Here is a 51012-nt window from a genome sequence, read left to right on the forward strand (position 1 = left end):
ACAACGCATGAAGCTTTTAGAAGGCTTGAGTGAATCCGTTTTACAAGAAGTGGCAGAACGATTGCCAATTACCAAAGGAGCCAAACGCTTAATAGATACATTACATTATTACGGATTTAAGACAGCTATTCTTTCTGGTGGATTTACGTATTTCGGACATTATCTTCAGAAAAAATTAGATATCGATTATGTCTTTGCTAATCAACTTGAGATTAAAGATGGTGCTTTAACAGGTGGTTATCTTGGTGATATTGTCGATGGTAATAAAAAAGCTGAATATCTTCAACAATTAGCGGACGAAATGGGAATTGATATCAGTCAAACCATTGCTGTTGGCGATGGTGCTAATGATTTACAAATGCTTAATCTTGCTGGTTTAGGTATTGCGTTTCATGCAAAGCCTAAAGTAAAAGACAATGCGCAAAGTTCAATTTCTAGCATAGGGTTAGATGGCGTGCTGTATTTATTGGGGTATCATGATCGTCAGATTGATTTGTTATCTTAAACTGAATAATAAAATGTCTATTCCCTAGGTTATAAAAGTATCTTAAAGTCTTTTTACTTCCTCTTAAATATGCTAATTTGGCACAATATTCGTTATGATTTATGTGTTCAACCTATAAACGATAAAAGATTGCTAATGCGTTACCTTGCCCTTATTCTTATATGTACTTGTTTTCAATTTAGTTTTGGGCAAGACCTTTTCAATAATCCACTCCAATCTAAAGATCCTATTCAACAACAGAAATGGGTAGATAGTTTATATACGTCTATGTCTATTGAAGAAAAAATAGGACAACTTTTTATGGTGCAAGTGTTTTCAGATAAAGGAAAAGCACATGAAGTTGGCATCGCTAACTTGATAAATAATCAACATATTGGTGGATTAATTTATTCTAACGGAGGACCAGTGCGCCAAGCAAAATTAAATAACGAATTCCAAGCCGCGTCTAAAATTCCATTGCTAATAGGAATGGATGCAGAATGGGGTTTAAGCATGCGTTTAGATTCTACCTATGCGTTTCCATGGAATATGACACTTGGTGCGATTACGGATAATAAATTGGTAGAACAAGCTGGTAGACAAATAGGAGAACATTGTAAACGTTTAGGGGTGCATTTTAATTTTGCACCAGCAGTAGATATTAATACCAATCCTAAAAATCCAATCATAGGTAACCGTTCTTTTGGTGAGGATAGAGATAATGTTACGGAAAAAGGTTTAGCATTTATGAAAGGCATGCAAAGTGCTGGGACATTAGCCAATGCAAAACACTTTCCAGGTCATGGAGATACAGAAGAGGATTCGCATTTAAAATTACCAACCATTAATTTTAGTGCAAAACGTATCGATTCTATTGAGTTATATCCATACAGAAAGCTTATTAAACAGGGTTTAGCTAGTGTCATGGTTGCGCATTTAAATGTACCGAGTTTAGAGTCGCGTCGCGATTTTCCATCGTCGTTATCAAAACATATCGTTACAGATATTTTAAAAGATAGTTTAGGGTTTAAGGGCTTGATTTTTACCGATGCCCTAACAATGAAAGGTGCTGCAGATTATGTTGAAAAAGGTATAGATGGTATAAGAACTAAGAGTTTAGTAAAAGGAGGCGAAATTGATTTAATGGCATTTTTAGCAGGAAATGATGTGATGCTGATGTCTGAAGATCCGGAAAAAGGAATTGCTAAATTTGTTGAAGCATTTAATAATGGGACTATAAGTGAAGAACGATTAGCACATTCAGTTAAGAAAATATTGATGGCTAAATATAAGGTTGGTTTAAATAATTATTCTCCAATCGGAATTTACAATTTAGTTGATGATCTAAATAGGTTAAAAGACGATTTACTCTATGAGGAACTCATGGAAAACGCCATTACGGTAGTTAAAAATACTAATGAATTATTACCACTTCGAGATTTAGAAACTAAGAAAATTGCATACGTATCATTAGGTGATGATGACGGTTCTGTGTTTTTAGATGAGTTAAAAAAATACACTAAAGTCCACGAGATTAAAGCAGATAAGCTTGATGAAATAATTACAAAACTTCAGAATTATAATACGGTTGTTGTAGGCTATCACAAATCGAATGCTAATCCATGGAAAAGCTTTGAATTTTCGCAAAAGGAAATGGCTTGGTTGTATGAAATAGCAAGAACAAATACAATTGTTTTGGATGTTTTTGCGAGACCTTATGCATTAAACGATTTACTGTCTGTTGAAAATATTGAAGGTATTGTAATGAGTTACCAAAACAGCAAAATAGCTCAAGAAAAATCAGCGCAGCTTATTTTTGGAGCCATTGCAGCAAAAGGTAAATTACCAGTTAGTGCAGGGCAATTTTTTCCTGTTGGAACGGGTGAAAGTTTTAATTCATTATTAAGTTTAAGTTATGGTTTGCCAGAACGTGTTGGTATGGACTCTCAACTTTTAAGTCGAATAGACTCTGTGGCTAACCGAGCTGTTGACGGAAAAATGACACCGGGAATTCAGCTCGTAGTTGCCAGAAGAGGTAAAGTAATTTACAATAAGAATTTTGGGTATCAAACCTATGAGAAAAAGGAAAAGATAGGTTTTGATAATGTTTACGATGTTGCCTCATTGACAAAAATATTAGCGACACTACCCGTATTAATGGAGTTAGAAGAGCAAGGCTCATTATCTTTAGATGATAAATTAAGCAAATTAATACCTGAATATAAAAACACCAATAAGAAAAACGTGACGCTTAAAAAAATGCTGTCTCACTATGCACAACTCAAGCCGTGGATTCCGTTTTATTATGCCACTTTAGATTCTGTAACAAAAAAACCAAATGCTAAATATTACCGAAATTCGCGTATTGAAGGCTTCACTGTGGAAGTCACTAATACACTCTTTATGCGTGATGATTACAAGGATTCTATTCAAAAAGTGATACGTGACAGTGATTTATTATCAAGTTTAAGATATCGATATAGCGATTTACCATATTATATTCTTAAAGATTATCTCGAAGATTTTTATGATAAACCATTAAGCGAAATAGCAGAAGATCGTTTTTATAAATCTTTAGGTGCCAATTATACGACGTATAACCCACGTGATAAATTCAGCTTAAAAAAAATTGTCCCAACAGAAATCGACGATTATTATCGCTACAAAGAAGTACATGGGTATGTACATGATATGGGTGCAGCTATGCAAGGTGGAGTTGGCGGACATGCAGGTGTTTTTAGTAACGCTAATGATGTTGCTAAAATAATGCAGATGTATCTTCAAAAAGGGTTTTATGGTGGTAAGCGCTATCTTAAAAGTGAAACTATAGATAAGTTTAATTACTGTTACTACTGCGCCAACAATAACAGGCGCGGAATAGGATTTGATAAACCTCAGTTAGGCGAAGAAGGTCCAACTTGTGGGTGTTTATCTATGACCAGTTTTGGACACTCAGGTTTTACAGGTACGTACGCTTGGGCTGATCCCGAAGAAGAAATTGTATATGTGTTTTTAGCGAATAGAACGTACCCACAAGCTGGAAAAAATCTATTATTAAGAGAAAATATTAGAACTGATATTCAGCGTTTAATTTATGAGGCGATTATAGATTAAGTTTGAAAGTTGAAAAATTATTAAAGTTGTAAGTTTTCAAATTTATTTAGACTATTAATTAAATTAAAATGTCTGGTTGAGTGCTGTAGAAACCTATTTCAATAGAAATACAAAACTTTTCAACTAAGTACAAATAGACATCATAGATATATTATAAATATGAAAATTGGAATAGTTTGTTACCCAACATTTGGAGGAAGTGGAGTTGTAGCTACTGAATTAGGTTTAGAACTTTCAAAACGTGGTCACGAGATTCATTTTATCACCTATAGTCAACCTGTACGTTTAGAATTGTTGAGTAATAATGTGCATTTTCATGAAGTCCATGTTCCGGAATACCCATTGTTTCTTTATCAACCTTATGAGCTGGCGTTATCGAGTAAATTAGTAGATATGGTAAAATTGCATGGTATAGAGTTATTACATGTGCATTATGCCATTCCTCACGCTTACGCCGCGTATATGGCGCAACAAATGTTAAAAGATGAAGGCATTTTTGTTCCTATCGTAACTACGTTGCACGGTACTGATATTACCTTAGTTGGTAGTCATCCATTTTATAAACCAGCTGTAACGTTTAGTATTAATAAATCTAACGCCGTAACATCTGTTTCTGAAAGTTTGAAGAAAGATACCATGCGATTGTTTGACATAAAACGAGAGATTCACGTGGTGCCTAATTTTATAGATTTAGAAAAGCATACACATAGTTTTACGGATTGCCAACGCGCCATGATGGCAGAAGATGATGAACGGATTATAACACATATTAGTAATTTTAGAGAAGTAAAACGAATCCCGGATGTGATTAAGATTTTCTATAATATTCAAAAGGAATTACCAGCAAAGTTAATGATGGTTGGTGAAGGTCCGGAAAAAGAAGCTGCAGAGAATTTAGTTGAAGAGTTAGGGATAAGTGATCGTGTTATTTTTGTAGGAAACAGTAATGAAATCGATCGTATTTTGTGTTTCAGCGATTTATTTTTGTTACCATCGCAAACCGAAAGTTTTGGTTTAGTTGCACTCGAAGCTATGGCAAGTAGCGTACCGGTAATTTCTACGAATACAGGTGGGTTGCCAGAGGTTAACGAAGATGGTTTTTCAGGTTATTTGAGTGAAGTTAGTGCGATTAATGATATGTCTAAAAATGCTATTAAAATATTATCAGATATCGATACCTTAAATCAGTTTAAAGCCAATGCAAAAGTACAATCTCAGAAATTTGACTTGCACAATATTGTACCGATGTACGAGAAAATATATGAAGACACCTTGAAAGAATTTTTAGTGGTGAACTAAACGGCATTGATTTACTTATAAAATAAAAAAAAGTCTTCCTATTGGGAAGACTTTTTTTGTTTATGCTTAGCATCTTTTGTTTTACCACATTTCACTAACCTCTTGTTTTATATATGCAAGAGCCGCATTACTTGGTGCTGGTTTATCCATAAGTTCAGTTAAAACAACCTCTCTAAGTTTGTCAGCTGTATCTGTTGATTCTTGCATGGCAGCTTTTCTAATCAATTGAATGGTCGCATTTTTTGCAGCTAATGTAATAGACCAACATTGATCGCTTACATAAATCTGTTGCGATAAGTTATGCTCTAATTCTTGTTCTATAGTTGCAATAAGTAAGCTTTCATAATCTGTTTTATTAGAAGACGTAGGGTGAATTCTCGTTAAAAGCTTAGAAGGCGCCACGCGCTCTAAGAAAAGTGATATACGTTCGTAAGCTTGCAAGCGTAATGGAAAGCTTTCTTTTTGCAAATCCTTCTGCAATAAAAATTGTCTTCTTCTATTTTCATTTTCTACATGTTGCTTAAAAAAATAGTAAGCCACTGCACCAACGATAACAGCAGGAGCAATGCTGAAAAGTAACTCGATAATTTTGTCAATATCCATAGTGTAAATTTAGAATACAAACTTAAAACCTTTAAGTCTATTGCACAAACAAAACCGATAATTGAATGAAGTCTGTCTTTCATTCCATGAAGTCGCTTTTAAGGCATATGGTAACGTGCATTTTATAGTGTACGGCTTATTTTGCATAAGCTATTGACTTTTACGTCGTGAAAAGTATCGAATCGTTTTCGATTGCTTACACGAAATAATCTTTTTTTAAAATAATTCTAAAAAAGAAAGAATTAGAGGGTAACAATTTTAATAGTTATTTGATATAACCTCGAACGTCAGTTTTCAATGAGTTAACTGAATTATAAAAAACTAAAATATAATAATTATGAAATCAATTTTAAAAACAATTTTATTACTAGCCATTACACTTACATTATTTAACTGTGATAATGACGATGGCAATGCACCAAACATAAGTGTTTGTAATTATGAAGGACTTACGGCAGATATACAAGGCACCATAACTTTAATACCAGAATCGGACTTAATTACAGATTATTTTCCAAACAATGATGGGCCAGGTATTCCTGCAGTTGAGGTATATCACTCGGTCAGTCCAGGAAGTACATTTGTAGTAACAAGAGCACTTACGGTGGGGGCTGTAGATTCAAGTCCACAAATAGTAATCAATGGTACAACGCATTCAGGTGTGGTAACTTGCCAAAGAGCGGGAAGTGCTGTAGGAGATGAGCTTCGATTAGACATTGTACTAGCCTCAGGTGAAGAGGTAGAATTATGTGTTGTAATTGATTATGTAGCCCCTTAAAAAGCAAATTATGAAATCATTAATAAACACCGTATTGATGTCGATTATAGTACTGACTTTTTTTAATTGTGATAATAACGACGATGCGACGTCAGCAGCTTCAACAGATGGATTTACAATAAATTCAACGTTTCACGAAACTGTAAATGCATACGTCACTATAGATCAATTAGACAGCAATGCAGATGGTAATCCTGATCATTACAACTTTATGTTTACTGATGGAAGAATTACAGATTCTTTTGGAGATGTAGGTCTCGGTTATGCTTATGCCTATTCGGTTAATACCACTTCAAAATTGGCTTTAATAAAAGTATCTGTAGATGATAATCCAAGTTTAGGTTCGGGTTTAATTTCGACAGGTAATACGTATATCGGCTCTAGTTTAAGTACTGGTGTACCTAATTACTCAGCAGATTCTTTAATCGCTCATGATGGAGTGGTTCCCTATTCTTTCGGAACAGAAAATGGAATCGATTATGGTCACCTTCCAGAAACAAGTGGAGTTTGGTATACTGTAGGAACTATAGGGCCGACGGTGATCATAAATGCAATAAACATTGATACAAATGTGCCAGCAAATAGCACAATTGATGTAGACTATACGTTTTTAGCTTCAGATGGCACCTCTATTACAGGGCATTACGAAGGCACTTTAGGAATAATATTAGATTAAAACAATACTATGAAATCATTTTTTAAATCGATGCTTTTAATGGCATTAGTACTCTTGAGTTTTAGCTGCAGTAGTGACGACGATACAATAACACCAACCTTAAATACGAGTGAGTATTTTAAATATTCAATAAATAATGGTCCTGACCGTATTTTTGATGCTTACGCTAGAGGACGGTATGAGCCAAATCCCAATTCTACGTTTGAGAAATTTTATTTTAGAGCAGGTGCGGCAACGGCAGATGGTCCGACTGTTATAGTTGATGCAGATTTTACGTTTCAAGATTTCACGTCATTCACTAATACTACTAATATTAATTGGGGAGTATCGGATGGTCTAACAGCTAATTTTTATTTCACAGAATTAACTCCTGGTCATACGTTTTTGTCTAGCTGGACGGTCATGCCAAGTAATCCTGTTGTGTGCACAATTACCGTGCACCCAGTGAATGTAGGAGACTATATAGAATTTACTTTTCAAGGTGATTATGTACTTGCGACAGATAACTCTGTTCAAGGATCAATAGTAGGAGAGGGTAGAGTGTTAAGAGAGTAAGTGACTTAAATTAATACACTACTATAAAACATGACTCTTATCGGCCTTTTTTAGTCTCGCTATGTAAGCATATTTAATAAAGAAGATAATGGAGAAGTTATTGTTAATTTTAAAAAAGGACAAAATCAGACCTTAATAGTAGAAATTATAGATGATGGAGTGGGATTTGTTAATACCAATAAAAGTCAAAATGGAAAGATAAAGTCGTCTAATGTACTAAAAGATAGACTTCACTTTTTAAACAATTCTAAAAAATGGAATATCTCTTATGCCGAAGAAGAAGTATTTCCAGATCATTTCGAAAAAGGAAATAAGTCAACTTTTATAATTCAAAAACTATGATAGATCAGATAACAGCAGTAATAGTTGATGATGAAATTACTAATATAAAAGGCTTACAGAAAAAAATCAAAAAACTGTTTCCTAGTATTCAGATTATTGGCACTTATCAAAAACCAGAATTAGCTATTAGTGCTATAAAAGAGCAGCAACCACAACTCGTGTTTCTAGATATACAAATGCCTAGAATTAATGGTTTTGAGCTATTAGAGGCTTTAGAGTTGATAAAATTTCAGATGATATTCGTAACGGCTTTTAGCGAATATGCCATAAAAGCATTTAAACAGAATGCCATGGATTATATTTTAAAACCAATAGATGATTCCGATTTAAAGAGCGCAGTTCATAAAGCTTTAGAAGCGATTGAATCACAAAATTCTGTAGAGCAAAACACAAAGCTTTTGCAATTGATTTCAACCATGGTAACTGATAATAATAAGCTCATTGTACCAACTGCCAAAGGTTTATCCTTTATTCCACAAGATGAGGTTCTACATATTGAAGGTTACGAAGGTTACACCAAAATCCACTTAGAAGATAGTACCACATTACTAAGTTCTTATAACTTAGGTAAATTTGCTAAAATGGTATCCTCTGATTTTTTTAAATGTCATAAGTCGCACATTGTTAGCCTCAATAAAGTGAGACATTTTGAAAACGAAGGCTATCTCGTTTTAGAAAATAAAGAACGTGTTCCGATTTCTAGAGCTCATAAAAAAGCGTTTCTAGAGCTATTCAATTAAAGCTGTACTTCAAAATATGACTAAAACAGAATGCAATCTCAATGCGTTGATTAGGAAGTTTCAATAATAAAATTTAAAAAATCGGGTAACAAATATAAGCTTGTTTTTATATAAGGGTGATAATACATTAAAAACACTTTTTAAATAAAACAATATGAAAACAAGACAAGCAATTTCAAAAATTTCACTAGCATTAGTTCTAGTGTTTAGCGTTCTATTTACATCCTGTGAAAAAGAGGAAGGTATAGACATTCCTTCAGGTAATGGTAATAATGAAATAGGTGCTATAGACCAAGGTATAAATATTCAAAGAGATTTTATGGGCAAAATAGTAGATGAATCGTCTATGCCTTTAAGTAATGTAAGTATTGCAATTGGAAACAAAGTAGCGTCAACTGATGCTAATGGTGTTTTTATGATTAGCAATGCACAAGTCAAAGAAAGACAGGCCTATGTAATCGCAGAAAAAGCAGGTTTTATTACAGGCTTAAAAACGGTAGTACCTACAGAAGGTATCAGCAACGTGCAAATTATGCTTGTTGCTAAAAATTTAACAGGTTCTGTGTCTTCAGGAGCAAATAGTGAAGTGTCTTTAACTAATGGCGCTAAAGTAAAGTTCGATGGTGCTTTTAAAGATGAAGATGGAAACGCTTATGCTGGTAATGTTGATGTGTATATGTATCATCTAGATCCTGCACATGCTAATGTATACGATGTAATGCCAGGAAATTTACAAGCCATAAATAGTAATGATGATGAACAATTACTAGAAACGTACGGTATGCTAAACGTGGAGTTAAAAGGAGAGTCTGGACAAACATTAAATATTGCCGATGGTCATGTCGCAGAAATACACATGCCATTAGATCCTGCGCAAAGTGGAATCGCACCTTCAACAATTCCATTATGGCATTTTGATGAGGTCAATGGTTATTGGGTAGAAGATGGTGAAGCCGATTTAATTGGAGGTGTATATATTGGAGACGTTTCTCATTTTTCTTGGTGGAATTGTGATGCGCAATTTCCAACGGTATCATTCTGTTTAAATGTTGTAGATGATACAAACACACCAATTTCTAATGTAAAAGTTACATTAGGAAGAGCTGGAGAGGTTTATCCTAGACAAGGTTTCTCTAATGTAAATGGTGAAATATGTGGATTAATTCCTGCAAACGAAACCATAACGCTAACAGCTTATGATCAGTGTGGAGCAGTCGTGTTTTCAACAATCATAGGCCCATTTTCAACGGATACTAACTATGGCGACATTGTGCTTTCAGGTGCTGTAACCGAAGTAATATCAGGTAACTTAGTAAACTGTAGTAATGCTAATGTTACGGATGGTTATGTGAATTTAAATTACGGAAATCAAGAAGCATTTGTTGAAGTTACTAATGGAGCTTTTGCAATGAATATTATTAAATGTACTTCCATAAATACGTTTTCTTTAGAAGGAATAGATTACGATGCATTGCAATCAACAACCGTTTTGCCTTTTAATTTAAGCACACCTAATGTTGGTAGTATCATGGCTTGTAGTGCGGTTACGGAGTTTATTTCCGTGCAAGTAGATAGTGATCCTGCAGAATATCTTTTAATAGATCTCTATGCGTATCAAGAAGGACCAGTAAACGGTATGTTTGTAGTGTCTAGTCAATCCGAAGATGGTTCAATTGGAGTAGGTGGTGATACAACCACATCAGGTACCTATACAACTCCAGACTTTTGGGTACAATCGTCTATGTTAGATATGGATTATAATGCACCAGATACGCTGCAATTTACTATATCAAATTTTGGACCAATAGGAGGTTATGTCGATATGACTATAACTGGGACCTATACCGATACGAGTGGTGTCGTAAAAAACTTAGCAATCACTATTCATGTTCTAAGAGATAGTTAATAGAAAAAGAAGAATAATACCTAAAGAGCCATTTCATATTTTGAAATGGCTTTTTTTGAGTTAACATAAAATGGGTATTGGTTAATACTTTTAAAAGCGTTTTGGTAAATTCATCCATAATATTTCAGGATAAGATAAAATGACAAAACCAAAATATAAAAAAGCCATCATTGTAATAGCTGTTATTACAATCGTTACTATACTACTATCATTTTTAGCAAATAGTTTTATTGAACAAAAAATAGGAGAGGAGCTTCATAATGTATCCGAATCTACTAAAATCGAATACACATCTATTAATGCTAATATATGGACAGGTAATGTTGAGGTGGAATCGCCAACAATCCTTGTCTCAGGAGAAACAACCAACAAAACCATTTTAGACGCAAAACTTAAATCTATAGAGATCAATGATGTTGGATATTGGGATTTGCTTTTTAATGATAAAATAACCATTGAATCTCTTATAATCGATGAGCTTGTTGCAAAATACAAACATAATTCAGTCGTGAAGAATGAGGATTACCAAAGTAGTTTTCTGGATAAAATTAATCAAGTTATTCATGCGGAAAAAATCGCCATTAATAAGGCCGATGTTTTAATAACGAATTATGAAAGTGACGCTTTAATTTTAAGTATTCCTAATCTTAATTTCGAAGTATTAGACTTTCAAATTAACCCGAAAGCTTCAAAAGCAAATAAGAAAATCACCTATACTGATTTTGAGTTAAATGCCGAAAATGTAAAATGGGCGACCAATACGTATGATGATCTCATGGTAAATGTTATGCATGTTACTAATCATAAAGCGACATTTAAAAATTTTCAACTAAAAACAAAATATTCCAAAGCGGAGTATTCAACAGTTTTAAAAACGGAGCGCGATCATTTCAACCTGAATGTGAAAGAAATTAATATCTTGGATATGGATTTTGGCTTTAATACGAATGATGCCTTTTACTTTACTTCAAAAAAGTTAGATTTAATTGCACCTGTAGCAGAAATATACAGAGATAAATTAGTTGCAGACGATTTAACGTACAAAGCACTCTATGGAACGTCACTCAGAGATTTGACTTTTGATTTAGGCTTAGATATGATTGAAATTACCGACGGAAGTATTTCATATCTAGAAAAAGTGAATGCCGAAGAACAAGCAGGACGTTTAGATTTTACAAACCTAAATGCCACATTTGCGAAATTAGGGAACACCTTTGGCAACGATGATACAAGTATTGAAATACAAACCACTTTTATGAATGATTCTCCTTTAAAAGTGAATTGGAATTTTAAAGTTGCTGACACTACGGACCAATTTACATTTAAAGCCGATTTAGGGTTTTTTAATGCGAAACAAATGGATCAGTTTACACAACCAAATCTTTATGTTGATTTAAATGGAGAATTACAACAAACCTACTTCACTATTAGCGGCAATCCAAGAACGTCTCGTATCGATATCAAAATGAAATATGATGATTTTGAAGTTTCAATTTTGAAAAAAGATGGCAAGGAAAAGAACAAATTTTTATCTAGCATCGTTAATCTATTCGTTTCAAAAGATAGTGAAGATGATAAAAAGAATTATCGCTATGGCCAATCCAAAAATGTAGAACGTCAAACCAACAAATCTGTATTTAACTTTATATGGTTAAATGTTAAAGCGGGCTTACTTTCTGCAATCGCAGGAGGTGGTGAACAAAAGACAGATTAATTGTGATTTAAATAATCTAATGTCAGTTGTGTGAAAGCTTTTACACCAAGAAGCATACTACTATCATCAATTTTAAAATCAGGAGTATGATGCGGAAATGATTCCGCAGTACCAGGTGTCATTCCTCCTAAGAAAAAGTAAACACCAGGCACAACTTCTTGAAAGTATGAAAAATCTTCACCACCAGTTGTTGCTTTTATAATTGAAACATTAGAGTCTCCTGCTGCTTTTTGTAAAGAAGGTAATACTTGTGCGGTTAAATCAGGATCATTATATGTAATAGAGGTGAAATTTTGAAATGTAATAGAAGCCTCACCACCATAAGCTTTAGCAATGGTCTCCACCATTTCCGTCATTCGCTTTTCAATGTGAACACGCATTTTCGGATCTAAAGTCCTAACGGTTCCAATCATTTCTGCTGATTCCGGAATAATATTAAATCGTGTGCCAGACGTAATTTTACCAACAGTAATTACCGCAGCCTCGTTAGTAAGATCCGATTCTCTACTAATAATGGTTTGCAAACCATCAATTATTTTTGCTGAAATCAATATAGGATCAACACCAGACCAAGGTTGAGAGCCATGCGTTTGTTTTCCCTTTACATCAATGACAAATCGCTCTACTGCAGCCATAATGCCACCTGTTTTATAAGTTATAGAGCCAACAGGAGTTCCAGAATCAATATGAAGTCCGAATATGGCATCTACTTTAGGATTTTCTAAAACACCTTCTTTAATCATTAATTTTGCTCCGCCTTCTTCTCCTGGAGGCGGTCCTTCTTCTGCGGGTTGAAAGATAAATTTTATAGTTCCTTTTATTTTGTCTTTATGTTTAGATAATACTTCGGCTGTAGCCATTAAAATAGAAATGTGGGTATCGTGTCCACAAGCATGCATCACTCCTGTTTCGGTATTTAAAAAGGTGGTTTTTACTTCAGACTTAAATGGTAAATCGTTTCGTTCTGTAACAGGTAATGCATCGATGTCCGCTCGTAAGGCGATAACTTTTCCGGGTTGGTCACCTTTTAAAATCGCCACAACTCCCGTTTTCGCAATACCAGTTTCAACGTCTAATCCTAAAGATTTTAAATGTTCTGCTATTTTTTCAGCCGTTTTAAATTCTCTATTTGATAATTCGGGATTCTGATGAAAATGATGTCTCCAGGCTATCATTTTGTCTTCAATAGCATTGATGTCGCTTTCTAAAGAGTTTTGAGCATTAGAAAACAGGGATAACAAGACGAGGAGTACAGATAAATTTTTCATGGAATAAATATTTCTACTAAGATATTGAATTTTAATAAACTACAATTTTTAATAGTTTGTTTATAATTTATGGCATTTCCATGAGGTAAACTATAAGACTATCCGTAATTTTACTCCTTCAAAAAAATTTAACTTGGAAAAGTATCTTAGTCAACTTAATGAGGCTCAATTAGAACCTACAATTCAGGTCAATGGACCAATGATTATCATTGCTGGTGCAGGTTCTGGTAAAACTCGTGTGCTTACTTATCGCATCGCTTATTTAATGAGTAAGGGTATCGATTCGTTTAATATTTTAGCATTAACCTTTACAAATAAGGCCGCTAAAGAAATGAAAGGTAGAATCGCTGATATTGTTGGAGATGAAGCTAAAAACCTTTGGATGGGAACTTTTCACTCTGTTTTTGCCAAGATTTTACGTTTTGAAGGGCATCATTTAGGTTACCCAAGCAATTTTACGATTTACGATACACAAGATTCGCAAAAATTAATGGGTGCGATTATTCGAGAAATGGGACTCGATAAAGATCTTTATAAAACGAAGCAAGTCTATAGTCGAATCTCATCTTATAAAAATAGCCTCGTTACTGTAAAAGCTTATTTTAAAAACCCAGAACTTATGGAAGCTGATGCTATGGCAAGGCGACCAAAAATGGGAGAAATATACAAGGAATACGTAGATCGTTGTTTTAAAGCAGGCGCTATGGATTTTGACGATTTATTATTGAGAACCAATGAGCTACTTACACGTTTTCCTAATGTGTTAGCGCAATACCAAGATAAGTTTCGTTATATTTTAGTAGATGAGTATCAGGATACTAACCACTCGCAATATTTAATTGTAAGAGCTTTGGCAGATCGTTTCCAGAATATTTGTGTGGTAGGAGATGATGCGCAAAGTATCTATGCCTTCCGTGGTGCAAATATTAATAACATCATGAATTTCCAAAAAGATTATGATGGTGTTAAAATGTTCAGATTAGAACAGAATTACCGTTCGACTAAAAATATTGTCGGTGCTGCAAACTCAGTCATTGAGCATAATAAAACCAAGATCGATAAAATAGTTTGGACAGCTAATAACGAGGGAGAAAAAGTAATTGTTCATCGTGCAATGACAGATGCTGATGAAGGGCGTTATGTTGCAAGTACAATTTGGGAAACTAAAATGAACAACCAACTTCCCCATAGTGAATTTGCTGTTTTATATCGTACCAATGCGCAATCTAGAGCAATTGAAGACGCATTAAGAAAAAGAGATCTTCCATACCGAATTTATGGAGGCTTATCGTTCTACCAACGAAAAGAAATAAAAGACGTTACCGCTTATTTACGTCTTATTCTTAATTCTGCAGATGAAGAAGCACTAAAACGTGTTATTAATTATCCTGCTAGAGGAATTGGGCAAACAACTATCGATAGATTAGTAGTTGCAGCAAATGCAAGCGGAAGAACAATCTATGACCTCATTAAAAACATAGATTCCGTTTCTATAAATATTAATGGTGGTACAAAAAATAAGTTACGAGATTTTGTAACACTTATTGAAAGTTATAAAGTGATGAATCAGACCGCAAATGCGTTTGATTTATCAGAACATGTAACTAAAACCAGTGGGTTAATTAGAGAGCTTAGCAAAGATGGTACTCCAGAAGGTATTACCAAAATTGATAACGTTCAGGAATTACTAAATGGTATTAAGGATTTTGTTGAAGGCCAAATGGAATTAGCAGATGCAGGAGATTCGCTAGCCGAATTTTTAGAAGATGTCGCTTTGGCAACCGATTTAGACGGTGATAAAGGTGATCCAGATCATGTGGCTTTAATGAGTATACACATGGCAAAAGGCTTAGAATTTGGACATGTTTTTATTGTTGGTATGGAAGAAGATTTATTTCCAAGTGCCATGAGTATGAATACAAGAAGTGAACTAGAAGAAGAACGTCGATTATTTTATGTAGCTTTGACCCGAGCAGAGAAACAAGCCTATTTAACCTATACACTATCACGTTACCGATGGGGAAAATTGATAGATGCAGAGCCTAGTCGTTTTATTGAAGAGATAGATGAAGAGTTTGTAAACATCGTGACTCCTCTAAAAGAACGATTTAATCCAATGTTAGATGCGTCTATATTTGGAGATATTGAACCTAACAGAGTGAGGTTCGCAAAACCTAAAACAGCAAAACTTCAGAAAAAAGAATCCATGAAGACCATGAAGAAACCTGAGAAATTTATTATCAGCACCCCAAAAAAGTTAAAACGCGTAAAACACGCAAAAGTTAGTGACGCTTCTAATGTGGTCGATACTAAACTTACCGTAGGTAATACCGTAAATCACCAACGTTTTGGTCGTGGGGAAGTTATTAAATTAGAAGGATCTGGCGCTGATGCTAAAGCTGAAATTAAATTTCAGAATGGTGTTACAAAGAATCTACTCTTGCGCTTTGCAAAGCTTGAAATCTTAAGAACAAAACAAGACTAAAGGTACGTTTCTATAAACACTTTTAGTTTTAGGGTTGTATCTAATAAGTTGAGACCTGTCCATCCGTGTCCTTCATTAGGGTACAGTGTAAATTGGTGTGTAACGTTAAGCGATTCTAGTTTATCTCGCATAGCAGTGCCTTGAGTTGTTGGAATCAATGGGTCTTCTCCGCCATAAAATAATATAGTTGGAGGCGATGTCGCTGTGACTCTATGATACGGGCTAATTTCTTCTAAAAAATCTGCTGAGGTATCAATTCCAAAAGTATTTAATAACTCTTGAAGCACTACATTAGTGTTATTTAAGTAGGCAGGATCTGTTAAGTTTGTTGGGCCAACAATACTACAAACCATTTTTACTTGATTTTCGGTATCAAATCCATAACTCCATAATAAGGATAAATGTGCACCAGCGCTAACTCCTACAAATCCTAAGTTATTTGAAATGGTATAATGTGCTTCGTTATTTTTTAGATAATTAATAACCCTTGTAATATCATTAATCTGCATTGGGTAAGGTGAGTTGCTTTCATCTGCTAATCGGTAATTGATGTTTACAATAGCATAGCTCGGCATTTGATCTTTAATAAAATTCTTAAAATCATTCATTTCTGTTTTATCTCCAGAAGTCCAACCTCCTCCATGAACCAAAACAATTGTTTTAGTATCCGTTGTGCGGTTTGCTGGTAAATACAAATCAAAAACCTGTTCGTCATCATTGCCATAAGAAATATTAAGTTCTTCATAGGATTCTGCTGTGTTTAAAGGAGCTAATCCATCATCATCCGAAGGTTCCGAAGCGCAAGACATCACTGTTGAAATTGACATCAAAACAATGAATACAAGTTTTAAATACTTCATATTGAAAAAAATATAGTTACTTTGTATAACGTATTTGAAAGATACATATTATGGCAGAGTTTATTAAAATATATCCAGAAAATCCGAATCCGAAAGAGATTCAAAAAGTAGTTAAAGTTTTAAAAAATGGTGGATTAATTATTTATCCTACCGATACCGTTTATGGTTTAGGTTGCGATATCACCAATATAAGAGCTTTAGAGCGCATAGCTAAAATAAAAGGAGTAAAGCTAGAGAAGTCTAATTTCTCATTCGTTTGTGAAGACTTAAGTAATTTAAGTGACTACGTAAAACAAATTGATACCACAACTTTTAAAATTCTGAAACGTGCCTTACCAGGACCCTACACTTTTATTCTACCAGGATCTAAAAACTTACCAAATCCATTCAAAAAACGAAAAACTGTCGGAATCAGAGTTCCTGATAATTCTATAGCATTGGCAATAGTTGCCGCTTTAGGTAATCCAATCGTTTCGACATCTATAAGAGATGAAGATGATGTTTTAGAATACACTACAGACCCAGAGTTAATCCTTGAAAAATGGGATAATTTAGTCGATTTAGTTATTGATGGTGGTTACGGAGATAATGAAGCCTCAACTATTATCGATTTATCCGAAGAAGAACCAATAGTAGTAAGGGAAGGTAAGGGAAGCTTAGAGATTTTTTAAGCCGTTTTATAATTTGTTCGTATGGGTTTCTTCACACTATAGAATAAAACCAACCCAATAATTCCGGTTACGAAAAAACCTATAAATAATGGTAATACAGAGGTTTTTACGAAACTACCAATATAGTTAGCGATTGGTACAGCCATTATGGTAGATATAAAACCATTAAGCGCAGAGCCTACACCAGCAATATGTCCCATAGGTTGCATAGCTAAAGCTCTATAATTTCCAAATAAAAACGCGACACTTGCAAATTGAAGCATTAAAAATAGAATGAGTATTTCTATTGGTGGATTTATACCAGACCAGAATATAATGACATAAGTTAAAGAGTTAATCACAAATACCAATAAGGCAATATTTACCAAATTCCACATGCCAAAACGCATTACAATCGCACTATTTAAAAACGTTGCGAGACCAATAGTTACCGCTAAACTGGCAAAAATATAAGGGAACATATCTCCCAAATCATACTGCACTTGAAAAATTTGTTGCGATGTGCTTAAATAAACCATAAAAGACCCTGTGGCCAATCCTGAAAGTAAGGTGTAGATAACAGCAGATTTAATTCTAAAGAACGTAATGGCACCAGATTTAAATATGGCTAATCGAAATGTTTTCTGATATTCTTTATGAAGTGTTTCGGGTTGGCGTCTCCAAAACCATAGCATAATGAAAGAGCCAAAGATAAGGTTCACAATGAATATAGATTGCCATCCAAAATGCCCTAATAAAAACTGACCTAACATGGGTGCTATAACAGGGACTAAAATAAAAGTCATAGTTACCACAGATAGAATTTTCGCCATGTGATCGCCTTCGTAAGAATCTCTTACAATAGCAATACTCATAGTTCTAGGAGATGATAACCCTACACCTTGAAGAACTCTTCCAAAAAGCATAACTTCAAAATTCCTTGTGGTAATACATATAATAGACGCAATTATAAACACGCCAAAACCAAAATAAACCATTGGTTTTCGTCCAAAACTATCTGACAATGGTCCAAAAACAAGTTGTCCAAATCCCAGTCCCAAAAATATGGAGGTAATAAGCTTTTGGTTTTCAGTTTCATTCACACTGCTTAAATATTCACCAATTTCTGGCAATGCAGGTAAAAGTGCATCAATAGATAAAGCAACAATAGACATCAATGCTGCCATTAATATTACAAATTCTAATTGCGATCTTTTTTCATTTTTCATGCCGCAAAAGTAAATTAAATATTGTCTATTTTTGGTGAGAAGTTACCCTAAAATCAGATATTAATATTTAATAAATACAAATAATGCTAACCCAAACATTACTAGAGTTATTTACAAGAGATCTTAATCTTTTAACTGAAGAAATTAGACAATATAAGAATGAATCTAATTTATGGAAAACAGAAGGTTTAATAACTAACTCGGCAGGAGGTCTATGTCTTCATCTTATAGGAAATCTTAATCATTTTATTGGTGCAATTATTGGAGGCACTGGCTATGTAAGGCAACGAGAATTAGAATTTACCTTAACAGATGTTCCTAAAATGGAATTGATTAAGCAAGTTGAAGATACTCTTGATGTAATAGACCGAACATTAAAAAAATTAACCGAAGCAGATTTACAAAAAGAATATGAGCTTCAGGTATTTAAAAAACCAATGAGCACGGAATACTTTTTAGTTCATTTGTCTACACATTTGTCTTATCATTTAGGGCAAATTAACTATCATAGACGACTTCTAGATTAAAATTAAATTTGAATTTATCGTATATCGGATTAAGAGAATTGTAAGCGTATCTTTGCACAAACACTGACTGTAAAATGCAACATTTAAAAGAGGCACCTAAACGATCTAAAACAGATAAGCCAAAAGTAACAATGAAATCGGCTTTTAAGACCATTATTTGGCCAAGACGAAAATTAGTGTTTATAGGTTTAGTACTTATTGTTATACGCAGTTTATCTGGTCTTATTTTGCCATGGCAAAGTAAAGTGTTGTTAGATGACGTGGTGCCAAACAAAGATTTTGATGGACTTTATGCACTAATTGGTATTGTAATCGTAGCAATTTTAGTGCAATCAGTAACCTCATTTTTATTAACTAGAATCTTAAGTGTACAAGCTCAATATTTAATATCAGAATTACGAGCACAAGTACAAAAGAAAGTCCTTTCACTGCCTATTAGCTTTTTTGATAATACAAAATCAGGAGCATTAGTGTCTCGTATTATGAGTGATGTTGAAGGAGTGCGAAATTTAATAGGTACAGGTTTAGTTCAGCTCGTTGGAGGTTCTTTTACAGCTATTGTCTCTTTGGTAATTTTAATAAAATTAAATGCTTGGATGACCTTATTTGTCTTTGTGCCACTTTCATTATTCGGAATTGTAGCCTTAAAAGCTTTTAAATACATACGACCAGTATTTAGAAATCGAGGAAAAATTAATGCAGAAGTCACAGGTAGATTAACAGAAACATTAGCGGGAGTTAGAGTTATAAAAGCATTTAATGCAGAAGAACAAGAAAACAAAACTTTCGAAATAGGTGTAGAGCGTTTATTTCAAAATGTAAAAAAGAGTTTAACTGCAACAGCTTTAATGACGAGTTCTTCAACGTTTTTAATTGGAGTTGCAACTACAGGAATAATGGGAATTGGTGGCTATTACATGATTGAAGGTAGCATGACCACAGGTGAATTTTTGTTTTTCACTTTAATTCTAGGTTTTATGATTGCTCCAATTGTACAAATGAGTAACATTGGTAGCCAATTAACAGAGGCTTTAGCAGGCTTAGATCGTACTGAAGAATTAATGAATCTAGCAGCTGAAGACGAACAGGAAGACCGCACCATAGAGCTAGAAACTATGAAAGGCGATATAAAATTTGATAATGTATCGTTTGCTTATGAAGAAGGAAAACCTGTCTTACATAATATAAATTTTGAAGTACCATCTGGAGCTGTAGTAGCATTGGTTGGCAGTTCTGGTTCTGGTAAATCAACAATTGCTGGTTTGTCAGCAACATTTTTAAATCCAGAATCTGGAAAAATTACTATAGATGGTGAAGATTTGTCTAAAGTGAAACTGAGTAGTTTTAGAAAAAACTTGGGAGTGGTTTTACAAGATGAATTTTTATTTGAAGGCACCATAAGAGAAAACATTATGTTTCCTAGACCTAACGCAACTGAAGCACAATTGTTAAACGCAGTAAAAGCAGCCTACGTAAATGAGTTTACCGATCGTTTTGATGATGGTTTAGAAACCTTAATAGGCGAACGTGGTGTGAAATTGTCAGGAGGACAAAGACAGCGTATAGCTATCGCTAGAGCGATTTTAGCAGATCCTAAGATTATTATCTTAGATGAAGCAACGTCTAATTTAGATACAGAAAGTGAAGGCTTAATTCAGAAAAGTTTATCAGAATTAACTAATGATAGAACTACTATAGTTATCGCTCACCGTTTAAGTACCATTAAAAAAGCAGATCAGATTTTAGTGATAGAAAACGGACGTATTGCAGAAAGAGGTACTCATGATGAGTTACTTGAAGCAAAAGGACGTTACTACGATTTATATACGTTTCAGGCTAAGATTTAAGTAATTATAGAAAATGGTTTGAATTCAAAATGATATACAAAGGGGGAAAATCTCAAAAGTTCCATTGTAAATTCAATCTATTGTATTCACGTATTTGTATTTGATTATTGTCAATAACTTATATAATATCAGTGATTTTGATTGTTAATAGATGCTAGATTTGATGTATATTAAGTAACGTTAAATCAAGTTATGAAAAAATATATAGTACTATCATTTTTCCTATTAGGATTCTCAACTATTGTGTGTTCTCAGAGTGTATCAAATGACCAGATAAAAGACTTAATATCCACTTATAAAAATGATGTGCGTGGTCCTTATAAGGACATTCGATGGTTTTGTACAGATGGAAGTTTGCGCCAACCAAAAGATCCTTGTCCAGAAAATATTGGACCAGGAGTTCAGCATGCACGCTATAAAGATGCAGTTGTCAACCTAGGCAAAACCAATCATATTTATTTAGGTCAAATATTAGCCTATACCGATGCTGCTGAGTTTTGGGATGTAAAGCATAATCATTCGCGTCTTAAACAATACCAATTAGATAAGTATTTAAGAACTATTGATAATGGATGGGTAAATCAAAAAGGACAATTTTATAGAGGCTCAATTCAGTCAGAAGATGAAGAGGTCTGGGGAATCGAGTTCTACAAATGGTTATTAGCGAATGATACTAATCTTAAACAAAACTATTTTTTAATTAGGCAGTCTTTAAAAGATATTCCACATAGTGGTGATGATAATGTTGCACAATTAATGCGCAGTCAATCTAAGGTGATTTCTGATGTGATTCCTGAGTTTATGGATTTACGTGTTAAGATTCATAGTTTGCCAGAAGCTTCAGATATTCAAAAAGTTGAAAACTTCAAGCAAGCAAATACCTCTAAAATATCTATTGCAAATGGAAAGAAAATAGATGAATTAATTGCGACGATGACTCTGTTTTTTAAACCCGTAGATGTTTCAGCATTGGCAAAACAGACTACTGCGCTTAAGAACACAGAGATTGGTTCAAAAATAAATGGCTTTATAAGTTCTAATTCTGATACTTCAGAACCATCAAAGCTTATTGAAGAATCATCTCAATTACTTTATGATATTCGTGAAGCAGTAATTACTGAAACGAGTGGAGCAAAACGGTTACAGTTATTAGATGTATCACTTAAATTAGAAGAAATCGTTTTTAAGACTGCTCAAGATTGGGAAACTGAGACCGTTGATGAGTTATTGAATAAAATATGTTATTTAGGCTTAGCAACCGCAGGTGCTGGTTATGTAGAATTATCAGAATGGCAAGAATTAGATTTAGGTGTTAAACCATCGGAAAATAAAACGATGACCTTAGATGAGTTAACCCAAGTGCTCGAAAATGCGAGGCGTCAAGTAGAATGGAGCTCGTCTATGGTGAAAGCCAATTATCAGCATGTTGTAGATCAATATACCGATTTTGAGCCCTTGGCTTATGGTTTTATTGATGATAAGATTAGAGGTTCGGTAGCTTTACACTTAGGAAAAGCAGTGAGCGATTTAGGAGATTTTATTGCAAAAGAATCATCATTGACTAACAAAGTTTTAGATGTCCCAAATCAAAGTGGCTTTAGAGGTTTAAATCCTGGTTATGCTTTGGGTGAATTAGTTGTAGTTTCAGGATCACCAGAAGATATAGAAGTATCGTCTAATAAAATATATGTTTTTCAGCGCTCACCTTCCGATCTAAAACCTATTGCTGGTATAGCCACAGTTTCTGAAGGAAATATGGTATCACATGTGCAATTATTAGCTAGAAACTTAGGCATTCCGAATGCAGCATTATCAGATGATAATCTACAGAGTCTTTTAAAATATAATGGTGAGACGGTTTTTTATGCGGTTTCAAATAAAGGAAACATCATTATGAAGCTCGAAAAGGATATGACAGAAAGCGAGCGCGCATTGTTTGTGAAAAAAGAGCGAAAGGAAGGAAAAATTGCTGTGCCCATTGAAAAAATTAGATTAGATGAAACAAATATTCTAAACCTTAGAAGTGTTGATGCTAGTGATTCCGGACAATTATGCGGACCAAAAGCAGCCAATTTAGGACAGCTCAAAAAAATGTTTCCTGATAAAGTAGTTGAAGGTCTTGTGATTCCTTTCGGGATTTTTAAAAGTCATATGGATCAGCAAATGCCTGATCAGAATAAAACATATTGGGAATTCTTAAACGCAATGTTTGCTAAAGCAGAACAGATGTCACAAGATAATAGTGATGCTGAAATTGAAGCGTATCAGTTATCGCAATTAGAAATTTTAAGAGTTGCCATAAAGAAAATGCCAATGAAACCTGAGTTTCTTTTAGAACTTGAAAACGATTTTAAATCAATTTTAGGGAATGAAATGGGTGATGTACCTGTGTTTTTGCGCAGTGATACTAATATGGAAGATTTAAAAGAATTTACGGGAGCCGGTTTAAACCTTACCTTATTTAACGTTGCAGATAAAGCTAAAATTATTGAAGGCATCAAAGATGTTTGGGCCTCACCATATACCGAACGCAGTTTTAAATGGAGACAAAAATATCTGTTGAATCCTGAAAATGTATTTCCTTCTATTTTGGTAATTCCTAGTGTAGATGTCGATTATTCAGGTGTTTTAATTACTAAAGGGATCAGTAATAGTAACGATAATGATCTTACAGTAGCGTTTAGCAAAGGTGCAGGTGGAGCGGTTGATGGACAATCAGCAGAAACCTATCTGATTAAAAATGAAGGTGGCTTTCAGTTGTTAGCGCCTGCGAGAGAATCATATTTTAACAGGTTACCAATAACAGGAGGTATGCAAAAGCAAACTTCGACTTTTGATGATTTTGTATTAAATATCCAAAATATTAATGAAATAAGAGATTTAGCGAAAACCATTAGAATTGCCATTCCTAAAGAAACCAATTCAGATTATGAAGGTGCGTATGATGTGGAACTTGGTTTTAAGGATAATAAATTATGGTTGTTTCAAATACGACCATTTGTAGAAAACAAAAAGGCATTAAGTTCTGAGTATTTAGAATCTATTACTCCAAAAATTAATAAGTCGAAAGTAATTTTACTTTTAAAAAACATAAACTAAAAGATGAAAAAATTAAGTCTTATTCTTGTTCTATTCGTTTTGTGTACGGCATTTACGACTTTAAATTACTACCCAATTGATGGTTATACACATACGGGAATAAAGCGCTTAAAACGACTAGAGTTAATTAAAAGTGGAGAACTCGTTGATGCAGCTAAATTACCAGCAGGAGCAATGAAGTCTTATATGGATATTAACTTAAATCTCACATCTAAAAAAGCGGATAGTATGGGGTCTTTTCTCGTTGTAGATGATGCTTTTCAAAAAGAAATAAGTAGTTTATTCAAAGGCTTAGATAAAAGTTATTCTATTGCGGTATTAGACATTTCTGATCCTGATAGTTTACGTTATGCCAAACGAAATGAAACTTCGGGCTACCAACCAGGCAGTGTAGGTAAATTAGCTGTATTAACAGGGCTTTTTACACAGTTAGCTAAGATTTATCCAGATGATTTTGAAAAACGATTAGACTTGCTGAGATCAAAATCTGTTAGAGCAGGAGTTTGGGGTTTAACGGATGAGCATACCATTCCTATTTATAATATTGAAACTAAAAAACTAGTAAAGCGTCAAGTTATCGCTAGTGATGTCTTTACACTTTTTGAATGGGCGGACCATATGCTATCTGTAAGTAATAATGGTGCAGCAAGTATTGTTTGGAGAGAGGTGTTATTAATGCAGATTTTTGGAGATAAGTATCCAGCATTAACACAAGACGAAGCGGATGCTTATTTTAAAACTGCTAACAGAAGAGCGTTAACGGATTTAGGTAATGATGTGGTTAATTTACCATTAAGGGAGTTAGGTATTACTAAAGAGGAATGGAGATTAGGAAGCTTCTTTACAAGAGGTGCTAATACCTATGTTGGTGGCAAGGATGGAAGTATTGGTTCTCCTTTAGGATTAATGAAATTTTTAATAAAATTAGAACAAGGTAATATCGTTGACGAAGCGTCTAGTTTAGAAATGAAACGTTTAATGTATATGACAGACCGAAGAATTAGATACGCACAATCACCAGCATTAAAAGATGCTGCTGTGTATTTTAAATCTGGAAGCCTTTATAAATGCGACCGAACTAAAGGTGAAGCTTGTGGAAAATATATGGGTAACGTTACTAATTTTATGAATTCTGTTGTGATTGTAGAACATCCTGATAACTGTAAATACATGGTGACTTTAATGACCAATGTGTTGCGAAAAAATTCAGGCACAGATCATATGATGCTGGCATCTAGCATAGATAAATTGATTACGAAGTAGTCGCGGATGCTCCTTTAAGTATCTCTTTTATGTTTTTTTTAATTTTCGGATTGTTATCAGTAATTAAAATAAGTTCTAATAACGGATTGAATTTTGGGTCGTTAGATTTGTCTATGAGATAGAGGACGGCAAGTTTTAGTTTTAAATCCTTTCTTTTTAATAATTCGCTGTAGCATTCTATTTCGCTTAATACTTTTAGATTTAATTTTTTAAGATTTTCTTCAGATCGGATGCCTATTAAAATAGATTCAGCCACAGGAATCAATTCTTTTTTTAGCTGATTGTCTAGAATGTTCTCTAAAAATTCAATAGCAAGTATACGTTGTTCTTCTTTTCCTTTTAGAATGGTATTTAAAATAGAATCCACATCATTGGGAGGATATTTTATACCCAAAAACCGAAATATACGCTGCAATTGTCGATCTAATCGCAGTTCTAATAAATTGATAAGCCCTTTTCTTGCTTCATCAATGTCTTGTGATTCTTCTGTTTGATTTTTCGATTTATAACGAATCACAATTTGAGAATGAATTACAGCAAGCGTATTTTGGTATAAATGACATTCATCCAGAATTTTATCTACTATAAATTGATCCTTAATCTGTAGGTTATTATGTTTCCATTTAAGACGCCTTAAGGCCTCAATAGCTTCAATTTTAATAGTGTGTTCGGTGTCGCTGGTTAATTTTATTAACGTATTGATGGCTTTTTGAGAAGCAAAATATTCAATAACCAAAATCGCATAATTCGCATCTTCTAATTCGATGGTTTCAGATTTAATTTTTTCAGCAAGAATATCAATAATGGGTTCACCATAAAACGTTAACGCCTCAATAGCATTTTTTCGAGTGTCTTTCCCAGAGAGATAAGAAATTATAGCATCTAGAAATTGTATATCTAAGGTTTTTGAAGCACTTAGAATCGCCATATTTAAGATTTCTAGGTTATCTGATTTTAGCTGAGTTTTTAAGATGTCATAATACCGTTCCACTTTAGCGTTACCAATAGCTTCAAGAATTGCCAATATTTTATGGTTCTTATCATCCTGAGAAGTTAATTCAGAATACTGGGTTAAAGCTGTTTTTATTTTGTCTTCTAAACTAAAGCGTTGCTGTAATAATTGGTTGTTTCTTAATTCTAATGAGAGTCCAACTAATGCAGCATTAGCAATAGTCTTATCGTCGCTATAGAGGTACTTATTAAATAATTCTTCGGTGTTTTTGTTATAATGTTTTAGTAAATATCTAAAGGCAACTGTTGTGACCTGTTGATCCGTATCGTGAATCATGGTTTCTATTTGAGCACTTAGATTTTCAGTTCTTAAAAAGTATAAATTGTCAATAACCAATGCACGTATTTTTGGAGATGGATTGTTAAGTTGACTTTTAATCGCAGTGAAAAAACGTTCATCTTTTACTTCAAGTGTTTTTTGAAGCATGTGCAAAACTTGGTTGTCATTACCTTCCTTTAAAACCCGAATAACGGTATCAATGATAGAGGTGACCTTAATATCTTTTTTAGTTGTTTTTTCTTTTTTCTCAGGTGAAATTTCTAGCAATTTTTTAAATGAAATGATGTACTCTTTTCTAAGATGATATATAAAATATAGCCAAATAGTAATTAAAACGATGATAATTAAACTGATGTAAGTTGATGCTATCTCTAGCCCATTAATAAAAAAGATAAGAATAAACCCAGCTAAACCTGTTGCAATACTATCAACCACAACATCTGTAAATGTTTTTGTTTTCTTTTTTATATCAATAGGAATAGGAATAGACAGTAGTTCCGTAGCTGCTTTATTAACCGATTGTTTTAAACTGCCATCCACAACTTTTATAAAAACAATGACCCAAAGTTGGGGAATAATCAATAACAAAATAGACCCTATTAAAATACCTGAAGGTAACCAGAGTAGAGATTTTCCAACACCAAAAGTTCCAACGATTCTTTGAGTTAAAAACAACTGAATTAATAAGGAAATTACACTTAATGTAGAAAACCAAAATCCAAAAAACGAAGTTAATTCCTCTTGATTTTCTATGAGGCGAGAGGCATAATCACTGTATTGGTAATCAACCAGTTTAGCTATTAAAACGCTGATTCCGATGACGATAGCTATCAATTTTAATAGTTTCGATTGCTTAATGAGTTTAAAAGGAGAATCTGTTTTAGGATCAGACCTCAAAGCCACTTGAAACGTGTTCAACTTAACGACTTCGTTTTTCCAGATATAGCGCGTTATGGGAATACAGATAGCGAGTAATGCACCAGCTACAAATAATAAATCTTCTGTATTCAAAAAAGTGGTCAATATTGATGTTAAATAACCACCAAAAATCCCTCCGGCAATTGCACCTGCACCAATGAAACCAAACACACGTTTTGCTTCTCTTGCGTTGTAAACCAAATTTGCAAGAATCCAAAACTGTGATGCCGTTAATAATCCAAAAATAGCAACCCAAACATAGGGTATGTATAGTAGGGGACCAGCAGCAAGATTGAAATTTAATGCGATGGAGAACAAAACAAGGGAAATGACTGACCCAATTAAAGTACGATCAATGATAATATTTAAAGGATATTTTTCTAAGGCTTTATTATAAAAAAAGGACCCAATAACCGCCATTACAGCTGTTAATATATAACCTAGTGGAAGTGCATCTGCGGTTAACTCGGATAAGAATAGGGAGTTAATTGTAGGCTTTACAATTAAGAGTGTCGTTATAATAATAAATATATTCAACTGAAGAAGAAGTGTTTTAGGTAACTCTTCTTCTTTCAAGTCAAATACTTTGAGTATATATTTTTTTAAAATCTGTAATAGATACATTTAATGGGGTCATTAGTAAAGCATATTGCTAATTTAGTCATTAGCGACTACGCATTCTTCTGTTTTAAGGATCTTTTCTATAGGATTTATTAAACACCTATTAATGTGTTGACCTTTTACAGAATTTTAATGTTTCGATCACTTAAATCAACAATACCAGTGGCCATTATTTTTTGACCGACTAGTTTCCGTTATTTTGGATTCTTGTAAAGTTCAGTTTGAAGGCCTTCCTAAAACTAGATGCAACTAATGTTTTTATAGATTGTAAGTATTCTAATCATAGATTAGAGCGTTATATTTTCTGTGGCTTAGTTAATGAACGTGCTCTTTTCATTGCTTTTTCTAAAGGCTGTACTAAATTTCTAATAATTGTTTCACCAGAATTGTCATCTATAAGTGCTACGATGATATAACGTCTTTGAGGTCCCCATACTAATGCAGAATCTGAATGGTAACTTTTCCAAGATCCAGATTTTCTGTATACGTCAGCTTTAGGTGCAATTTTATCTAAAGTGTTTACAAATTTATGATGTAACGCAGGATTTTTCATAATCTCGAGCATCTCTCTAGAGCGTGCGTCAGTGACTAAATTTCCTGTTATCATTTGATAATAAAAATTACAAACTTGTTTTGTTGTAGCAGCATGGCTTAGTTGCTTTAAGGGTTCTCTATTGGTGTCACCACCTCCTCCATAACGTTTACCAACCCAAAGTCCACCACCTGTTTCCTCATCGTAAAGTTGATTCTCTGGAGATCTTAAAACCTCTTCAATCTTTGCGTACCCAACACGATCAATCATACGAGTTGTGGCTTGATTATTCGATTTGCTAATCATCAGTTTCATATCGTCTTGGATTTCCTGAGAATCTTCTAACTCCCCGTTTTCAATGGCATCCATTGCGGCTAATAATACTGCAATCTTAGGTAAGCTAGCGGCATACATCATATTCTCATCATTGATGCCAGCGTATTTAATGCTATTTAAATCTGTTAAATCGACAATACCAATAGCCATAGATTTATTGGCTACTAAATGTTTCCAAGTTTTATTTTTATTGATTTCCTTCTCTAATATTGATTGTAACTGAATGTTTCTTAAGTCGTCTATTTTCGTTATAGAATCCTTAACCTCAATAGGCAATTGAATATTGGTGTTTTGTTGCGTAACCTGAGTTGTGTTAGAATATATGCGCTCGGTAGTTGTTTGAGATTCACAACTATAAGCTAAAACAAGGGAAATAAGTACAACTATGTTTTTCATGAGTTTTATCAGTTTATAAATTCAATAATATACGTGCAAGGTACATACAAAGGATGTCACTAGATACGCATCAAATTCATAAATATTTCACAATATTTTAAGTGTTTTATAGACTTTAAGGTTTTGGTTGTTAGTGTTTTAAATTGAGTGTTTTGAGTTTTAATTACAAAGGAATATTCCCATGCTTACGGTTAGGTCTTACAACGTCTTTATTTTCTAGCATACTGAACGCTTTTATTAATTTGCGTCGGGTATTTTCAGGTAGAATAACATCATCTACAAAACCGCGTTCAGCGGCACTATAAGGGTTTGCAAACAACTTGGCGTATTCGGCTTCTTTTTCTTTCAATTTCTCATCTTTATCGTCAGCGAGAGCAATTTCACGTTTAAAGATTATTTCGGCTGCACCTTTTGCTCCCATAACGGCGATTTCGGCATTAGGCCAAGCAAAATTCATGTCGGCTCCAATATGTTTAGAATTCATTACATCGTATGCTCCACCATAAGCTTTTCTTGTGATTACTGTAATTCTTGGCACTGTGGCTTCACTAAACGCATAGAGTAATTTTGCCCCATTGACAATGATACCATTCCATTCTTGATCCGTTCCTGGTAAAAACCCTGGAACATCTTCTAATACTAATAACGGAATATTAAAACAATCGCAGAAACGCACAAAACGTGCTGCTTTTTTAGAACTGTTCACATCTAGAACTCCGGCTAAAAACATGGGTTGATTGGCAACGACACCAATACTTTTACCTCCTAATCTAGCAAAACCTACTATAATATTTTCTGCATAATCTTTATGAATTTCATAGAAAGACTCTTCGTCAATAATACCTTTTATAACCTGATGCATGTCATAAGGCTTATTTGGATTATCAGGCACTATTGTATTTAAAGACTCTCTAACTTCATCCTTAAGTTCAAAAGGAATATCATCAGCTTTTTCTTTATTGCTTTGTGGTAAGTAGCTCAATAGTTTTTTAATGTCCTCTAAACACTCTACATCGTTAGTTGATGTTATATGAGCGACACCAGATTTTGAAGAATGTACACTTGCACCTCCTAATTCTTCACTCGTTACTTCTTCATTAGTCACAGTTTTTACCACATTAGGACCTGTAACAAACATATAGCTGGTGTCTTCAACCATCATGGTAAAATCGGTCATAGCAGGCGAATACACAGCTCCACCAGCACATGGTCCCATTATAGCTGAAATCTGTGGAATGACTCCAGAAGCTTGAACATTTTTATAAAATATATCAGCATAACCTCCTAGAGAACGCACTCCTTCTTGAATACGAGCTCCACCAGAATCGTTAAGACCAATCAGTGGGGCGCCAACATTAACAGCCATATCCATAATTTTACAGATTTTTTCGGCATGCGTTTCAGATAATGAACCACCAAAAACAGTAAAATCTTGAGCAAAAACATATATTAATCGGCCATTTACGGTGCCATAACCTGTAACTACGCCATCTCCATAAAACTGTTGATCAGCCATACCAAAATCTTTAGTTCTATGAGTTACTAAAGCTCCAATTTCTTCAAACGAACCTTCATCTAAAAGATATATTACACGTTCACGCGCTGTTAATTTTTTCTTTTGGTGTTGTTTATCTATTCGTGCTTGTCCACCTCCAAGTTTTGCTAGAGCTAGTTTATCGTTTAATATTTTTATGTTGTCGTTCATGCTTATTTTTTTGATCCAAAACCATTAAGGATGAGGTTTTTATATGGTTTTGGTGATGTTTTAATTCAAATAATTTTATTAGGCTTAATTCATTGTTAGCTAATGGTTAACAACGACTATTTAGATACTCTTAAAATTTTCTGTTCCTTTAAAAAGTGCTTTAATGCAATTTTTGAAGCGATTTCTGCTTCTAATAAGTGCTGTTCTTTTAATAAGTTAAATGAGTAGTAGTTTTTTACAAAATGGGTATCAAAAACACCACTTCTAAATGCATCGTGCTCGCAAACAAAACGACCAAAAGGTAATGTACTTTGTACACCTTTTATTTGGTAATTATTAATTGCGGTAATCATTAATGCAATGGCTTCTTCTCGAGTGCTTCCGTAAGTGATGAGTTTAGATAGCATTGGATCGTAATAAATAGGAATATCCATACCTTCTTCATATCCATTATCTACTCTTATATTTTCTCCTTCAGGAAGTTTATAAACTTCTAGGTTACCAACACTTGGTAAAAAGTCATTCATAGGATCTTCAGCATAAACACGAAGCTCTAAAGCATGACCATTAATTTTTAAATCTTCTTGTTTAATATTTAATTTTTCACCTCTCGCTACTTTAATTTGAAGTTCTACTAAATCGACTCCAGAAATCCACTCGGTAACCGGATGCTCTACTTGAAGTCTAGTATTCATTTCTAAGAAATAGAAATTGAAGTTTTCATCTAAAAGGAATTCCACAGTTCCGGCTCCAACATAATCACATGAGCGTGCCACATTTATGGCAGCTTGTCCCATTTTTTCTCTTAATTCTGGTGTTAACACAGCAGATGGAGCTTCTTCAACTATTTTTTGATGACGACGTTGTATAGAACATTCGCGTTCAAAAAGATGAATTATGTGACCATGTGTGTCTGCCATGACTTGAATTTCGATATGTCGTGGTGAAGCCACATATTTTTCAATAAATACAGAGCCATCACCAAATGAAGACGTTGCTTCACTGAGAGCTCTATTCATTTGCGATTCAAATTCCGCTTCGTTTTCAACAATACGCATACCTTTTCCACCACCTCCAGCTGAAGCTTTAATAAGGATAGGAAATCCTATTGTTTTTGCGATTTTTTTGGCTTCAGGAATATCGGTAATAGCCTCATCTGTTCCAGGTACCATAGGAATATTATAATCCTTGATAGTTTCTTTAGCGGCTAATTTATTACCCATTAGTTTGATCGCTTTAGAACGTGGTCCGATAAAAATGATATCATTGTCTTCGCACAATTCTGCAAAATCAGCATTTTCACTTAAAAAACCATAACCAGGATGAATGGCATCAACATGAAGTGATTTTGAAACTTCTATTATTTTATCGCCTCTTAAATACGACTCGTTTGATGAAGCAGGACCAATACAAACGGCTTGGTCTGCATATTTTACGTGTGGCGCGTTACGGTCTGCTTCAGAGAATACAGCAACTGTTTTGATGCCCATTTTCTTAGCCGTTTTCATAACTCTTATGGCAATTTCTCCTCTATTTGCTACTAATAATTTTTTCATCTTTATGTTCCGTAAAAACGGAAGATCTATTTAATTATACTTACTTTTTTAATACACATTGAAGCACTCAGTGTGATATTAAGAAAGGCGCTTATTTAGCTTTCAAATTCAATTAAAAGTGAATTTTTATCAACGGTTTCGCCATATTTTACATGAATGGATTTTATAATTCCTTCTCGAGGTGAATGCATTACATTTTCCATTTTCATGGCTTCAAGAATTAATAACGTATCATTTTCTTTAACTTCATCGCCAACTTTTACGCTAACTTCTAATATTAAACCTGGCATAGGAGCTTTAATATCATTGACTTGTTTTAGAGCACCAATTTCAAAACCTAAAGCTTCAATTTGTTGGTCTATAGTGTCATTAATAGTAACGTCGTAGGTATTGTTATTCACTTTAATAGAATAGGTTTTCTTATTAAAGTCGGTTTGTAATATTTCAGCTTTTACTGAAGTATTGTCTTGAAGAATATGATAGTGATTTGTTGATGTTTCAACAACATCTAATGTCTCCATGCTTTCTTTAGTAACTTCGAAAGTATGGGTAGCATTAACTTTTATTTTGTACATAATATTGCGTTTATTACATGATTAGCATGTAATCATTAAATCCATTGCAAAATATGAAATTATAAACTTTTATTTTATGAATTCTATAAAGATTTGAAGTTTGAATTCTTTTGATGAGCTTTGATGGCTTTCTTAGCTAGAATAATACCAATAGCTAGCGAAATAAATGCACCAAGGGAAATTCCTGGGATAAAATTAATGAACAAGAAGAAGTCATACGCTCCATGGAATATGGTTGCTAATAATAAACCTGTTAGATTAAGCATTAATCTGTTATTAGAGAATTTTGCCTTACCCATGTAATACCCCATTAAAACTCCAAAAGTTGCATGCGCAGGAACAGCTGTAAAAGCTCTTAGAATAGCAATTTGATAACCACCATCAATCACGTACATAATGTTTTCTGTACAAGCAAAACCCATAGACACCATTACGGCATAAATAATACCATCATAGGGTTCGTTGAATGCTTTTTTTGGTTGTGCATAATATTTTACAATGACATATTTACTGAATTCTTCGGCTAAAGCTACGACTATAAAAGCCTGAATGAATTGTTGCCAAATACTGAATTCATCAGTGATAGGAATTAATCGTCCTGTAAAAAAATATAAAACAAAAACGATAAGTATACTTACAATAGCGCCAAAAAGAAAGCTTTTAATTAATAGGGCTCTAGGTTCTTTTTCGTGTTTATCTTGAACGTAGATATATAGAAGGATGGCACATATTGGTGCGATGGCTAGTAGGAGTAGATTCATAAATCAAAAATAATTAAAAAAGCAGTAAGAGCTGCTTTCTGCTTTTCGTATCTAAAAAGATATAGACGATGTTAGTGATAAAGTGACTGGTTAAAACAGCAATAGCAGCACCTGTAACGTGCCAAATAGGGATCAGTAGATAGCATAGAATAACGTTTACAATACAGCCTAGAATGAATCGGTATACGTTTTTTTGTAGGTCGTTTGTATTGATAAGATGTTTTTCGTAAATCATTCCTATAAACACAAAAAGGGGAGCCCAGCAGAAAATTAATAAAGGGGTTTTGGCTTCAGCATAGCTTTCTGTAAAATAAGTGCTTAAAATAGCATTCCCGAAGAGTGTGTATAGCACGCCAATAAGTATTGCTAAAGCACACATGATTTGTAGTAGTCGTCTTATTTTTTTGATATAAAGTGGCCTGTTATTTTGAAAGGATTCTGCTAGAGAAGGGTAGAGTGCGTTGATGATAGAAAATCCGACATTCCAACTCAAAGCGATCACTAAAAATTGAACCGTAGCAAAGATACCATTGGCATGATCTCCTAGAAAGTATTTTAAAAACAGCTCATCAATTGTGATATAAAACATAATTAAACTGTTCGAAACTATTAATGGAAATGACATTTTTAATAATGATTTTCCTAGAGGCCATGAAAACGTCCAGTGTTGAAATGAAAACTGTTTTTTATACTTTAAAATGAGTGTGTAAATTAAGCCTTGAATGAAAAAATCGAGGACGATAAGCTTGGCAAAATAATAGACATCTAATTGTTGTTTAACGCCATAATATTGTAAAGACACAATAATAATTAAACTCGTTATTTTACTCAGGAATATTATTTTTGTCTGTTTTTTGGCCAGTAAATAATATTCAAAAACATCGGTAAGCTTAAAAAGGTAACTGATAGTTATGATGTAATACAATCCCTTTAAAGGGCTACTTTCAAAGCTATTAAAATAGATAAGTATTCCGATTAAAATAACACTCCAGCTTATAAGGCGAAGGTAAAACGCAGTCGCTAATATTTGCTGACTTCGTTTGGGATGAAATACAATTTCTCTGATACAGATACCAGATAAGCCTAAAAAAAACAATGGAGTCAACATCCCCAAAACAGATTCCACAAATTTGAGTTTTCCGATATCTACAGTCCCTAACAGGCTAAAAATTTGAGGAACAATTAAAACACCTGTAATAAGCTGTATCAGTTTTTCTAAAGTAAACCATTTGGTAGCAATAAAATCTTTCTTACTAAAAACCGATGTCATGTAGCATATTTAGGTGTTCAAAGATATAAAAACCAATTCCTTTTAGTCATTTCAAAGTTTATTATTACATTCGTTTTTCAATCCATTAGATGACTCCAGAGTTTCTTCGTCGCTATTATATATTACGCATTATTTCAAATCCTAAAGTTTATGGTATTGAAAAAAATGGGTTTGTCCCTTTGGAAGATTTACAAAGGTCTTTAGATCAGTTGCGTGCCGATAATATGGACGATCCGCTTTATGATAAACTGAATTTACACAGTCAAAAAACCATTAAGCGTGATTTGGATAAAATTAAATCCTATTACCAAGCTATTATTTTACACAAGCGCAATTATGGCTATTATGTAGATGGTTATGAAATAAGTGAAGCCTTAAAAGAAATTTACGAGAAAACAGAACTTTATCTCTTGCATCATCATGCCCATGCATGGAAAACGTATGTGACTACAGCACGTAGTTCGTTGAGCTCGCAAGTGGATCTGGTACCTTTAATTCATGCTATAGAGCAACATTTGTTAATTGAAATAACCTATCAAGGGTGGTACGAGGATGGCTTTAAGATCATAAGTGGCTTTTTTCAGGCGCTTCATATTAAGGAGATTAATAAAGCTTGGTATTTAATGGCGTATAATGAACAGTATGGATTTTACGCCTTTTGTTTAGATAATAGGATAAAGAGTCTATCCATTAGTAAGCAGCACGTTAAAGAACCTGTGGCGTTTAACCCAAAACACTATTTTAAAAATGTTATAGGTATTTTAAAATCAGACATAAATGCAGAATGGATTCATATACAAGTGGCCAATCACCATTTTAAGTACTTAGAAAATAATCCATTACATCACTCTCAACAAATTGTAACACGTCCCAAAGAACTAGATACGCAAAGTTTAGATTATAAAAATCCTAATATTTGGGGTGAAATAAAGGTGTATGTTGAACCTAATTATGAATTCTTAATGGAAATCTTAAAGTACAATCTTTGGGTTAAGGTGGTTAGCCCATTACATGTTAAAGCATATGTAAAGCATCATTTGGAGTTAATGTTGAGTTATTATAAATAATCAAACAGACATATTTTGACTATTTCATATTTACTTTTGAACAAGCAAATAGTTAGGAAGGTTTTCTTTTGAAAATTGAATTCTAAGTTTATTACATATTTACGATTTGAAGCCGCTAAATACGATGTAGGGATCGCTATTTAAATATTGATTAATTGGTTTCAGTCGTAACTAGCTGAAAAAAGCCTCAACCGAATAGGTTGGGGTTTTTATTTAAATAGAAGTTCAGTTACTACAGCTTCAGTAATTTGTTTTGTATGGCCTCATGTACTTTAAGATAATAGTCATAATTGCTAGCCACAAAATGCATGTTGGTTTTACTATCTTTTAATAAGTCAATAAAGTCTTTTAGCGTGACTAATTTTAGAGCTTCAACTTCCGATTCTTGTTTTACTAAGGCATTTAATGGCACTGTTAATTCAGCGATATAAACCTGATGAAATTCATTATCTTGAACGCAGATATATAGAAGGATGGCACATATTGGTGCGATGGCTAGTAGGAGTAGATTCATTCAGGAAAAAGTTCGGAATATATTTCATGATTGACAAAATGATAATAGCCTTCATTAGTTGAAACAAAGTGCATGTTTTTACCACTATTAAGTGCCAAATCGCCAAAAGTTTCTAGAGAAACTAATTTTAAGGCTTCAACTTCGGTAGGATCTGGAAGTAAATTCTTTAAAGGCACTTCTAGTTTTGAAATGAAAATATGATGAAACTCATTATCTTGAATGGCTCCATTAAAATAGGAGGCTTCATGGTAATATGTTCCTATTCGGCGTAAATCATTTGGGTGAATTTCTAAACCAATTTCTTCTTTAGTTTCTCTAACGGCAGCGGCTTCTAAAGTTTCACCAGCATCTACATGTCCTGCAACAGAGACATCCCAAAGTAATGGGCAAATTGATTTTTTATGTGAACGTTGTTGCAAAAGTATATGACCATCCAAAGTGTAAAACCACACATGTACAGTATTATGCAACCAACCGTTTTTGTGAATTTCAGATTTTAAAGCTGTTTCACCCGTAGGTCGACATTTCTCATCTACTATGTCAAGATATTCGTCCATATATAATTAGACCTGTCAGATTTTTATAACCTAACAGGCCTTGTGTTTTTATTTAAAATAACTAAATGTTTCTCCGTCTTCTATTTTCAACAATGTTTCGTAGATTAACTTAATCACATTTTCTACATCGTCTCTATGTACCATTTCTACTGTGGTGTGCATGTAACGCAAAGGCAATGAAATCAAAGCAGAAGCGACACCTCCATTGCTATAAGCAAAAGCATCAGTATCTGTTCCTGTTGCTCTAGACAATGCAGCACGTTGAAACGGTATTTTATTGGCTTCAGCAGTATCCGTAATTAAATCTCTTAATTTTTGTTGAACAGCTGGTGCGTATGCGATAACTGGTCCTTTTCCGATTTCAGCATAACCTTGAGTTTTTTGCTCAATCATTGGCGTGGTTGTATCGTGCGTTACATCTGTAACAATAGCCACATTTGGCTTAATGGTTTGTGTAATCATTTCAGCACCGCGTAAGCCTATTTCTTCTTGTACAGAGTTCGTAATATAAAGTCCGAATGGTAACGTTTTCTTGTTTTCTTTTAATAAACGCGCCACTTCAGCAATCATAAAACCACCCATTCTGTTATCTAAAGCACGACAAACAAATTTGTCTTTATTCAGAATATGAAATTCATCAGGATAGGTAATCACACAACCTACATGAACACCCATTTTTTCAACTTCTTCTTTGTCTTTTGCTCCGACATCGATGGTAATATTATCTGGTTTTGGAGCTTGTTCTTTGGCTTTATTTCGCGTATGAATTGCTGGCCAACCAAAAACACCTTTAACGATACCATTTTTAGTATGGATATTCACAATTTTACTTGGAGCAATTTGATGATCACTTCCACCATTTCTAATCACGTAGATTAAACCGTTATCAGAGATGTAGTTCACATACCAAGAAATTTCATCAGCATGGCCTTCGATAACCACTTTAAACTTAGCGTCCGGATTAATAACGGCAACAGCAGAACCATAAGTATCTGTGATAAATTCATCTGCATAAGGCTTTAGATAATCCATCCAGATTTTCTGTCCTTCCCACTCATAACCTGTAGGAGAGGCATTGTTTAAGTATTTTTCAAGGAAATCGAGTGATTTTTTATTAAGTATGCTTTTAGAAGCCATAATATATGTTTTGAATTTCTGTAAAAATAAAAGGATTTCCTAAGCTTTTAATACCTTTTGAAAATTTTTTGTAACAAATTCTGCTATTTTTACACTAATACATCAATAATCTTAAACTAAAATTCAATACAATGAAACATCCATCCCAAAAATTTGATATTCAATCAAATGATTAAATAGGATGTTTCCTCTGGTCATAAAAAACAAATAAATATAAACTCATGAAACTAGTTATAACCAACCTTACCAAAACTTACAAAAATGGAGTAAAAGCCATTGATAATCTTAACCTTGAAATCGGAACAGGAATGTTCGGACTTTTAGGACCAAACGGAGCAGGTAAGTCTTCATTAATGCGAACTATTGCCACATTACAGAGTCCAGATTCTGGATCTATAATGTTCGGTGATATCAACGTTTTAGAAGATAAAATGGCTTTACGAAAAGTGTTGGGTTATTTACCACAATCGTTTGGAGTCTATCCAAAAATGTCGGCTGAAGCGTTGTTAGATTATTTTGCAACCTTAAAAGGCATCAGCTCAAAAACCGACAGACAAGCTTTAGTAAAAGAAGTTTTAGATATTACCAATTTATATGATGTGCGTAAAAAACATGTTGCTGGTTATTCTGGTGGTATGAAACAACGTTTTGGTATTGCACAGTTATTATTAAACAACCCAAAATTAATTATTGTAGATGAACCAACTGCAGGATTAGATCCTGCAGAACGTCATCGATTCCTAAATGTTTTACGTGAAGTTGGAACTAATTGTACGGTCATATTTTCAACACATATTGTAGAAGACGTAAAGGAACTTTGTAACGATATGGCCATTTTAAATGGTGGACGAATTTTAAAACAAGCGACACCATCTCAAGCAAGACAAGAATTACAAGGTCGTATTTGGACTAAGATTATTGACAGAGACGATTTAGAAGCGCACGAAGCACAATACAATTTATTGTCTTCTAATTATAATGAAGATAACTCACTTAATATCCGTGTTTTTAATGATACACAACCAAGTGACGATTTTAAATCTGTTGAACCACAGTTAGACGATGTGTACTTTATAGCACTAAAACAAGACGAACCCGTAAGTGCTGTTTAATTTTTAACCTAAAAAAAGTACATCTATGTTTTCTACAATATTTTTTTACGAATTAAAGTACTGGTTAAAACGACCGGCTACTTATATTTATATGGCTATTTTCTTTATGTTATCATTATTAATGGCTGCGACGACAGCAGGAATATTTGATAGTGTTACAGCCACAACAAGTTCTGCTCGAATTGTGAATTCTCCAATTGGAGTCAACAATTTGTTTAATGGACTCACTATTTTAATTTTCTTTTTATTTCCATCCATTATAGGAGCTTCTATAAATAGGGATTTTAAAAGTGAAATGCATTCCATTTTATATTCCTATCCATTTACAAAAGCCAATTATTTATTTGCTAAATTTTTTAGTGCTATAGTTATTGTGACGCTAATTGTATTAACGATTGGAGTTGGTATGTTTATTGGTTTTAGAATGCCTGGAACGAATTCTGATTTGGTAATTGCGTTCGATATTAAATCATATTTTAATGCGTATTGGCTTTTTATATTGCCTAATATTTTATTGTTTGGTGCAATTGTTTTTGCCGTTGTAACCTTTACTAGGAATATAGCTGCAGGATTTATAACAGTTATACTTTTATTGTTTGTTCAAGGAGTGACAGAAAGTTTATTGTCCGATCCAGATAATCGTTATTTAGCTGCCTTATTAGATCCTTTTGGTGCAGCTGCTTCTAATTATTATACGCAATATTGGACGGCTTACGAACAAAACGAGTTGCATATTCCTATTAAAGAAGTGATTCTTTATAACCGATTGATATGGTTGGGTGTCGCAAGTTTGGTGTTTGGTTTGGTTTACAAATTCTTCACGTTTAGCCAAAACGCGATGTCCTTTTCATTCTTTAAAAAAGTAAAAGGAGAACGTTCTACAAAACGAAATTTTGGTGGTATTACAAAAATCAACTTACCAAAAGTAGCTCATGATTATTCTTTTATTCAGAACTTAAAAGCCACATGGAAAATTTCTAATGTAGAGTTTAAATATATCGTTAAGAGTTGGCCTTTTTTAAGTATTGTATTAGTCGGACTGATTGTGATTTTCATAGTTTTAGTGGATGTTGGTAATCCATTTGGAACATCAACATATCCTAGAACTTGGCTGATGTTACAAGGTGGTGGAGAATTTGTATTCGCTATTAATATCTGTACCTTTCTATATGCAGGAATGTTAGTCAATAGAAGTAAAATAGCCAACGTTAATGGACTAGAGGATGTTACTCCAATTCCAAATTGGTCGTTATTCTTATCTAAGTTCATTGCCATAGTTAAAATGCAAATACTATTGCTCACCGTTATTATGGTTTCAGGTATTTTGTTTCAACTGTATAAAGGGTATTTCGATATTGAACTTGGTTTATATATAAAAGAGCTCTTCGGTTTAAAACTGATTAATTATGTGATTTGGGCATTCTTAGCCTTAATGATTCAAACTGTGATTAGAAACCCTTACTTAGGATTGTTTGTATTGTTAGTCGTAGTTATTGGTATCCCATTATTAACTCTGGCTGGTGTAGAACAAGCGGTATTCAAATACAACGAAGGCCCTGGATTCGGATTTAATGATATGAATGGTTACGGTGATTCACTGTCTAATTATCTAACGTATAAATTTTATTGGGTACTTGGTGGCTTAATTCTAATGCTTACTGCATCTTTATTTTGGGTGCGTGGTTTGCCGCATTCATTTAGAGAGCGTTTATCGATTGCAAAATCGCGTTTTAAAACTCCTATGGCGATTGCATTTGTGGTGCTTTTAGCTGGATTTTTCAGCATGGGATATACCATTTATAATGCCACTAACATTAATAATGATCGTTATTCTTCTAAGGAAGTTGAAGAAATGACTGTGGAGTGGGAAAAAACGTATAAGAAATATGAAGACTATGCGCAACCTCGTATAGTTGCTGTAAAAGTAAACATGGATTTATTTATTGATGATCGTAATTTTGAATCGTCTGGAGAGTACGCCATGGTTAACAAAACCGAGACTGCTATTGATAGTATTTTCTTAAATCATAATGATTATCCAAGTACGTTTAAATTTAATCGTGAAAACACCTTGGTTTCAGAAGATACGCTTTACAACTTTGATATTTATAAGTTGAAAGAACCTTTGATGCCTGGAGATTCAATGACTTTAAATTTCACGGTTAAAAACAAACCGAATTCGTTTTTGGTTTCGAATTCGCCTGTTATTAAAAACGGAACATTTATTAATAATATGCAGTTGTTTCCTAGTTTAGGTTATAATGGAGGAGAGCTGACGGATGATAAAACCCGTGAAAAATATGATTTACCACCGAATAAGTTAAAACCATTGCCTTCAGATTCCACAGCATTAGGAAATACTTATATTGCTAAGGATAGTGATTGGATAGATTTTGAAGCGACAGTAAGCACAAGCGAAGATCAAATTGCAATTGCACCAGGCTATCTTCAAAAAGAATGGGTGAAAGATGGTAGACGCTATTTTCATTATAAAATGGATAGTAAAATCTTGAACTTTTACGCTTTCAATTCCGCAAAATATAAAGTGAAAAAGGATAAGTGGAAGGACGTTAGTCTAGAAATTTACTATCACGAAGGCCATGAATATAATCTGGATCGCATGATGGATGGTATGAAAGCCTCGTTAGAATATAACAGCGAGAATTTTAGTCCATATCAACACCGACAATTGCGTATTGTAGAATTTCCAAGCGGTGGTTTTGCACAATCATTCCCTAATACAATTCCGTTTTCTGGCGATGCAGGTTTTATTGCAGATGTAGATGATAGTGACGAAGGAGGAGTGGATTATACGTATGCTATCACTGTTCACGAAGTGGCACACCAGTGGTGGGCACACCAAGTGATTGGAGCTGATGTTTTGGGAGCAACGATGTTATCTGAAAGTTTATCAGAATACGTGGCTTTAAAAGTTCTTGAAAAGGAATTAGGAAAACCACAAATGCGTAAGTTCTTGAAAAAATCTTTAGATGATTATTTATTGAGAAGAACGTTTGAACGTAAACGCGAAAAACCATTGATGTATAATGATGGACAAGGCTATATTCGTTACCAAAAAGGATCTTTAGTGTTCTATGCACTTAGCGATTATATTGGTGAAGATGTATTAAATGGAGCTTTAAAAACCTATGTTGAAAAAGTGAAGTTTCAAGAGCCTCCTTATACCACGTCTATTGATATGGTGAATCATATTAAAGCGGTGACTCCAGATAGTTTACAATATGTGATTAAAGATATGTTTGAAACCATCACGGTTTATGATAATAGAATTAAAAGTGCAACATCTACGGAATTAGACAATGGTAAATATCAAGTCGATATTGAGTTTGAAGTCAGTAAATACAGAAATGACGAAAAAGGAAAGCAATTGTTTTCTGAAACAGGAAGAGATTCCATTTCGTATTTACCAGAAGGAAAAACAAAACCGATTTTATCGCTTCAACTACAAGATTATATTGATATCGGAATCTTTACAGAGAAAGATGTTGATGGAAAAATGAAAGAAGAACAACTGTATCTTAAGAAGCATAAAATTACCGTTATTGATAATAAAATATCAATTATTGTAGATGAGAAACCGACAGAAGTTGGTGTTGATCCTTACAATAAGTTAATTGATAGAAATTCTGGTGACAACCGTCAGAAACTATAAATAGCTTCATTATTTAATATTAAAGACCTTTCAGATGACAATAATTTGAAAGGTCTTTTTGTTTTAGTAACTTTTTGAACCGGTTTCATAATATTAATACGAATTTAAGGTTATAGACTTTAAATATTATTAATTTTGAAATTGCTAAGAATCTCATATTGGAATGATTTTAGCATTAGAATAATACATGAAATACATTACCTACATAGCATTGTTTTTTTCAGTGATTATAAGTGCTCAAGAGGATCCTGTAAAACAAGATTCTACTGAAGTCCACTATATGTATATTGAAGGCGATTCTATACCTGTAACGTCTGTAGAATTAAATGAAGTTTTAGTACTCCCGAATTTAAAATTTGAAGATAGAGCAGCACGCATTCGGTATATCATTTTAAGACGAAAAACCTTAAAGGTGTATCCTTATGCCAAGTTAGCGGCAGAACGTTTAGAAGCCTTGCAAGAACGATTAGATGGATTGGAGCGTAAGCGCGATAAAAAGCGTTACGCTAAGATTATTCAGAATTACATTGAAGAAGAATTTTCAGCAGAACTTAAGAAACTTACAAAAACCGAAGGTCAGATTTTAGTAAAACTCATTCATAGACAAACCGGAAAAACAACCTTTCAACTTATTAAAGAATTACGAAGCGGTTGGCGTGCCTTTTGGTTTAACAGCACGGCAAGTTTGTTTGATATTTCTTTAAAAAAAGAGTTCAGTCCTATTGATGAAGAAGAGGACTATCTAATTGAAGATATTCTACAACGTGCGTTTCAAAATGAACAGCTAAAACGACAAGAAGCTGCTTTCGAAATTGATTTTTATAAGAGTGTTAATAAATGGTCTAAATCAAAAGGAGTCACTAATACTAAAGGTTAAACAATGCGTATTCAAACAAAATTAGAAGAACAACTCAATTCTTGGACGCATGGTTTTGGTGCCCTTTTAGGAATTGTAGCTCTAGTTTTATTGATTATAAATACCGATAGCACAACACCTTGGAGTTTATTTAGTGTAATTGTCTACGGCATCTCTATTATTATTCTGTTTTTAGCATCAACATTTTACCATGCAGTAGAAGGGGAGAAGCGTAAACACTATTTTAGAATCGTGGATCATGTGAGTATTTACCTCCTCATTGCAGGGACATACACTCCCGTTTTATTAATACTTCTTACAGATAGTTTAGGTTGGCCATTATTTTGGACCGTGTGGGGAATTGCCGCTTTCGGTGTCATTTTAAAACTGTTTTTCACCGGACGCTTCGAGATTTTTTCGACCCTTTTATATTTGGTAATGGGCTGGCTGATTGTTTTTGATTTCACCAATGTATCTGAAGCCCTCGGACCTAGAGGCATTCTTTGGTTATTTGCTGGAGGCTTATTTTATACAGTTGGTATTATTTTCTATGTCATACAGAAAATTCCATATAATCATGTGATTTGGCATTTGTTTGTTTTAGGTGGTGCTATTTGCCATTTCTTTATGATCTATCTTTATGTGATTTAAAAACGCATTCTTAATTTAAGGATTCAATTACAGCATCTATTTCAGTATGAATTCTATCTAACTCTTCATTGTAGTTTTCCGAATCATAGGTGATTAATTTTTTAAAGAGCTCAAAGGCTTCTAATCTTAGTTCTGAATATTTAAGGAGTTTTTTATTCTGTACTATGAGTTCTGATGGTAAACCTTCAATGGCATTGGTTCTATGAATAATAGCTATATTCTCTTTCCATTTAGGAATGGCGATATCATTAATTTCATTTAAAAGGGTGAGGTCGTTTTCGGTACTAAAATGTTCGTAAAACATTAATGATTCTTCTTCATTTATTGTGAATTGCTCTATCTCACTATCATAGGAATCATATACTTTATCAGGAATTAAAAAGATAGATGCAAATATAATTGCCATTAAAACAATTAGTGAAATTAGACCAATTCCTGCCGCTTTCCAACCTGAGTAAAATACGTTATTATGTGCTTCATGTGTATCGAGTATTGTGCCATGAATTTTATCAACTAAAAGGTAAACAAGTCCTGTGTAAACTGCCGGAATTACCATATTAGGAACTTTATCCATTATAGCTTCTGGAATAAGAAAAAGGGATCCAAAAATTACTACTGTTGCTATTATCGAAATAATTAAAGCTGTTTTTCCTTTATCGTTTTCATTTAAAGCTTTGTAGTTTTCTTTAATTAAATAGCCTGCTGCCAAAGGACCACCAATAAACGTAGCGATTCCTATAGATTTTTGCGAATAGAATTTTAAGTCTTTGGTCGTATTGTTTGGTTCAGTCATTTTTGGGATTTAAGGCTTTAAAAGTAACATTTTTAAAATAATAGTGTTGGCTAATGTTAGTTCTTGCTTTTTCTTGAACTAGCTCCTGCTTTTATCTTTTCTTCAAGTACAAGAATGACCGTCTTTTTTAAATCATCATAATCAAAATTTTCTTCAAATCCATATCTAAATGTAGAGTGTATATCTCCTTTATTCATGCCAAGTACGTATTTAGATCCTCCTAGCTGAATAGAGATTGGTGAATTTTCGGTTTGAATTGTAAATTCAGTTTCTCCCTCTTCATTTGGAATGTAAAATATATGTTTGTAATACAGTTCTCCTTTTTTAACTTCAAATCGTTCGTAAACAAAGATTAACTTTCCATTCCATTCAAATTGATCAAAACAAAACATACTTTTTAAACTGTCTGTTAGTTTTCCTTCTTCATAGGCTTTATATAATATATCTTTTAGTGGTTTGGCCTTTTCATATTCCTTTTGTCCATAATAAACCTGAATTAATTTAGCATAAGAACCGTAATCGGTTGGTACGTTTTCAATCAGTTCTTTATATGCAATTTCAGATTTGGTATAGTTTTTATTTAATAGTTCATATAACCCAATATTATAAAGCGCAATGATATAAGAATCTGATTCCTTAGATACAATCTCTTTAGACTTGTAAAAAGCTTCTAATGCCTTTTCGGGCTGATTCAATTCTGCATAAATTTGAGGAATCATTGTAAAAGGTCTTTCAGTGGGTTCACTCTTTTCAGTTGCAGTGATATAGGCATGGAGTGCTTTATCAAATTTTTCTTGACTTATAAAAGAATCACCTAAACCACTATAAAAGTTAGAGTTATTAGGATTCAATTCGATAGCTTTATTAAAAGACTTAATAGCATTATCAAATTGTCCCATATAATTAAAAGTCATGCCTTTAATAAAATAAGTGTCTGGGTCTGTTTGGTCTTTTTTAATGGATAAATCCATTAGTTTAAGAACATTATTATCATCAGCCTTCATGTAGTAAGCCATACCAATATAATAAATTGCTTTTGCTGGATATGAATTTGCTTTATCGGAATGCTCGCTAATGATGAGATCATATTGCTCGTTATTATAGGCTGTTTCTAAATCAGTAGTAATCTGTTCTTGAGCATAATTACTTATGCTGAAAATGCAAATGATTAAGGTGAGTAGATTTTTTTTCATATTGTGATGGCATAGTATTGTAATTGCGGCAATGCTTCCGCAATTACGTGTTCTTTGAGATTTTTAAAATTGAATTATGAATGTATTAATCATTCCCATACACAAGATCAATAAAATCGGACGTTTCTAAAGTACCAAAATAATCTTCAACTGAAACGTCTTTTAGGGCTTTACGAATCTCATTTTTATCATAAGGCACGCCAATAAGTATATCTTCGAGATCCGAAACAGGTTGTCTGCCAAAGAAATCCCCAAAGACTTTAACCTCTGAGATATGCCCTTTTTCAACAAAAATACGAAGGTCAATTTCTCCTATCGGAAAGCGTTTGTTGCGTTGGATATTAAATTTAGGTGAGCGTCCAAAATTCCAATCCCATAAATCATATTTTTCGGCTTTTAATTGGTGAACAGCTTGCCATTCGGCTTCCGTTAACTTATAGGTTTCAAAAGGTTCACTAGCTTCATATAGTCCAACGAGAAGTTGCTTTTTAAAGTCGGCCATAGGAATAGGCGTTTTTAAAAACTCACTGATATTTGCAACACGACTTCTAACAGATTTATGACCTTTAGATTGGATTTTACTCATTTTAACCTGAAGCGCTTTAGCCACCTCACTCATGTCTGTGTCAAATAACAACGTACCATGACTGATCATACGTTTGCCTGTGGAAAATTGTGCAGTGCCAGAAATTTTCTTCTCATCTACTAAAATGTCATTTCGGCCTTTAAGTTCTGCAGAAACGCCCATATCGTTTAAGACCTTAATTACAGGTGCCGTAAACTTTTTAAAGTTGCTGATGCTTTTACCATCGTGATTGGTGATAAAACTAAAGTTTAAATTTCCTAAGTCGTGATACACAGCGCCACCACCAGAAACGCGTCTAACGACGTGAATTTGATTAGCGTCTATATAGTCTTGATTTATTTCTTCTAAAGTGTTTTGGTTGCGTCCAATAATAATGGAAGGTTCGTTGATGTAAAACAACAAATAATCTGTAGACGTATCAAAATGTCTTAAAGCATATTCTTCTAACGCTAAGTTTAATTTAGGATTGGTATGGCCTTCGTTATCTATAAAAATCATAAAATGAATCTCGTTTAGTATCTAACAAAGATACTAATTTGAAATAGCTGATTTAAGACAGATTTACTTTATTTGGAAGTGTATAAGAGTACTTTAGTTAAAAATTAATGAGAATTTACTTGTTTTTTGCCACAGTACTTTGTTGGCAACTGCCCTTTTATTTGAAAATCGGTGTTGTTGAATGTGTGTCTTCAATAAAGATTAGCGAATCAAAATTTTTTAAAATCGGGATATAATAAATGTCTTCTTCCGATTCTATTGAATACCCAAGTAATTTGGTCGCTCCGAAAATTTTGTCTGTCTTTAATTCATTTTTAAGTTCTGAAGTATGTATATAAAAAGAACTACTGTTTTGTGCGAAAGCATTTTCCCATAATAACTTCTCTGTCGATTGAAAAGACGCATTTTTAAGTTTCTCTGTATAATTATGATCGTCATTAATGAATTTTTCATTCATATATGAATAATTTCCTTTCAAGGTAGTTAGTCCTATAGTATAATAATCCTTGCCAAATTCCTTTTTTAAATTTCTTCCCATTATTCCAATTTCATTATCCGCGATAATTTTGTTTGAAATATGTGCATTGTGAGCCCATATAATTATCTTATTATCAGAATTCTTCGCTATAAATGAAATTCTATCCGCCATTATTTCATCTCGACTTTGAATTGGTTTTTTGTTTTTAATGTTAACATAATTAACGTAAGTGTTTTTTCCATTAAATAAAATTTCTTCAATGGGGTCGGTCAAATTATTTATTGATTTCAAATGATCTTCGATGGCTAAAATATTATTGTAAATCGAATTATTGATTTTAAATTCTTTTTTTAAATTGTCAGTTGAACTTTTTGAGATATTAGACTCTAAATTTTTCAAGAGTATTTTTAGTTTTTTATCACCGACAGGATTTATTTTTTCTTTTAATAGTTCATAAAAAGTCCAATATGAATCGTCACAGCCCTTGAGCTGAATTTTGTAATTAGTCCGATTATCCTTGTACCATTGTAAAAAGGATTTCATTTCTTGAGTCTGATATATTGAAAATAGATGTTTACGGATTAAACTGTCCAATGGTCTAGAATTCAAATCGTTGTTTAAGATTTCAATATCATCGTAGGGATTCTCTAAAACCACAATATTGAATCCTTTTTCCGCGACCAATCTCTTTGTAATCATTTCCCTGAGTTGGAAAAATTCCGAAGTTCCGTGTGTACTTTCTCCAATCGCTACTATTTCTTTTGTACCTATTTTGGCTATGAGTGAGTCCAAACTATTGCCCATAGTTTCTTTGTTAGACAAATCTAATTGAAATGCGGATTTTGATAACGCTAATGTAAGTTCATTAGGACTATAGTCTTCCAATGATAATTTTTCAATTTCTTTCGAAGTTTGTATGTTTTTACCATCAATAGCAATCACCAAATTATCTATCCAAATTTTACCTTTACCTTCTAATAAACCTCCAATCGCAATATTGTTAGCATGATCTTCATAGTCTAATTCAATTTCATATTTGGTCCAATCGTTAGTTCCTTGGATTTTATGTGAAGCCATATTATCAAAGTCAATATTAGGGTCGATTCGCATCCATAACCCAGCAAAACCTTCAGTTACATTTTCGGTTTTTAAATAGCCTGTGAGTTTTATTTTTTTGCCGCTAAAATTTGCAGGAATATTATAAGCGAGCGCTTTATAACCTTCGGTAGAATCATCACTTTCTATGCGCCCTGACACTTTACCATTTTTTGAATGCTCTAGGTCAAAACTTATTTTATGATTGCCGTTTCCAAAATTCGTCCAGTTTGTGGCCTTATTACTTAATAAGGTTTCAAAATCTAGATTATACTTGTTTTGTCCAAAAATAATTAAAGGAAGGGTCAATATAACAACGCGTAATACGTGCAATTTTATAATCTTCATAGTTATGATTTTGTTTGGGGTGTTGCCAATGGTTAGTTTATGGTTAGTTGCGTGTTTAAGTAACTTATTTAGCGAATAAAAACAGAGTAGAAAATCTGTTAAGATTTTCGTAAGCAAGCCAGAACTACAATAAATTATAAACGTTGTTGCCCACAGTATCTATTTTTCCAACTTTAATAATTCAGTATATGGATTTCCCTCTAGTCCTAATAATTTTGCAAATGCAGGTTCTGTTTTTATTCCTTTAGATTTTAATTTTTTTATATTCTGCTTAAATTCAAAACCTTTTTCTTTTAAAATTTTATTTTCAACAATCATATGTCGATAAGCGTTTTGCTTTTCGGTTGGAATATTTTGTCCAAAAACCTCAAACAAAAAATTATCCGTTTTAAATTCTGCAATAGTTGATTCGATTCCATTTTGTTTTATTGAATAAACTTTAAAGTCTTTTTTGTCAGAAAATTGATTTAATAAATATGCTTTAAATTCAGAATGATTTTGACATTCGCAAATAATATCTAGATCACTTTCGGGTAAATCTATTTCGATTGGAATAGTTCCAGTCAAAATTGGGTGATACTTTTCAAGTTTCTCTAAAATTTTATGTTTTTTGATTTCAGAAAAAGCAAGTTTTTGTCTTTCGTTTCCGAATTTCAAATATTCTATATTTCTAAAATTTTCAATCAATTTTCGACTTTTTTATATTGTGGGCGACGGTTTTGTATATGATGCGTTGCGTGTTTAATCACCTAATTTAGCAAATAAAAACCGAATAGAAAATCCGCTAGGATTTTCCGAGTACACACAGACCAAGCAATTAGTTATACACGTCTTAAGTTTACAATTAATTAAATTTAAGCATAAATCAGAAAAGACAAAAGAGAGGAATAAGGTTAATATACACGCAGAGACTTTAGATCTCGTCAACATTGAAAATCCCCTCTCTTTTCTACACAGATTTCGTACAGTTCTGTGAGGCTTTTAGACCTCGATTTTAAGTCGTTGAAACTCGCGTAGTATGTCCTTTCAAAAAAACATTTTCTTATGAATAAAG

Annotated in this window: 39 protein-coding genes (1 of these 39 cut by a window edge); 20 read left to right on the forward strand and 19 right to left on the reverse strand. The window is 33.4% G+C overall.

The window, feature by feature from the left end; translation table 11 throughout:
• The 3 genes from serB to bshA form a co-directional block, all read left to right on the forward strand.
• On the forward strand, positions 1-505 hold the final stretch of the coding sequence (serB, locus tag BLT80_RS16190; RefSeq protein ID WP_092469882.1) for a phosphoserine phosphatase SerB. 719 nt of this gene lie to the left of the window's left edge; the window shows 505 of its 1224 coding nt (coding positions 720-1224); its start codon lies beyond the left edge, outside the window; the stop codon is at positions 503-505.
• A 135-nt stretch (positions 506-640) separates the two neighbouring features.
• Positions 641-3598: a serine hydrolase domain-containing protein gene (locus BLT80_RS16195; protein ID WP_092469968.1), complete on the forward strand. Its 2958-nt coding sequence runs from the start codon at positions 641-643 to the stop codon at positions 3596-3598.
• Positions 3599-3757: 159 nt separating this feature from the next.
• Positions 3758-4897, forward strand: coding sequence for an N-acetyl-alpha-D-glucosaminyl L-malate synthase BshA (bshA, locus tag BLT80_RS16200; protein ID WP_092469884.1), 1140 nt, complete (start codon positions 3758-3760; stop codon positions 4895-4897).
• A gap of 81 nt (positions 4898-4978) precedes the next feature.
• Here bshA and BLT80_RS16205 read toward each other — a convergent pair whose 3' ends face one another.
• The gene (locus tag BLT80_RS16205; RefSeq protein ID WP_092469886.1) at positions 4979-5500 is read right to left on the reverse strand and encodes a DUF7935 family protein; all 522 of its coding nucleotides are present in this window, start codon (positions 5498-5500) and stop codon (positions 4979-4981) included.
• A 337-nt stretch (positions 5501-5837) separates the two neighbouring features.
• On the opposite strand from BLT80_RS16205, the gene BLT80_RS16210 reads away from it, so the two are divergent.
• The 6 genes from BLT80_RS16210 (at position 5838) to BLT80_RS16240 (ending at position 12211) form a co-directional block, all read left to right on the forward strand.
• Positions 5838-6278: a hypothetical protein gene (locus BLT80_RS16210; protein WP_092469888.1), complete on the forward strand. Its 441-nt coding sequence runs from the start codon at positions 5838-5840 to the stop codon at positions 6276-6278.
• Between the two features lie 10 nt (positions 6279-6288).
• Positions 6289-6954 (forward strand): hypothetical protein, encoded by a 666-nt coding sequence (locus tag BLT80_RS16215; protein ID WP_092469890.1) that lies wholly within the window; start codon positions 6289-6291, stop codon positions 6952-6954.
• A gap of 9 nt (positions 6955-6963) precedes the next feature.
• Entirely contained in the window at positions 6964-7509 is a 546-nt protein-coding gene (locus tag BLT80_RS16220; protein WP_139181091.1) for a hypothetical protein, read from the forward strand.
• A 338-nt stretch (positions 7510-7847) separates the two neighbouring features.
• A complete protein-coding gene (locus BLT80_RS16230; protein WP_245710282.1) occupies positions 7848-8591 on the forward strand; it encodes a LytR/AlgR family response regulator transcription factor in 744 nt (247 codons plus the stop codon).
• A gap of 154 nt (positions 8592-8745) precedes the next feature.
• Complete coding sequence (locus BLT80_RS16235; protein ID WP_092469896.1) at positions 8746-10497, forward strand: hypothetical protein; 1752 nt, start codon at positions 8746-8748, stop codon at positions 10495-10497.
• Positions 10498-10636: 139 nt separating this feature from the next.
• On the forward strand, positions 10637-12211 hold the full coding sequence (locus BLT80_RS16240) for a hypothetical protein (protein WP_092469898.1): 1575 nt from the start codon (positions 10637-10639) through the stop codon (positions 12209-12211).
• Here BLT80_RS16240 and BLT80_RS16245 read toward each other — a convergent pair.
• Positions 12208-13479: an amidohydrolase gene (locus BLT80_RS16245; RefSeq protein ID WP_092469900.1), complete on the reverse strand. Its 1272-nt coding sequence runs from the start codon at positions 13477-13479 to the stop codon at positions 12208-12210. The genes BLT80_RS16240 and BLT80_RS16245 overlap by 4 nt on opposite strands.
• Positions 13480-13612: 133 nt before the next feature.
• On the opposite strand from BLT80_RS16245, the gene BLT80_RS16250 reads away from it, so the two are divergent.
• A complete protein-coding gene (locus BLT80_RS16250; protein WP_092469902.1) occupies positions 13613-15964 on the forward strand; it encodes an ATP-dependent helicase in 2352 nt (783 codons plus the stop codon).
• Here the strand turns inward: BLT80_RS16250 and BLT80_RS16255 are convergent.
• The gene (locus BLT80_RS16255; protein WP_092469904.1) at positions 15961-16824 is read right to left on the reverse strand and encodes an alpha/beta hydrolase; all 864 of its coding nucleotides are present in this window, start codon (positions 16822-16824) and stop codon (positions 15961-15963) included. The two genes, BLT80_RS16250 and BLT80_RS16255, sit on opposite strands and share 4 nt — an antisense overlap.
• 50 nt (positions 16825-16874) lie before the next feature.
• Between BLT80_RS16255 and BLT80_RS16260 the strand changes: the two genes are divergently transcribed.
• Entirely contained in the window at positions 16875-17495 is a 621-nt protein-coding gene (locus tag BLT80_RS16260; protein ID WP_092469906.1) for an L-threonylcarbamoyladenylate synthase, read from the forward strand.
• Here BLT80_RS16260 and BLT80_RS16265 read toward each other — a convergent pair.
• Complete coding sequence (locus BLT80_RS16265; protein WP_092469909.1) at positions 17492-18703, reverse strand: multidrug effflux MFS transporter; 1212 nt, start codon at positions 18701-18703, stop codon at positions 17492-17494. The genes BLT80_RS16260 and BLT80_RS16265 overlap by 4 nt on opposite strands.
• Before the next feature lie 83 nt (positions 18704-18786).
• Between BLT80_RS16265 and BLT80_RS16270 the strand changes: the two genes are divergently transcribed.
• The 4 genes from BLT80_RS16270 (at position 18787) to BLT80_RS16285 (ending at position 25439) form a co-directional block, all read left to right on the forward strand.
• Entirely contained in the window at positions 18787-19230 is a 444-nt protein-coding gene (locus BLT80_RS16270) for a DinB family protein (RefSeq protein ID WP_092469911.1), read from the forward strand.
• Between the two features lie 74 nt (positions 19231-19304).
• Complete coding sequence (locus tag BLT80_RS16275) at positions 19305-21077, forward strand: ABC transporter ATP-binding protein (RefSeq protein ID WP_092469913.1); 1773 nt, start codon at positions 19305-19307, stop codon at positions 21075-21077.
• A gap of 192 nt (positions 21078-21269) precedes the next feature.
• Entirely contained in the window at positions 21270-24176 is a 2907-nt protein-coding gene (locus BLT80_RS16280) for a PEP/pyruvate-binding domain-containing protein (protein ID WP_092469914.1), read from the forward strand.
• A gap of 3 nt (positions 24177-24179) precedes the next feature.
• Complete coding sequence (locus tag BLT80_RS16285; protein WP_092469916.1) at positions 24180-25439, forward strand: serine hydrolase; 1260 nt, start codon at positions 24180-24182, stop codon at positions 25437-25439.
• Here BLT80_RS16285 and BLT80_RS16290 read toward each other — a convergent pair.
• From BLT80_RS16290 to BLT80_RS16320, 7 genes are all read right to left on the reverse strand, one after another.
• Positions 25429-28224 carry an Npt1/Npt2 family nucleotide transporter gene (locus BLT80_RS16290; protein ID WP_245710283.1) on the reverse strand — a complete coding sequence of 932 codons (2796 nt, stop codon included), beginning with the start codon at positions 28222-28224 and terminating at the stop codon, positions 25429-25431. The two genes, BLT80_RS16285 and BLT80_RS16290, sit on opposite strands and share 11 nt — an antisense overlap.
• 340 nt (positions 28225-28564) lie before the next feature.
• A complete protein-coding gene (locus BLT80_RS16295; RefSeq protein WP_092469920.1) occupies positions 28565-29533 on the reverse strand; it encodes a serine hydrolase in 969 nt (322 codons plus the stop codon).
• A 163-nt stretch (positions 29534-29696) separates the two neighbouring features.
• Positions 29697-31238 carry an acyl-CoA carboxylase subunit beta gene (locus BLT80_RS16300; protein ID WP_092469922.1) on the reverse strand — a complete coding sequence of 514 codons (1542 nt, stop codon included), beginning with the start codon at positions 31236-31238 and terminating at the stop codon, positions 29697-29699.
• A 116-nt stretch (positions 31239-31354) separates the two neighbouring features.
• Positions 31355-32794, reverse strand: a complete 1440-nt coding sequence (accC, locus tag BLT80_RS16305; protein ID WP_092469924.1) for an acetyl-CoA carboxylase biotin carboxylase subunit — start codon at positions 32792-32794, stop codon at positions 31355-31357.
• 95 nt (positions 32795-32889) lie between these two features.
• A complete protein-coding gene (locus tag BLT80_RS16310) occupies positions 32890-33369 on the reverse strand; it encodes an acyl-CoA carboxylase biotin carboxyl carrier protein subunit (protein WP_092469927.1) in 480 nt (159 codons plus the stop codon).
• A gap of 83 nt (positions 33370-33452) precedes the next feature.
• On the reverse strand, positions 33453-34130 hold the full coding sequence (locus BLT80_RS16315; RefSeq protein WP_092469929.1) for a PrsW family intramembrane metalloprotease: 678 nt from the start codon (positions 34128-34130) through the stop codon (positions 33453-33455).
• A gap of 13 nt (positions 34131-34143) precedes the next feature.
• Complete coding sequence (locus tag BLT80_RS16320) at positions 34144-35400, reverse strand: flippase (protein WP_092469931.1); 1257 nt, start codon at positions 35398-35400, stop codon at positions 34144-34146.
• A gap of 89 nt (positions 35401-35489) precedes the next feature.
• Here BLT80_RS16320 and BLT80_RS16325 point away from each other — a divergent pair, with 89 nt between their 5' ends.
• Positions 35490-36467: a helix-turn-helix transcriptional regulator gene (locus BLT80_RS16325; protein WP_092469933.1), complete on the forward strand. Its 978-nt coding sequence runs from the start codon at positions 35490-35492 to the stop codon at positions 36465-36467.
• A gap of 232 nt (positions 36468-36699) precedes the next feature.
• Here BLT80_RS16325 and BLT80_RS16330 read toward each other — a convergent pair whose 3' ends face one another.
• The 3 genes from BLT80_RS16330 to BLT80_RS16340 are packed head-to-tail and all read right to left on the reverse strand — an operon-like array spanning position 36700 to position 38675.
• Positions 36700-36981, reverse strand: coding sequence for an NUDIX hydrolase (locus tag BLT80_RS16330; RefSeq protein ID WP_092469935.1), 282 nt, complete (start codon positions 36979-36981; stop codon positions 36700-36702).
• The gene (locus BLT80_RS16335) at positions 36978-37538 is read right to left on the reverse strand and encodes an NUDIX hydrolase (RefSeq protein ID WP_092469937.1); all 561 of its coding nucleotides are present in this window, start codon (positions 37536-37538) and stop codon (positions 36978-36980) included. The genes BLT80_RS16330 and BLT80_RS16335 overlap by 4 nt, the downstream gene beginning before the upstream one ends.
• A gap of 48 nt (positions 37539-37586) precedes the next feature.
• On the reverse strand, positions 37587-38675 hold the full coding sequence (locus tag BLT80_RS16340) for a M42 family metallopeptidase (RefSeq protein ID WP_092469939.1): 1089 nt from the start codon (positions 38673-38675) through the stop codon (positions 37587-37589).
• 221 nt (positions 38676-38896) lie between these two features.
• Between BLT80_RS16340 and BLT80_RS16345 the strand changes: the two genes are divergently transcribed.
• The 4 genes from BLT80_RS16345 to trhA all read left to right on the forward strand — a co-directional run bounded on the left by BLT80_RS16345 (position 38897) and on the right by trhA (position 44967).
• Positions 38897-39787 (forward strand): ABC transporter ATP-binding protein, encoded by an 891-nt coding sequence (locus BLT80_RS16345; protein ID WP_092469941.1) that lies wholly within the window; start codon positions 38897-38899, stop codon positions 39785-39787.
• Between the two features lie 25 nt (positions 39788-39812).
• Positions 39813-43460, forward strand: coding sequence for a M1 family aminopeptidase (locus tag BLT80_RS16350; RefSeq protein WP_092469943.1), 3648 nt, complete (start codon positions 39813-39815; stop codon positions 43458-43460).
• A gap of 187 nt (positions 43461-43647) precedes the next feature.
• Positions 43648-44337: a DUF4294 domain-containing protein gene (locus tag BLT80_RS16355; RefSeq protein WP_092469945.1), complete on the forward strand. Its 690-nt coding sequence runs from the start codon at positions 43648-43650 to the stop codon at positions 44335-44337.
• A gap of 3 nt (positions 44338-44340) precedes the next feature.
• Positions 44341-44967, forward strand: coding sequence for a PAQR family membrane homeostasis protein TrhA (trhA, locus tag BLT80_RS16360; RefSeq protein ID WP_092469947.1), 627 nt, complete (start codon positions 44341-44343; stop codon positions 44965-44967).
• A 10-nt stretch (positions 44968-44977) separates the two neighbouring features.
• On the opposite strand, the gene BLT80_RS16365 is transcribed toward trhA, so the two are convergent.
• The 5 genes from BLT80_RS16365 to BLT80_RS16385 form a co-directional block, all read right to left on the reverse strand.
• The gene (locus BLT80_RS16365) at positions 44978-45760 is read right to left on the reverse strand and encodes a hypothetical protein (RefSeq protein ID WP_092469949.1); all 783 of its coding nucleotides are present in this window, start codon (positions 45758-45760) and stop codon (positions 44978-44980) included.
• Between the two features lie 56 nt (positions 45761-45816).
• Entirely contained in the window at positions 45817-46953 is a 1137-nt protein-coding gene (locus BLT80_RS16370) for a tetratricopeptide repeat protein (protein WP_092469951.1), read from the reverse strand.
• A gap of 85 nt (positions 46954-47038) precedes the next feature.
• Positions 47039-48037: a lipoate--protein ligase gene (locus tag BLT80_RS16375; protein WP_092469953.1), complete on the reverse strand. Its 999-nt coding sequence runs from the start codon at positions 48035-48037 to the stop codon at positions 47039-47041.
• Positions 48038-48194: 157 nt separating this feature from the next.
• Positions 48195-49958 (reverse strand): erythromycin esterase family protein, encoded by a 1764-nt coding sequence (locus BLT80_RS16380; RefSeq protein ID WP_139181092.1) that lies wholly within the window; start codon positions 49956-49958, stop codon positions 48195-48197.
• Positions 49959-50117: 159 nt separating this feature from the next.
• Complete coding sequence (locus tag BLT80_RS16385) at positions 50118-50645, reverse strand: DUF4269 domain-containing protein (RefSeq protein WP_092469957.1); 528 nt, start codon at positions 50643-50645, stop codon at positions 50118-50120.
• Positions 50646-51012 lie beyond the last annotated feature (367 nt).

The sequence above is a fragment of the Winogradskyella thalassocola genome (assembly GCF_900099995.1).
GTDB classification, from domain to species: domain Bacteria; phylum Bacteroidota; class Bacteroidia; order Flavobacteriales; family Flavobacteriaceae; genus Winogradskyella; species Winogradskyella thalassocola.

What these genes read in the sequence shown, in the direction of transcription:
- BLT80_RS16195 (WP_092469968.1), top strand. Translation starts at nt 641, where the DNA reads ATGCGTTACCTTGCCCTTATTCTTATATGTACTTGTTTTCAATTTAGT.
- bshA (WP_092469884.1), top strand. Translation starts at nt 3,758, where the DNA reads ATGAAAATTGGAATAGTTTGTTACCCAACATTTGGAGGAAGTGGAGTT.
- BLT80_RS16205 (WP_092469886.1), bottom strand. Translation starts at nt 5,500, where the DNA reads ATGGATATTGACAAAATTATCGAGTTACTTTTCAGCATTGCTCCTGCT.
- BLT80_RS16210 (WP_092469888.1), top strand. Translation starts at nt 5,838, where the DNA reads ATGAAATCAATTTTAAAAACAATTTTATTACTAGCCATTACACTTACA.
- BLT80_RS16215 (WP_092469890.1), top strand. Translation starts at nt 6,289, where the DNA reads ATGAAATCATTAATAAACACCGTATTGATGTCGATTATAGTACTGACT.
- BLT80_RS16220 (WP_139181091.1), top strand. Translation starts at nt 6,964, where the DNA reads ATGAAATCATTTTTTAAATCGATGCTTTTAATGGCATTAGTACTCTTG.
- BLT80_RS16230 (WP_245710282.1), top strand. Translation starts at nt 7,848, where the DNA reads ATGATAGATCAGATAACAGCAGTAATAGTTGATGATGAAATTACTAAT.
- BLT80_RS16235 (WP_092469896.1), top strand. Translation starts at nt 8,746, where the DNA reads ATGAAAACAAGACAAGCAATTTCAAAAATTTCACTAGCATTAGTTCTA.
- BLT80_RS16240 (WP_092469898.1), top strand. Translation starts at nt 10,637, where the DNA reads ATGACAAAACCAAAATATAAAAAAGCCATCATTGTAATAGCTGTTATT.
- BLT80_RS16245 (WP_092469900.1), bottom strand. Translation starts at nt 13,479, where the DNA reads ATGAAAAATTTATCTGTACTCCTCGTCTTGTTATCCCTGTTTTCTAAT.
- BLT80_RS16255 (WP_092469904.1), bottom strand. Translation starts at nt 16,824, where the DNA reads ATGAAGTATTTAAAACTTGTATTCATTGTTTTGATGTCAATTTCAACA.
- BLT80_RS16260 (WP_092469906.1), top strand. Translation starts at nt 16,875, where the DNA reads ATGGCAGAGTTTATTAAAATATATCCAGAAAATCCGAATCCGAAAGAG.
- BLT80_RS16265 (WP_092469909.1), bottom strand. Translation starts at nt 18,703, where the DNA reads ATGAAAAATGAAAAAAGATCGCAATTAGAATTTGTAATATTAATGGCA.
- BLT80_RS16270 (WP_092469911.1), top strand. Translation starts at nt 18,787, where the DNA reads ATGCTAACCCAAACATTACTAGAGTTATTTACAAGAGATCTTAATCTT.
- BLT80_RS16275 (WP_092469913.1), top strand. Translation starts at nt 19,305, where the DNA reads ATGCAACATTTAAAAGAGGCACCTAAACGATCTAAAACAGATAAGCCA.
- BLT80_RS16280 (WP_092469914.1), top strand. Translation starts at nt 21,270, where the DNA reads ATGAAAAAATATATAGTACTATCATTTTTCCTATTAGGATTCTCAACT.
- BLT80_RS16285 (WP_092469916.1), top strand. Translation starts at nt 24,180, where the DNA reads ATGAAAAAATTAAGTCTTATTCTTGTTCTATTCGTTTTGTGTACGGCA.
- BLT80_RS16295 (WP_092469920.1), bottom strand. Translation starts at nt 29,533, where the DNA reads ATGAAAAACATAGTTGTACTTATTTCCCTTGTTTTAGCTTATAGTTGT.
- BLT80_RS16300 (WP_092469922.1), bottom strand. Translation starts at nt 31,238, where the DNA reads ATGAACGACAACATAAAAATATTAAACGATAAACTAGCTCTAGCAAAA.
- accC (WP_092469924.1), bottom strand. Translation starts at nt 32,794, where the DNA reads ATGAAAAAATTATTAGTAGCAAATAGAGGAGAAATTGCCATAAGAGTT.
- BLT80_RS16310 (WP_092469927.1), bottom strand. Translation starts at nt 33,369, where the DNA reads ATGTACAAAATAAAAGTTAATGCTACCCATACTTTCGAAGTTACTAAA.
- BLT80_RS16315 (WP_092469929.1), bottom strand. Translation starts at nt 34,130, where the DNA reads ATGAATCTACTCCTACTAGCCATCGCACCAATATGTGCCATCCTTCTA.
- BLT80_RS16320 (WP_092469931.1), bottom strand. Translation starts at nt 35,400, where the DNA reads ATGACATCGGTTTTTAGTAAGAAAGATTTTATTGCTACCAAATGGTTT.
- BLT80_RS16325 (WP_092469933.1), top strand. Translation starts at nt 35,490, where the DNA reads ATGACTCCAGAGTTTCTTCGTCGCTATTATATATTACGCATTATTTCA.
- BLT80_RS16330 (WP_092469935.1), bottom strand. Translation starts at nt 36,981, where the DNA reads ATGAATCTACTCCTACTAGCCATCGCACCAATATGTGCCATCCTTCTA.
- BLT80_RS16335 (WP_092469937.1), bottom strand. Translation starts at nt 37,538, where the DNA reads ATGGACGAATATCTTGACATAGTAGATGAGAAATGTCGACCTACGGGT.
- BLT80_RS16340 (WP_092469939.1), bottom strand. Translation starts at nt 38,675, where the DNA reads ATGGCTTCTAAAAGCATACTTAATAAAAAATCACTCGATTTCCTTGAA.
- BLT80_RS16345 (WP_092469941.1), top strand. Translation starts at nt 38,897, where the DNA reads ATGAAACTAGTTATAACCAACCTTACCAAAACTTACAAAAATGGAGTA.
- BLT80_RS16350 (WP_092469943.1), top strand. Translation starts at nt 39,813, where the DNA reads ATGTTTTCTACAATATTTTTTTACGAATTAAAGTACTGGTTAAAACGA.
- BLT80_RS16355 (WP_092469945.1), top strand. Translation starts at nt 43,648, where the DNA reads ATGAAATACATTACCTACATAGCATTGTTTTTTTCAGTGATTATAAGT.
- trhA (WP_092469947.1), top strand. Translation starts at nt 44,341, where the DNA reads ATGCGTATTCAAACAAAATTAGAAGAACAACTCAATTCTTGGACGCAT.
- BLT80_RS16365 (WP_092469949.1), bottom strand. Translation starts at nt 45,760, where the DNA reads ATGACTGAACCAAACAATACGACCAAAGACTTAAAATTCTATTCGCAA.
- BLT80_RS16370 (WP_092469951.1), bottom strand. Translation starts at nt 46,953, where the DNA reads ATGAAAAAAAATCTACTCACCTTAATCATTTGCATTTTCAGCATAAGT.
- BLT80_RS16375 (WP_092469953.1), bottom strand. Translation starts at nt 48,037, where the DNA reads ATGATTTTTATAGATAACGAAGGCCATACCAATCCTAAATTAAACTTA.
- BLT80_RS16380 (WP_139181092.1), bottom strand. Translation starts at nt 49,958, where the DNA reads ATGAAGATTATAAAATTGCACGTATTACGCGTTGTTATATTGACCCTT.